The sequence below is a fragment of the Brevibacterium sp. FME17 genome (assembly GCF_014897515.1).
Taxonomy (GTDB): domain Bacteria; phylum Actinomycetota; class Actinomycetes; order Actinomycetales; family Brevibacteriaceae; genus Brevibacterium.
The window spans coordinates 57672-115342 of sequence record NZ_JABUYD010000001.1 but is presented as its reverse complement, the minus strand read 5'-3'; the positions used below and the strand labels follow the sequence as shown (position 1 = coordinate 115342).

The window sequence follows — 57671 nt, the reverse complement described above, 5'->3', positions numbered from 1 at the left end:
CGGCACGACGTTCATCACGACGGTGGATGGGTAGACGGCCAGACCACCGGGCACATACAGGCCGACTCGTTCGATCGGCAGGTGCCGTGTGGTCACCTGCGCCCCGGAGGACAGTTCAGTGGTGATGTCGGTGGGACGCTGGTCGTCGGCGACTTTCCTAGCCCGTGAGATCGATTCGATCAGGGCTGCTTTGACGGAAGGGTCCAGTTCGTCTTCGGCACGTTTGAGCGCGGAGACGGGCACACGCAGCGACTCGGGTTCGACCGAGTCGAATCTCGCGGTGAATTCCTTCACAGCACGAGTGCCCCCTGTCTGCACCTGGTTCAGCAGGTCAGCTACTCGTCGTTCGATATCGGCATGCGTCTCAGCGGCACGGGGCAGTCGCTGCTTGAGGAATCTCTTGCTCAGGTTCTCACCGCGGAAGTCCAGAATGTTCACCCGCACCATTCTAGTCCCCGTCTCCTCGTCGGTCGCCTCTGCCTCCGTTTCGCCGCTCTCAGGCATTGCTTCAGGCAGTCAGGCAGTCAGGCAGCGAGATCCCAACAGCGCCTTGAGATCTCCGTAGAGGCTCGGGTTCGGGTCGACGCGGATCGCACGATCGAGCCGCATCACTGTCTGTCTGCCCGGCTGTGAGAGGACAAGATGCACATCGGTCTGTCCCTTATGCGATTCGAGCACACGCAGCAGCTTGGAAGCCATCTCCTCTGTAGCCTTCTCCATCGGCAGCATCAGATTCAGCGGCCGGTCCTTCGGATCGGTGACGTCGGGGATCGTCATCGACATCGCCATCATCGAGGTCGGTCGATCATCGGAGAGGCGGATGCGTCCGGTCAGGCTGATGACGAGGTCGGTGGCGAGCAGACTCGCTACGGGTTCGTAGGTATCGCCGAAGAACATGACCTCGATCTCGGCTTCGAGGTCCTCCACGGATACGATCGCATACGGTTTGCCGGAGTTCTTCGAGACCTTGCGCGCGACCTGGGTGATCATTCCGCAGATCTTCACCTGGGAACCGTCGTGGCGATGAGTTTCCGGGTCCACCACATCGGCGATGGAGGCCTCCGATTCGGCGGCGAGGACACCCTCGAGGCCGTTGAGCGGATGGTCGGAGACATAAAGGCCGATCATGTCGCGCTCGAAGGCCAGCTTCTCCTTCTTCTCCCATTCGGGACGGTCGGGAATCGCGACGGAGAAGCTCGGTTCGTCATCGTCACCTCCGAGGCCGGCGAACAGGTCGAACTGCCCATTGGCCTCTTGCCGCTTGACGCCGATGACCGAGTCCACTGCCTCTTCGTGGACTTCGACGAGTGATCTCCGGGTCTGTCCCAATGAGTCGAAGCCGCCGGCCTTGATGAGCGATTCGATCGTGCGCTTGTTGCACACGTGGCTGGGCACCTTGTCGAGGAAATCCGTGAACGAGGTGAATGCCCCCTTCTCTCCTCGTGCCTCTACGATGCCGTCGACGACGTTGGCACCGACGTTGCGCACTGCACCCATGCCGAAGCGGATGTCCTGGCCGACTGGGGTGAAGTGCAGAGCCGAATCGTTGACGTCCGGAGGCAGCACGGTGATGCCCAACCGCCGGCACTCGTTGAGGTAGATGGCCAGTTTGTCCTTGTTGTCGCCCACCGAGGTGAGCAGGGCTGCCATGTACTCCGCCGTGTAATGAGCTTTGAGGAACGCGGTCCAGTAGGACACGAGGCCATAGGCAGCCGAGTGCGCCTTGTTGAACGCGTAGTCGGAGAAGGGCAGCAGAATGTCCCAGAGTGCCTGCGCTGCCGCCTCGGAGTAGCCGCGTTCCTTCATCCCTCCGAAGAAGCCCACCTGCTGTTTGTCCAGCTCGGACTTCTTCTTCTTACCCATCGCACGACGCAGAATATCTGCTTGACCCAGGGAGTAGCCGGCGACCTTCTGCGCGATCGCCATCACCTGCTCCTGGTAGATGATGAGTCCGTAGGTGGTGCCCAGAATGTCCTCGAGCGGCTCTGCCAGCTCGGGGTGGATCGGTGTGACTTCCTGCAGTCCGTTCTTGCGCAGCGCGAAGTTCGTGTGGGAGTCGGCACCCATCGGTCCCGGACGGTAGAGCGCAATCGTTGCAGAGATGTCTTCGAAGTTATCCGGCTTCATCAGCCGCAGCAGGGCACGCAGTCCCCCGCCGTCGAGCTGGAACACGCCGAGGGTGTCACCGCGGGAGAGCAGATCATAGGCCCCACGGTCATCGAGGTCGAGGTGTTCGAGGTCGAGATCGTAGTCACGGTTGGCTTTGATGTTCTCCACGGCGTCGGAGATGATCGTGAGGTTTCGCAGCCCCAGGAAATCCATCTTGATCAGTCCGAGGCCCTCAGAGGTGGGGTAGTCGAACTGGGTGATGACCTGACCGTCTTGGAACCGGCGCATGATCGGTATGACGTCGATGATCGGGTCCGAGGACATGATGACGCCGGCCGCGTGCACGCCCCACTGCCGTTTCAGGCCTTCGATGCCCTTTGCGGTTTCGAAGGTCTCACGGGCATCGGTGTCCGAGTCGACGAACGCTCGGAATTCGCCCGCTTCGTTGTAGCGCTTCGACTCGGGGTTCTCGATATCGGCCAGCGGAATGTCTTTGGCCATCTCGGCCGGTGGCAGCGCCTTGGTCAGGCGCTCCCCCATCGAGAACGGCTTGCCGAGGACTCGTGCTGAGTCCTTGAGCGCCATCTTCGTCTTGATCGTGCCGTAGGTGACGATCATGGCGACACGTTCGTCACCGTATTTCCGTGTCACATAGTCGATGACCTCGCCGCGGCGACGATCATCGAAGTCGACATCGAAGTCGGGCATGGAGACACGGTCGGGGTTGAGGAAACGCTCGAAGAACAGGCCGTGCTTGAGCGGATCCAGATCGGTGATGCGCATCGCGTAGGCGACCATGGAACCGGCACCCGAGCCACGTCCCGGACCGACACGGATGCCGTTGTCCTTTGACCAGTTGATGAAATCGGCGACGACGAGGAAGTAGCCGGGGAAGCCCATCGAGATGATGACGTCGAGTTCGTAGTCCGCCTGCTTGCGCACATCGTCGGGAATTCCTCCCGGATACCGATATTCGAGCCCGGTCTGGACCTCTTTGACCAGCCACGAGGTTTCGTCCTCTCCAGGCGGGCAGGGGAACTTCGGCATATAGTTCGCCGAGGTGTCGAAGGAGACTTCGCACTTCTCGGCGATCTCGAGAGTGTTGTCGCAGGCTTCGGGGAATTCGGAGAACAGCGCCCGCATCTCGGCACCCGATTTGAGGTAATAACCGGAGCCGGAGAAGGCGAAGCGTGAACCGCCCTGATCATAGGTCGGTTCGATGAGCTTCGATCCGGACTGGATGGCCAGCAGCGCTTCGTGCGCCTTCGCATCGGATTCATGCGTGTAGTGAAGATCGTTGGTGGCGACCAACGGAATGTCCATCTCCTTTGACAGACGGATCAGGTCCTTGGTCACACGCTTCTCGATGGAGAGCCCATGGTCCATGAGTTCGACGTAGTAGTTGTCCTTGCCGAACATCTCACGGTATTTGCCGGCCGCAGCTTTGGCCTCTTCGTACTGTCCCAGTCGCAGTCGTACCTGGATCTCCCCCGAGGGGCAGCCCGTAGTAGCGAGCAGACCGTCGGAGTAGGTTTCCAACAGCTCCTGGTCGATGCGCGGCCATTTGCTGAATACTGAGTCGAGGGAGGCGTAGGACGAGGCCTTGAACAGATTGCGCATCCCGGTGTTGTTGCGTGAAAGCAACGTCATGTGGGTGTAGGCACCGCCGCCGGACAGGTCATCGCGTTTCTGCGACTCGTCCGTGCGCCATTTCACCCTTGTCTTGTCGCGCCGGTCCGTGCCCGGGGTGACATAAGCTTCCACGCCGATGATGGGCTTGATGCCGGCTGCGGTGGCCTGCGACCAGAAGTCGAAAGCGCCGAACAGGTAGCCGTGGTCTGTGGTCGCGATGGCCGACATTCCCGAGGCCTTCGTCGCGGCCATCAGGTCCGTGAGTCGGGCGGCTCCGTCCAGCATCGAGTATTCGGTGTGGACGTGAAGATGGACGAAATCGTCTTTCGGCACTGGCAGCCTTCCCTCTGATATGACCTTTGTTGCGCCCCCAGCTTAGACCATCAGGGGTTCGACCAGTGGAGTCCCGGCCTCCGCCTCGGCAGGTGTTGAACGGGCGGTGATCGAAGTCATGATCGGGCCCATGCGGCACCCATCTCGGCGGCGTTCAGGTTGTGCAGGCAGCTGCATTCTGTGCCTGCACAGCAGAGTTCAGTACGTGCGAACCGCTGCGTTCAGGGTGTGCGAATTCGATCGAGTGCGTACTTCAGGTCCTCGGGGTATCCGCTCTCGAATTCGACCCATTCATTGGACTCGGGATGGTGGAATCCGAGTTTGACTGCGTGCAGCCACTGACGTTCCAGGCGGAGATCTTTGGCGAGGCCAGGATCTGCGCCGTAGGGAAGGTCACCGACGCAGGGGCGTTTGAGTGCGGAGAAGTGCACGCGGATCTGGTGGGTCCGCCCGGTTTCGAGATGAACTTCCACGAGGGAGGCTCGGCGGTGTGCTTCGAGGACCTCATAGTGCGTGACCGCGTTCTTTCCACCGCTGTGGACTGCATACAGCCCATCGTGTCGTGGGTTGCGGGCGATGGGTGCGTCGATGGTGCCGAGCACAGGATCAGGCAGCCCTTGGACGAGCGCGTGATAGGTCTTCTCCACGGTGCGTTCCTTGAACGCGTGCTTGAGGACGCTGTAGGCATGCTCGCTCTTGGCGATGACCATCAGACCCGAAGTGCCAACGTCGAGACGCTGCACGATTCCCTGCCGCTCAGGCGCACCGGAGGTGGCGATTGTGAAGCCCGCGGCGGCGAGTCCGCCGACGACGGTCCGCCCCTTCCACCCCTGTGCGGGGTGCGCGGCGACGCCGACTGGCTTGTCGACGACGACGAACGCATCCTCATCATGGACGATCTTCATCCCCGGGACGGGGTCGGGCACGACTTCCAAGGGCTTGGCCGGCTCGGGCATCATGATGTCCAGGCGCGCGCCGGCCACGACGCGATCCGACTTTGCGACGACCTGTCCTGACAGCTGCACGCCCCCTTCTGCACAGATGTCAGCAGCTGCCGTGCGGGAGAGCCCCAGCAGCTTCGACAGTGCCGAGTCCACCCGTTGGCCTTCGAGGCCTTCGGGTACCAGGATCGAGCGTTCAGCCATGTGTGTCCTCTCCGACCGTGCTCGCATGCTTCGAGTCCGATCCGTCCAGTTCAATGCCTTTGAGGCTGGCCACCACGAGGGTGACCGCCGCAGCGGATATCGCAATGTCGGCGACATTGCAGATGAAAAAAGTGAGGTCGATGAAATCGACGACGGCGCCGTGGAGGAATCCGGGCTGTCGGAACAGTCGATCCACGAGGTTGCCGAACAGACCACCCAACAGCAGTCCGAGCCCGACTGCCCAGGTCACCGAGCCCAACTTCTTCGACAGCAAGATGATCCCTGCGAACACAGCGACCGCTATGAGTGGGAAGATCCAGGTCATACCGGAGCCGAGTCCGAGTGCCGCTCCGGGATTCCGATAGAAGTTGAATCCAGCCAGAGTACCAATGACTGGGGTCGGTGCCTGTCCTTCGAGGAACCTGACCGCGAGAAACTTGGTGAACTGATCCACCGCCAGCACGACCGCGGCTATGCCGAACAACGCCCCGAGCATTCTGCGCCGCCGGGGTTTCGTGTCAGTGGCTTCATCGTTCATTTGGCTCATTCTAACTCACTGCCGTGACACGCGAAGGCTCTGGACCCGCAGCCATGATCCACCTCACGGGGACACGAACAAGGTCCGGGAACTCCATGGAGTTCCCGGACCTTGGGTGTCTGCTGTGGCGAATCAGAGTTTGTGATTCGACGGCGAACCGAAGGAGTTACCGTCCAGGGTCTCCGGGGCCAGACTCGTTGAGTTCTCGAGGTCACGCAGCTGATCGTTGAGGTAGCTCTTCAGACGTGTGCGGTACTGACGCTCGAAGTTCGACAGCTGGTCGATGGAGCGTTCGAGGGTCGACTTCTGGGTTTCCAGGGTCGACAGTGTCTCATCACGCTTCGTTTCGGCCTTGCCGACGATGTCCTTGGCTTCGGTCTCTGCACTTCGGATGAGCTCGTCGCGGCGGCGTTCGCCTTCTGCCACGTGCTCGTCGTGAACGCGCTGCGCCAGAGCGATGAGCCCGTGGGCGTCGCTATCGCCACTGCCCAAGGCCGAACCGAGGCCCAGACCGGCACCGGAGCCTGCAGCAGCAGGTGCAGCGTTGTTGACGGCAGGAGCGGATTCGTTCGCAGGTGGCGTCTGTGCAGCTGGCGCTGCTTCCTTGACGGCAGGTGCCGATGGCTGCTCTGTCGTTTCCGGGACAGCGGGAGACTGCCCCTGATTCTTCGCCGCCTGGGTTTCGTTCTGCGAGGGCGCCGGCACCGCAGCAGGCATAGCCTGAGTGGCGTCGATGTCCTGAGCGGGTGCGGCAGCAGATGCCCCGCCGGCGTCGAGTTCCTTGACGCGCTGTTCGGCGGTGGAGAGCTTCTGACGAAGTTCGTCGTTCTCCTGATAGAGACGGCGGATCTCTACGACAACCTCATCGAGGAAATCGTCGACTTCATCCTGGTCGTACCCGTCGCGGAACTTCACATGCTGGAACCGCTTGTTTACTACGTCTTCAGGCGTGAGCGCCATGAGGTCACCTTTGGTCGATCTACATTCATTACGCTGCCGCCATAAAGACGGCTTCAACGTCACATTAGCGTAACACCTGCAGTTTTGTCCTGCAGAAATGCCGTGTCACGTATTCAATGACGAAGCTTCCTAATCGAGCGTAACAACATCTGGAACGATTCGGCCAACTGAGAATGACCTCCGCAGGCCATTGTGATATCTGCAACAAGCTCATTATCGAGTGGGAACTATGTCCAGCGATGGCCGATTCGGCCACTCGCCTGCGCTCAGTTCGCTGCGCTCCGCTTTAGGACTTAAGGAGAAAGTGACCCCAATCAAACGCCCAGAAACAAACATTAACGTTCAACTACTAAGCTTCGAGCGCCCAACTTTCGGAGCTGATGTTCAGGCCGTCACCCGTGAGAAGTTGAACAGCACCGATGCGAGAATCTGAATTCCGATCAGCAACACGATGAATCCCAGGTCCAATGAGATCTGGCCCAATCGCAAGGGAGGAATCACCTTGCGCAGCAGACGCAGCGGCGGATCGGTCAGTGTGTACACGATCTCGGCCAGCACGAGGAAGAAGCCGGAAGGCTTCCATTCGCGCGAAAAGACCTGCACGAGGTCGAGGACCACTCGCGCCAGGAGAACATAGACGTAGAGACTGAGCGCAGTGCCGAGGATGTAGAAGATGATGGCCACGTGTTTCCTCGTGCCTTTCTTTGGTGCTTAGCTGTCGTTACTCAGGATATACGTCGGAGCTGAGGATGAGATAAGAATGAACTCAGTCGAGGGGCGAAGCAGCTCAGCTCTGGTTGAAGAAGCTCGCCTGTGAGTCCGGATCTGACTCGCTCTCTCCGCTGACCTCGATGTTCTCAGGGGTGAGAAGAAACACTCTGTTGGTGACGCGTTCGATGGAACCGTGCAGGCCGAAGATCAGGCCGGCGGAGAAGTCGACGAGACGCTTCGAGTTGTTCTCGTCCATCTCCGAGAGGTTCATGATCACCGGTATTCCCTCACGGAACGCGGCACCGATCACCATAGCGTCGTTATAGCTGCGGGGGTGGATTGTCTTGATGCGGTTCATGGAGATTCCTGGGGCCGGAGAGTCGACTGGACGAATCGGAGACGGATGGATCGGCGTGACTTGGGCAGAAGGCCGTTCCTCGTCCTCGACGTAATCGTCGACGGGCTCTTCGTAGGTGTCGATGACCTCACGGTCACGACGTTCGATGGGCTGCTCGTCCTCTTCTTCGACGAAACCCAGGTATTCCAGCGTCTTCTTGATTGCTGACATTTTTCCACTCCTCGGCCTTCGGCACTTCCTCGCCTGCCGCCAAACTATCTCAACAGACCGGCCTGGCGGGTGAGTCTCATGGGTGTGTCGTGTGGTTTTCTTCCTGGAGCCAGACCACACCGGCAAATCTGCCTGTGCTCTGTTGTCTCCGGTATGAGAACAGATCCTCGGATTCGCGTGTGCAGGTGCGAGAGAAATGGTCGATGCTCACACCTGCACGGCGCAGCTGCTCCGCCACCGCCCCTGCGACGTCGATCGCCGGGGTACCGGTGACCGACACCGAGGCGGCCACAGGTTCGACTGCAGCAACTTCTTCCCGAAGCGCGGCGGGAACTTCATAGCATCGTGGGCACACCGACGGTCCGATGATCGCATGGATGTCAGCGGCACCCAGGTTGCGCATCGCAGCCATTGTCTCCGGCACGATGCCCGCAGCCATTCCGGGCCGTCCGGCATGAATCGCGCCGATGACGCCTGCCTCGGGGTCCGCGAGCATGATCGGCGTGCAGTCTGCGACCATAATGGCCAGCCCGAGCCCGCGGCACGTCGTGACCTGTGCATCTGCACTCACGGGTTCATCGCGCAGCTGCTCCGGTGATTCGATGATGCGGACTTCGGTGCCGTGGACCTGGGACACGAAACTCAGTCGCTCTCCGCTCAGGCCGAGAACCTGAGCCAAAGCGGCGCGGTTCGCGGCGACGAGCTCGTCGTCATCCCCGACATGTCGTGCCAGGTTGAACGATGACAAGTCTCCCCTCGAGTAGCCGCCGTGCCGGTCGGTGAACGCCACATGGGCGTTCTGCCTTCCGGGAACGACGAATCTCGAGTGCAGCATCTTATTTCAGAAAATCCGGGATATCGAGGTCATTGTCGAGGCTCGATGTGCTGCGCTCGTTGGGCAGTGAGGTCGGAATCTGATGCTCCTCATTGCGAGGTTCAGGTTCGACTGCTGCCGCAGGCTCAGCTTCTTCCGCGGGTGCGGATTCGATGTCGGCGGGGCTGGTCGCCATCGGGATCGAGGCTGGGGCAGACTCGGCCGGGGCCGAATCCTGGCCGGCGACCGTATTGTCGAACCCTGCTGCGATCACGGTGACACGGCATTCGTCGCCGATGTTGTCGTCGATGACTGCACCGAAGATGATGTTGGCTTCGGGGTGCGCAGCCTCCTGCACCAGTCGGGCCGCTTCATTGACTTCGAACAGACCGAGATCGGCGCCGCCCTGGATACAGAAGAGCACACCGTGGGCTCCATCGATGCTGGCTTCGAGCAGAGGTGAAGCAATAGCCGACTCTGCGGCCTGGACGGCACGGTCATCACCGGTGGCTGCTCCGATGCCCATGAGCGCGGTGCCGGCATCCTGCATCACTGACTTCACGTCGGCGAAGTCAAGGTTGATCAGCCCAGGGACCGAGATGAGGTCGGTGATTCCCTGGACACCAGAGCGCAGAACCTCATCGGCCGAGCGGAACGCGTCGACGACGGAGACGCTGCGGTCTGAGATGGAGAGCAGTCGATCGTTGGGGATGACGATGAGGGTGTCGACCTCTTCGCGCAGTGCGGCGATGCCAGCTTCAGCCTGGGCGGAACGGCGACGGCCCTCGAAGGTGAACGGGCGGGTGACGACACCGATCGTCAGTGCTCCCAGCGAGCGTGCTACTCGGGCCACGACCGGAGCTGCGCCTGTGCCTGTTCCTCCGCCTTCACCAGCGGTGACGAAGACCATGTCGGCACCCTCGAGTGCGTCACGGATCGCCTCTTCGCTGGAGTCTGCGGCTTTACGGCCGATCTCCGGATCAGCACCGGCACCGAGTCCGCGAGTCTGGTCGCGTCCGATCTCCAGCTTCACATCGGCGTCCGAGAGCACAAGTGCCTGCGCATCGGTGTTGATCGCGATGAACTCCACGCCGCGCAGTCCGACGTCGATCATCCTCTGAACAGCGTTGACACCGCCGCCGCCGGTACCGGCAACTTTGATATCCGCTCCGGATTGTGGGAATTCAGCCAAGTCGGTTCCTCTTTCGGCGCATCATCCACGCATCATCTGCGTGCAAATTCGAACGGTCTTCTTTGCCCTGAGGCTATTGTCCGGGGCAACACCACTGCAACCATTCTCGCCGGAGTGTCCGACATCGGCCAAACTTCAGCCCCGGTGTGTCGGCGGCAATGACAGACAACACGCCTCGTTTCGCGGGTTTTCAGTTGGTCACGGGCACCGAGGGCACAGAGACGTCGATTTCAGTGCGTCCGTCGGCTGCCAGCTGCAGTGCGGTTCGCATCTTCAAGCTTGCGCTCGTGCTGTCTCCGAAGGCCACTTTCGCCTTCGCTTCGCCGGTGTCAATGACCCCGGCGAGGTTCTTCTCGTCCTCGGCATGAATCGAGGCCAGGTCGGAGCGCAGCGAAGGTCGAAGTCCGGCCATGAAGCGGATCACTGCGGACACAGTTTTCTGGTCTGGAGCACCTGCGGACTCTTCGAGCACGGTCACGCCTTTGGGTGCCTTCTTCACGGTGCCCAGGTCGACGGCCTCATCATCGAAGAGCTGGTACCCATCTGACGTTGTGATCGCCAGAACCGGGTCCCTGTCGGTGATCGTAATGTTCAGGCTGCGAGGTCCCGCATAGTGCACCGAGGCTTCCTTCGCCCGAGGGAACTCTTCGAGGACGGCCTTCTCCACAGCTCCGGGACGCACCCGAGGCAACGGTGTGCCGCCGTCGGAGCCGAGCACGGATTCCGAAATCTTGTCCGGGTCGACCAGCTTGCTGCCCTTGACGTTGACCTTGTCCAGCGCCAGCAGAGGTGAAAACCAGAGCACGGCCGCGATGACGAGGACCCCAGCAACCGCGCCGATGAGCTGGAGGCGCCGGCGCCATACCTGTCGTCTGCGCGCACGGATGACCCCGGTGAGGTCCGCGGTCGAGTTGTCGTCGGTGCGCGGTTCGGGAAGGGGCACCACAGTGTTCAGGCCTCCAGTGCGGTGAGCAGCTCAGGGCCGAGGATCGTCACATCCCCCGCTCCGAGGGTGAGCACGAGATCGCCGGGGCGCACACGGGCTGCGACATACGGAACCGCTTCGTTGAAGGATTCGACGAAGGTCACGTTCTCGTGAGGGACTCGATCGGCGATCAGCGCACCGGTGACACCGGGAACCGGATCCTCCCGGGCCGGGAACACGTCGAGGACGACGACCTCATCGGCCAGTCCGAGAGCCTCACCGAATTCGGCTCGGAACTCCATCGTGCGTGAGTACAGGTGCGGTTGGAAGATTGCCCAGACCCGGCCCTCTTCGGTGACGACTCCCCGAGCAGCACTGAGCACCGCTCGCAGCTCCGTCGGGTGGTGAGCGTAGTCGTCGATGACACGGACTCCGGCAGCGATTCCGCGTTCTTCGAAACGACGCCGAGTGCCTCCGTAGTTCCCGAGGCCGCTTGCCGCCTTGGCGACATCGGCGCCGAGGCTGTGGGCGACGGCGATCGCGGCCGTCGCGTTGAGTGCATTGTGGGTGCCTGGTTGGCGCAGTGTCACCGGCAGCGGCTCTGCCTGTCCCGGCACGTCGAGAACGAATTCGGAGACCAGTCCCGAACGGAGTTCGCGCAGGCGGATGTCGGCAGATTCGGAGGTTCCGTAGAGGATGACAGAGGTTCCCAGCTCCCGCGCCTGTTCGGCGACAGCGAGCGAACCTGGGTCATCGGCGCAGGCGATGACGGTTCCTCCGTCTGCACCGATGCCCGCGCAGAATTCGACGAACGCCTCCGTCACCTTCTCCGGTGTCCCGTAGTAGTCCAGGTGATCCGCTTCAACGTTGGTGAGGATGCCGATCGTGGGTTCGTAGAGCAGGAACGAACCGTCCGATTCGTCCGCTTCTGCGACGAATACGTCACCGGTGCCCAGATGGGCGTTGGTGCCCGTCGTCGACAGCACTCCCCCGATCACGAATGAGGGATCCAGCCCGCAGGCCTGCAGAGCCACGGTCGTCATGGACGTCGTGGTGGTCTTGCCATGGGTGCCGGCCACGGCCACGGCCCGTTTGTCGGCCATCAGCGATGCCAGCGCACCCGAACGGTGGAGAATCCGCAGGCCCTTGCGTTCGGCTTCGACTAGTTCGGGATTGTCCTTGCGGATCGCTGAGGAGATGACAAGGGTGTCGGCCTCGCCGAGGTTGTCGGCCGAGTGCCCGATCTCGACTCTGGCGCCCAGGGTCCGCAGCACATCGACGACTGCCGATTCCTTCGCGTCCGAGCCCGAAACGGCGACACCGTTCATGACCATGATCCGTGCAATCCCGGACATGCCCGAACCGCCGATTCCAATGAAGTGGACGGCACCCAGTTCTGTGGCCGGGACGATTTCAGCTGTGCTCATGTTCAACCTCTCAGAGCGCGAGTGACGATGGTGGCCATGGTGCTGGCGGCAGTGGTCGGATATTGCAGATCAAGGGCTGCTGCGCTCATGGCGTCCAGGCGCGCGCGGTCGGTCACCAGGGGCAGGATCTTGTCTGTCACGGTCGACGCGTTGAAGTCCGCGTTGTCGACGAGCATAGAGGCTCCGGCTCTGACGCTGCCAGCCGCGTTGAGCCGCTGTTCACCGTTGCCGATGGCCAGCGGAACGTAGAGGGCGGGAACACCGACGACGGTGGCTTCAGACACGGTCGCGGCCCCGGAACGAGCCACGAGCAGGTCCGCGACCGCATAGGCCCTGTGCATTCCGTCGACGTAGTCGACGACGTGGTAATCGGGCAGCTGGGCCGCCGCCTCACGCAGAGCATCATCTTTGCCGGCACCGGTGATGTGCAGCACCTGCACCCCGTTCTCCTGGCACAGCGGTGCTGCGGCGAGGAAGGCGTCGTTGATGCGCTGTGCTCCAGACGATCCGCCGGTCACCACAAGGACTGGTTTGTCGTCGCTGAGGCCGAGGTCCTGTCGCCATGCCTGTCGCTGGGCGGCGTCGCTGCGGTCGAGTGAGGAGATCTCCGTGGGCATCGGCATGCCGACCAACTCGGAGTTGCGCAGCTTCGTATCGGGGAAGGTGACCCCGACCATTCCCGGTTTCGTCAGGACGGCGCCGAGGCGGTTCGCCATTCCGGGCTTCGCGTTGGCTTCGTGGACAAGCAGAGGGATCTTCGCCTGTTTGGCTGCGATGAAGGCCGGTGGGCAGACATATCCGCCGACTCCGACGACGGCCTTGACGTCGCGCTCGGCGATGATCGCTTTGACGTGTGAGATGTTGGCGGCGAATCGTTTCGGGAACTTCAGCGCGGCGGGACTGATCGAACGCGGCATTGGGACCTTATCGATGGTGAGGAGTTCGAAGCCGGCCTTCGGAACGATATCGGCTTCTAGCCCGTCTGCGGTTCCGAGGGCGATTACGTCCCAGTCAGGATGGAGTGCACGCAGCTCTCGACCGATTGCCAACATGGGCGAAATATGGCCGGTGGTGCCTCCACCGGCAAGAAGAATGCTCGTCATCTCACTTCTTTCTCTTTCTGGCCAGTACGGCGAACGAAGATCTCACACGGTCCCTGTGCACCTTGATCGCAGCAGGAGCTCCGTCCTCGGTGCGTGCGAAGGACAGGATCACCCCGACCGCGAGCAGTGACGCGATGATGGAGGAGCCGCCGTAGGACACAAAAGGCAGGGGCAGGCCGATGACCGGCAGAAGTCCGGTCACGACACAGATATTGATGGCTGCTTGGCCGATCAGCCAGGCGAAGAGTCCGGCCGTGGCGATCTGGATGAACCTGGATTTCGAGCGCAGGATCACTCGGACCATTCCGCAGGCAAGAGCCACGAACATCAGGATCACAGCCAAGGACCCGAGCAGCCCGAGTTCCTCGCCGATGATGGCGAAGATGAAGTCGTTATGGGCCTCGGGCAGCCACGACCACTTCTCACGGCTGGCACCGAGGCCCACACCGAGCCAGCCTCCAGAAGCCAAGGAGAACAGGCCATGATTGGACTGCCAAGCCGAGCCGGTGACGTCGGACGCGGTCTGGTCCGCATGGCCGGTGAGCGCTGAGGTGATGCGTGCGAGCCGGTTCTGCGAGCTTAAGACGAAGAATAGCGCGACACCGCCCAGAGAGCCGAAGAGCAGGAGGAAGTACTTCCACGGGAAGAAGCCGATGAACAGACAGACCAGGGCCATGGCCATGAGCACCAGGCCCGTGCCGAGGTCATTGCCGCCGACGACGAGACCCACTGCGAGGATGATGCCTGGGACGACCGGCATCATCGCGTGCCCGAAGGTGGTCATCTTTCCGTATTTGCTGGCCAGCACGGCACCCAGCCAGACGGCCAGCGCAATCTTGAGAAACTCTGAAGGCTGGAGCTGGAACCCTCCGAATTGGATCCAGTTGGCGTTGCCCTTCGTCGACTTGCCGATACCCGGGAGGAACACAGCAGCCTGCATGAAAACGCCGAGCAGCAGCGCGGGCCATGCCAACTTGCGCCACCAATGCAGCGGGAAGAACGAGGCCGCGAGCATAAGGACGATACCCATCGTGACGAAGCCCGCCTGCTTATTGAAGTAGGCAAAAGATGATCCTTCGCCCCCGTCATAGGAGGTGATCGAGGACGCGGAGAGGACCATGACGAGACCAAGTGACGTCAGGGCGAGGACTGAGACCAGAATCAGATAGTAGGTCGTAAGCGGGTAGGCAGAGACGCGAGCGAATTCACGACGCGCCCAGGACAGCGCGGCCCGGGTGCTCCCTGCTCGCGGCTGATCATGAGTGCCGGAGGCTGTTTCCGTGCCGGTGGTCTTCTGCGCACTGGCGGTCTTGTGCGCGCTGCTGGTCTTCTTCGCTGCGGTCCGGTTCTTAACAGCGGCGGTCTTCGAACCGGCTGATTTACCGGCAACAGCCTTCGCCCCGACAAGGTGTGAGGTTGTCGACTTCTTGGCGGTCGGCGACTTCTTCATGGCGGGCGACTTTGCGCTCGGCTTCGCTGTGTTCGGTTTTGTTGCGCTCGGCTTCGCTGTGTTCGGTTTTGTTGCACTCGACTTCGCTGCGGTCGGCTTTGTTGGGTTCGGCTTTGTGGCGGCCTTCTTAGCTGCGGCCATCGTGTCTCCTGCTCGGGCCACAGCCGGCTCGGCCGACCTGCTCGAGCTGGGACGACGGCGTGACTGAGATTTCGCACTTGCCTGCCGACCCATGTCAGTTCCCCAGGTGAGCGTGGACAGCCTGAGTGAAGAGTTCACCCCGAGTGTTGTAATTGAGGAACTGGTCCATGCTTGCTGCTGCGGGTGCCAACAGTACGGTATCTCCGGCCTGGGCAATGCCTGCAGCGGCTTCGACTGCGGCAGCGACCACTGCTTCACCGCGACGGCGAGGGACGCCGGAATCCACTGCGAGTGCAGGTTCTATCCGAATCACTTCGAGATCTGGAACTGTCGCGGCAATGGCTTCGCGGAAGGCAGCGTCGTCTGCCCCGATGAGTACGAGTGCTCGGAGTCGGTGGCCGTGATCGGCGAACAGCGACGTGAAGTCTGCCCCCTTGGGCAGTCCCCCGGCGATCCAGACTATCGAGTCGAAACTGCCGAGTGAGGCGTTTGCCGCGTGCGTGTTCGTCGCCTTCGAATCATCAACCCAGCTGACACCATTGCTTTCAGCTACGGTGACCATGCGGTGAGCACCGAGCGAATGGTTCTTCAGGCCTTGGGAGATCGCTTGACCAGGAACACCGATGCTGCGGGCCAGAGCGGCGGCGGCGAGTGCATTCGAGACTTGGTGGTCCGCCGGTGCACGGCCAGCAACTCCCGTGGCCGCGGCCACGTCGTCGACCGAGGCGAGCTCGGCGGCCGAGGAATAACGCTGCGTAATGAAGGCACGGTCGACCAGCATGTCCTCGACGACACCCAGCTCTCCCGGCCGTGGGATGCCTGTGGTGAAGCCGATGGCCTTGGCGCCCTCGACTACGTCAGCCTCTTCGACCATGTGCAGGGTCACCTCGTCGGCGACGTTGTAGATGCACGCGGTCTTGGCCTGGTGATAGATCTTGGCCTTGTCGGCCTCGTAGGCGTCGGCGCTGCCGTGCCAATCCAGATGATCGGGGGCGATGTTGAGCACAGCGGCGGCATCGGCGCTCAGTGAATACTGCCAGTGCAGCTGGAAGCTCGAGAGTTCGATCGCCAGCACTTCGAGTCCTGGTTCGAGCACGGCTTCGAGGAGCGGTGCACCGATGTTGCCGCAGGCCTTGGCCTTGAGCCCATCGGCCAGGAGCATAGATTCGAGCATCGTCGTGGTCGTCGTCTTGCCATTGGTGCCGGTGATGGCCAGCCATTTGGCATCGTTGGTGCCACGGATCCGCCATGCCAATTCGACCTCGCCGATGACGGGTACGCCAGCCTCGGCGGCAGCCACGAGCAGCGAATGATCGGGACGCCAACCAGGAGACGTGACAACCAGATCGAGCGGCTGCTCGGGCAGGTGCGTGACATGCTCCGCTCCGCGGCGGATGTCGACGTCGAAGACCTCGAGGATCTGAGCCTTCTCGCTGACATCCGCCTGATCATCACCGTCGACGACGATCACGTCGGCACCCCGCTCACCGAGATGAACCGCTGCGGGGAACCCTGTCACACCGAGACCGGTGACCAGGATCGACAGCCCGTCCAAGGACGAGCTCGGACCCACGAGTGCTGCCGGGATCGCCTCGGCGTTGGGATAGTCAGTCACAGGATTCTCAGCCAACGCGAGACACCCATTCGGCGTAGAAGAGACAGATTGCGGCGACGACGAAGAGCGCGGCGATGATCCAGAAGCGCACTACGATCGTGACTTCGGCCCACCCCTTGAGTTCGAAGTGATGTTGGAGCGGAGCCATCCGGAAGACACGTTTGCCGGTGGTCTTGAACGAAATCACTTGGATGATCACGGACAGAGTGATGATGACGAAGAGACCGCCGAGGACGACGAGCAGGAGCTCGGTCCGGGACATGATCGCGAGACCGGCGATTGCGCCGCCGATGGCCAGGGAGCCGGTGTCGCCCATGAAGATCTTCGCGGGCGAGGTGTTGAACCAGAGGAAGCCGAAGCAGGCTGCCGCCATCGCTCCTGCGACCATTGCGAGGTCACGGGGATCGCGCATGTAATAGCAGGCGTTGGTCGCGTCTGTCATCAGGTTGCAGTTCTGGGTCGACTGCCATGTGCCGATGACGACATAGGCGGCGAAGACGACCACAGAAGCACCGGCGGCCAATCCGTCGAGTCCGTCGGTCAGGTTCACCGCGTTGGAGACTGCGGTGACGATGAGGTTGGCCCAGATGACGAACAGGATGAGACCCAGCACTGCGGAGCCGAAGGCCAGGTCGAGGTTGGTGTCACGGATGAAGGACACCTTCGTCGACGCCGGAGTCTCACCGAAGGAGTTCGGGAACTGCAGTGCCAAAACCGCGAAGGAGATCCCGACGAAGCCCTGACCGAGGAGCTTGGGCACCGGTCGCAGGCCGAGGGAACGCTGCTTCCTGATCTTGATGAAGTCGTCGAGGAAGCCGACCACGCCGAGCCCTGCGGCCAGCCAGAGAACGAGGAGACCGGACGCGGTGGGCACGGAACCGGTGAACAGGTGCCCGAGCAGGTAGGCGAGGATGGCAGCACCGATGATGACGACGCCGCCCATGGTCGGTGTGCCGCGCTTCGTGGCGTGAGACGTCGGTCCATCATCACGGACGAACTGGCCGTAGCCTCGTTTGACCAGGACGCGGATGAACAGCGGTGTGCCGACCAGCGACAGGATCAGTGCCAGGCAGGCGGCAAGCAGTACGGCAATCATTGGGCCCCCGAGACACCGGCGATTTCATCTCCGAGATAGCGCAGACCAGCATCTCTGGAGGACTTGAACAAGACGATGTCCCCGGGTGCCAATTCCGCACTCAGCAGGTCCTTCGCTTCGGCTGCGGTCGGAACCCAAGCCGCTTCGTTACCCCATGAACCTTCGAGGTTCGCGGCGTTGAAAATGGGTTTTGCTCCCTCACCGACGACGATGGTGCGAGTGATGTTCAGTCGCACGACGAGTTCGCCGATGTCGGAGTGGGCGGAGATCGATTCGTCGCCGAGCTCCAACATTTCGCCGAGAACGGCGAATGTCCGACGTGGTCGGCTGTCTTCGTCGCCGCGACCCATCGATGCCAGCGTCTTCAGAGAAGCGCGCATCGATTCGGGGTTCGCGTTATAGGCGTCGTTGAGCACGGTCACGCCGGACGGGGAGTCGATGAGCTCCATGCGCCAACGGCTCGCAGCAGAGGAGGTTGAGAGTGTGGTCACGATGGACTTCACTCCCACCCCGCAGGCATGGGCGATGGCTGCGGAGGCGAGGGCATTGCCCACATGGTGTTCGCCGATCAGAGCCAGTCGGACGTCCTGTGGCTCCTCGCCAGGCAAGTCCAGTGAGAAGGCTGCGTGCCCGGAAGCGTCGGTCGTGACTCCGGTTCCGCGAACAACGGAGTCCTCCTCCGCGACCCATTCAGGCAGTGATTCCCGCTGTGAGAACCACAGGGTGTCGACCTCGGGCGAGAGCACCTCGCGCATCCCTGCGACTCGAGAGTCGTCGGCGTTGAGGATCGCGACGGATCCCGCGGTGAGGGATTCGACGAGCTCCGCCTTGGCACGTGCTGTGTTCTCGATCGAGCCGAAGACGCCCGAGTGAGCGGTGCCGACAGCGAGTTCGACAGCAATGTCGGGGCGAACGAGGCTGGTGAGGTAGGCGAGGTTGCCGATGGAACGGGCACCCATCTCCAGGACCAGGAAGCGGGTGGACTCCCCCGCCCGCAGTGCCGTCAAGGGCACTCCGACCTCATTGTTGTATGAGTTGGGCGGCCACACGGTCTCGGCTTCACCGGCGAGCAGATCGGCGGCGAGGTCCTTCACAGTGGTTTTGCCGACCGAACCGGTGATCGCGATGACCGTGATCTCTCCGACCTCACGCAGTGCCTCGATGTTGCACTTGGCCAGCTGGCCAAGTGCTTCGGTGGCATCGGAGACGAGGACGGTCGGCAGGGTCGCATCGTCGAGGGTGGGAACGGATTCGCCGATAATCAGCGCTGCGCCTGCCTCCACGGCTGCTGCTGCGAATTCGATGCCGTCGAAGGACTCACCTCGGCGGGCAACGTAGATATCGCCGGGCCCGACTTCTCTCGAATCGGTTACCACTCCGGCGGACAATTTGGTCTCGGGGTCTACGCCGTACAACTCGCCGGAGACGGCGGTTGCTATTTCGGCTGCACTCAGTCGCTTCATATCAACTGTGAACTTTACCTGTTTGTACACCGTCAAGTCGCGCTCGCAGCGCCGAGCGTGTCCTCGAACGGTCGTCGAAGTCGGTTACTGTCCCACCGGCGGACTGTCCGGTTTCGTGTCCCTTCCCTGCAATCAGCACGGTTGTGGAGGCTCCGGCAGCGGCGATGGCTTCGTCGATGGCGGCGCCTCGTTCGGCCACTTCAATGACTTTCTTCACACGTACGCCTCCGGTTGAGATCTCCGCCTCAATGCCCTCTTTGATGGCGGCTCTGATCGATTCCGGATCCTCGGTGCGCGGATTGTCGTCGGTGAGCACGATTACGTCGGCTCCCCGAGCGGCCGCTTGACCCATTCCGAATCGCTTTCCCCTGTCACGATCGCCGCCGGCGCCGAAGACGATGACGAGTTCATCACTGTCGGCGTGCAGCGACTGCAGTGCCTTCTCGATCGCATCGGGAGTGTGTGAGTAGTCGACGATTGCACGCGGCAGATGCTCGGGATGCGATTGGCCCTCGGCACGTGGGCCGCTGACGTCGATGATCTCCATGCGTCCGGGGACCGAGGCGGTGAAGGTCCGACCGATGGCGTTGAGATCTGTGGCTGAGATTCCAGCTTCCAGCAACATGGCTGCGGCCAGTGCGGTGTTCGTGACGTTGAAATCGCCCGGCAGCGGGGATCGCAGTGCGATCCCGTCATCCTCAGGTCCGTCTTCTCCGGTTCCGCCGAGGTGCAGGATGAAGTCGGATTCTCCTGGAGTGTGCTCGATCCTCCATTCACTGCGATCGTCGCGTCCCAGCGTGCGCACCGGCACCTGTGCCGCCTCCACCATCTTCTCGCCCCACTTGTCTTCCACGACGATGACAGCAGTGTCGGAGAAGGCTCGGGTGAACAGTTCGGCCTTGACTCCGAAGTATTCGTCCATCGAGTTGTGGAAGTCGAGGTGGTCCTGCGAGAGGTTCGTGAAACCTGAGACAACGAAGTGGGCGCCGTCGACCCGATGCTGACTCAGCGCATGTGAGGACACCTCCATCGCGCAGGTATCGACATCAGCGGAGCGCATCTTCGCGAACAGGGCATGCAGCTCAGGGGCTTCCGGAGTCGTGCGCACGCTCGGCTCGGTCACGCCGGCGATCAGCGTCGCCACGGTGCCGATGACACCTGTGCGATGTCCGAGAGCCTCAAGCATTCCGTCCACAAGGTAGGTGGTCGTCGTCTTCCCGTTGGTACCGGTCACACCGATCAGCTGAGGGCTGCCCGAGGTGCCGTACACAGCGGCCGAAACGTAGCCCAGAACTGACCGCGGGTGCTCCACGATCAGCCCGGTCACCTCGGCGAGGGACTGCGGGTCGACGTTTTCGGTGATCATGTCCCAGCCGGTCGCATCGGTGAGGATCGCAGTGATCCCGCGTGCGATGAGGTCGGGGGCGAATTTCGCGCCGTGGACGTTCGCTCCAGGCAGCGCGGCATAGAGCTGTTCCGGCGCTACCGTGCGCGAATCATGGGAGACTCCCCCGACTTCGCGGTCGGGATCTCCGTGGATGGTTCCGGGTGCTGCCGGCAGCAGCTGTGAGATACGCATTATTTCCATTCTCGAGCAGGTAGCTGGGGATCTGCGGTCGACGGTGGGATCTTGAGGTGGCGCATGGTGAAGCCGGCGACGTCGGAGAAGACTGGTGCGGCGGCGCTTCCACCGTAATAGCCGTTTCGGGGCCGCTGCAACGTCACGGAGATCGCGATCTGCGGATCCTCGGCGGGAAGGACACCGACGAACGATGCAGTGTAGCCGTCGTAACCGCCGCCTTCCGCAGCCGGCGCCTGCGCGGTGCCTGTCTTTCCGGCCACCCTGTAGCCGGAGACCTGCGCCGACTTTCCGGTGCCTTCGGCGACGACGCCTTCGAGCATAGACAGGGTCTGGTCAGCGGCTTTCTTGCTGATGACGCGCTGAGGTTCCTCAGCCGGGCTCGGGATCGTCTTGCCTGAGGGTGAGACCGTTCCGTCGATGAGCGTCGAGGGGATGTGGACTCCGCCGTTGGCGATGGTCGCAATGACGTCGGTGGTCTGAAGGGCATTCGCGGCCACGCCCTGACCGAACATCACCGTGTACTTGGTGCGCCCGTCCCACTCCTTGTAGGGATGGAGGATGCCGGCCGTCTCGGCGGGGAAGCCGATGCCCGTGGTCGATCCAAAGCCGAACTTCTTCATGTAGCCGTAGCGCTGCTCTTCGTCGAGCTTGTTTCCGGCCAGAATGGTTCCGGTGTTCGAAGACTGGGCCAGGATCCCCGCGAAGGTGAGCTTCTCATCAGGGTGTGGGTGCGAGTCCCGGAACTCTTCTCCGTTGGGTGCCTTCCATTTGTCCGGAACGGTGAATTCCTGTTCTGGAGTGACGAGTCCCTGATCGAGCAGCGCGGCAGCCGTGACCATCTTGGCGGTCGAGCCGGGCTCGAAGACGTCGGTGAAGATGCGCGATCCGCGGTCGGTGCCGCCGACCTTGCCCGGTGAGTTGGGATCCACGCTGGGTGCGTCTGCGGCGGTGATCACCTTGCCGGTTTTGATGTCCTTGATGACGATCGAGGCCGATTCGGCCTCGTGCTTCTTCCGCTGTTCCTCGGCCGCCTGCTGGGCGTAGTACTGCAGCTCCGGATCGATCGTCGTCTGCAGACCTTCGCCATCGACTGCATTTCGTGTGTTGTTTTCGCCGAGAGGGATGATCTCACCCCGGGCACCACGTTCGTACTGCTGTTGACCGTCGCGTCCGCTCAGCTGCTTGTCGTAGGCCATCTCCAGGCCCGCCTGGGGCTGGCCGTCGGAGCTGAGGAAGCCCACCAGGTTCCCGGCCACGGCGCCTGAGGGGTAGGAACGTACGGCATATTCTTCGGCGGAGATGCCGAGGATGTTCAGTTTCTTCACGGCACGCCAGGTCTCGGAGGTGAGCCCCTTGGCCACAGGGTTCCAGCGTTTGTCACCGACGAGCTTCGGGTACAGCAGCCCCGGGTCGGTGTCGAGCGGTTTGGCCAGGGCTTCTGCAGCTCCCCAGGCACCGACGAGTTTTCCGTCGACTTTGTACTGGGCCACGTTCTGCTGGTCTACGACGACCTGATACCTGGAGACGCTGTCAGCGAGGACCGTGCCGTCCGAGGCCAGGATCTGACCTCGTGCGGCAGGAAGGGTCTTGGTGACGAGACGGTTGGACAGTGCCTTCTCGGCCAGCTTCATCGAATCCATGCCCTGGATCGAGATCAGTCGTCCCGAGGTGACGAGGAGAACGAGGATGGACAGAGCAGCGATCAGTGCCATCCGCATGCGCAGGTTGGGCTTGCCTCGTCCGCCTTTGTTCTTCACCCGAGTGGCTCGTGGGCCCATTGCACTGTCCTTGGTCCTTGCTGGTCGGCGTGCGGCTGTCGGACTCGCCTTATTTCGGAGCGTCCTGAGCCGGTGGCGCGATGTCCTTGCTGGGGCTGCCACCGACTACTGGCAGCTTCTCATCCGATCGTAGATTGGGACGGAGGTCTTCGCGGGTATTGGCACGCGGGCCGGGGACAACTGTCGGCTTCTTTTCTCCGCTGACGTCGATCGGGGGCGCATCGATGATCTTCCCGGTCTTCGCATCGAGGAACTCGGGCGAGGAGTCTCGGACCAGCCCGAGTTCTTCGGCCGCGATCGAGATGTTCTGCGGAGATTCGCGGTACGAATTGTCTTCGACCAGTCGATCCTTCTGCTCGGCCAGCTGTTCCTTCTCGGAGTTCAGCTGGTCGATCTGATACGAGGTGTGGGAGATGAAGATGTTGAGCAGAAGAACTGCGACGAGGGTGGCCACGAGGATCGCCACACACAGCATCGAGAACGGGACCCTGGCTTTCGGCAGCTCGAACTTCAGCAGTTTGAGCCGCGGTGGACCTGGCCTGCTGACGGATTCTTCGAGGCGCCGCGTCCGTTCGGTGACGCGGGGTTGGCGGACGGCCGCTTGAGCGTTCCTCACGATCTTGCCTCCCTGATCTTCTGTACTGCACGCAGTCGCACGCTCTTGGCGCGAGGGTTGTTGTCTGCTTCGTCACTGTCGGCCTGTTCGGCCCCGCGAATGATTTCGGTCAACCACGGCTGGAGCTCCTCAGGAACCACCGGCATGTCCGGCGGCGCCGAGGTGGTGGTTGCGGTGCGGAAGATCTTCTTCACGATCGTGTCCTCGAGGGACTGGTACGACTCGATGACCGCCACTCCCCCGATGTGCAGCGCCTGCAATGCCGCTGGCAGCGCCGTCCGCAGCACACCGAGCTCATCGTTGACCTCGATGCGCAGCGCCTGGAAAGTCCGCTTCGCCGGGTGTGACTTCTTCTTCGTCTGAGGAAGCACCCGCCCCAACATCGCCGCAAGCTGCTGCGAGGTCTCCCACGGGGTTTCCTCACGGTCGGTGACGATGATCTTCGCGATCCGCCCCGCCATCTTCTCTTCGCCGTACTCACGGAGGATGCGACGCAGTTCAGTTTCGGAATAGGTGGCCAGCACCTCGGCGGCGGTGAGGGTCTGGGTTCGATCCATCCTCATGTCCAAGGGTGCGGGCCGGGAGTAGGAGAATCCTCGTTCGTCCTCGTCGAGCTGCAGGGACGATACTCCGAGGTCGAGCAGGACGGCGCTGATGTGATCGACACCGAGGTCGTCAAGGATCTCTGGAATCTCGTCGTCGACGGCATGGACGATGTCGATGCGGTCAGAGTAGGGAGCGAGTCGCTTCGTGGCGATGTCGATGGCTTGGGTGTCGCGATCGACGCCGATGAGGTGGACATCGGGGAAGGCGGTGAGGATTGCTTCCGAGTGCCCGCCCATTCCCAGGGTTCCGTCCACGACGATCGGTGGGTGTCCGTTGTCCCTGGCGGCCTGGACTCCGACCCCGATGAGCTCGACCACGCGCTCCAGGAGCACCGGTACATGCTGATCGTTCATAGGTGAGCCCTTCGTGGGTGGTCGTCGTGGGGGTGAACTGCTGGAGCCAGAACCTTGTCCGCCGTGGCCCTGGCACCGGGGAAGTGTGTCAGGACTGCCGAGCTTCGGAAACGGGGAAGTTCCCCGAAACTCGAACACGGCGGGCAAGGATCAAACCCGAGCAGAATCAGATCACTCCGGGGATCACCTCGTTCTCACGTTCAGCGAATGCCTGCTGAGCGCCGACCAGGTAGTTATCCCATGTCGGCGAATCCCAGATCTCGACGCGGTTGCCCATGCCGATCACTGCAACTTCCCGATCAAGTGATGCGTACTGCCGCAATATGTTCGGGACCGTGATGCGTCCCTGTTTGTCCGGCTGATCCGCAAAAGCCGCCGACAGGAAGACACGCTGGTAATCGCGAGCTTCCTTATTCGTCTTCGGCGCGTTCTGGATTCGCTCGTGCTCGGCTTCGAACTCCGTGGTGGGGAACAGGGTGAGGCAGTTCTCCTGTCCACGGGTCAATACGAGACCGGGCGAAAGCTCCTCCCGGAACTTTGCGGGCAGGATGAGGCGACCTTTGTCGTCGAGCTTCTGCAAATGAGTGCCCAAGAACATGTCGTCTCACCCCTTTCGAAACCCAATTGGCTCCGATATGAACCACAGTACTCCACTTCCCTCCACGTAATCTAGTACTTCACTAGTCCGACACCTATTTGATCTATATAACCCCAGGTCAGATAGGTGGAGGAAAGTGGGGAAAATTTCCGAACGGCGCGTCGAAGATGGTCTGTGAGGCTCGTATTCCGATGCTTCGCAGCCCTGATCGCCCGACCACCGCAGGACCCAACAGGGGTCCAGGTCCCTGATTTCGCGCGGAAAACCGATGTGTGCGGCCACTCGGGGAGGAAAGTGGGGAGGAAAGTGGAGACCGCGGGTGGAGCAAAGTGGGGAGTGAAGTGGGGAGTGCTGCGTGGAAGACGGTGGGGAGCAAAGTGGCGTCGGATGTGGGGGTCGCGTGCACGGCAAGGCCGGCACGTTGCTGCTCGGCCCCTAAGTACCCGGTTCTGAATGCCCGGTTCTGCAGGAGGGGCGCCGGAATCACTCGGCCGCTCGGACGCAGGCGGGGAAGCTGATCGATAACGGCCTAAAAGGTCGGGCGATGCCTATGTGGATGCAGGAGACGGGATAGGGGACAATGGGAGCATGTCGATCAGCCAAGAAGGTACTCAGACCAATTCCGTGATCGGTGCCGAGCACATCGAATGGGTTCAGCAACTGACCACACGGGCACGCACAGCGATGAATGCCGTCCTCGAGGGCAAGGACGAGGCAGTCGGGCTGTCACTCGTAGCGCTCCTCGCCGGGGGCCATGTTCTCCTTGAGGACGTGCCCGGAGTCGGAAAGACTCTGTTGGCACGAGCCATGGGAAAGGTCGTCGATGGTTCGGTGAGGCGCATCCAGTTCACTCCCGACCTGCTGCCGACCGACGTCGTCGGTGTGAACCTGTTCAATCAGGAGACCAGGCACTTCGAGTTCCGGCAGGGGCCGGTGTTCGCCAACATCGTCATCGCCGATGAGATCAACCGCGCCTCCCCCAAGACTCAGTCCGCGATGCTTGAGTGCATGGCTGAGGGTCAGGCCACCATTGACGGTGAGACTTACCAGATGCCCTCGCCATTCATCGTCGTCGCCACTCAGAACCCGATCGACATGGAAGGCACGTACGCGCTTCCGGAGGCGCAGCGAGATCGCTTCATGACTCGCATCTCCCTGGGCTACCCCGCCACTGCTGACGAGATCGACCTGCTCGACAACCAGATCGAACACGATCCGCTCTCCAGCGCGACTCCGGTGACCAGTCTCGAGCAGATCAATCAGGCCCGGGGAATCGTCCGACATGTCAGTGCAACCCGAGAGCTGCGCGAATACATCGTCTCCATCCTCCACGCCAGCCGCAACGACGAGGCCATCCTCCTCGGCTGCTCCCCGCGAGGTGGCGTTCACCTCCTCCGGGCAGCTAAGGCTCGCGCCGCGCTGTCGGGACGAACCTTCGTGACCCCGGACGACATTCAGGCTCTTGCTCCCTACATCCTGGCTCACCGGATCATCCCGCGCGATGGTGACGATTCCGAGCTGGCGGCAGAACTGATCGGCCGGCTCCTGGCCCGAGTGCCCATTTCGACGGTTCAGTGACCACATGCGTCTGAGCACCTCAGGAATCATCTTCGTCCTCGCCGGAGTCGCACTGATCATCACCGCCTATCGGTTTGCGCTCCCCGGGCTGTTGCCTGCTGGGATTCTGCTTCTGGCACTGGTCATCCTCTCGGCGCTGCTGATCACCTGGGGCACGCGCCGTGTCTCGATCACCCTGCGTACGGGACTGCCCACGGTGGCACTGCCTCAGTCCAGAGACCGCTACCCGCTTGCCCATGAGGGCAAAGAGGTTGAGGTAGAAGCCCTGGTGACGAACACCGGGCGCCTAGCCATTCCGTCCTCGACCATCAGCTTCGTGGCCGACGAAGGGTTCGGTGACTCCACTGTCGGAGAAGTTCCTCCTCTGGCTCACGGCGCCTCTCAGACCGTCCTGACGTCGTTCACTCCCAACCGTCGTGGTCTCAGCGGCGTTGAAACCGTGCTGATCACCGTCTCTGGTCCTTTCGGCCTGGTGACGCGGAAGAAGAAGGTCATCGCCGGGTACCCTGTAGCGGTCTCGGTTCCGATCCTTCCCGCGCGGATACCCACCGACTCGGCGATCAGACCGGCCCGGTTGGACGACGGCAAGGTACGTGCCGGCCACACAGCTCGGGACTTCCATACACGTGAATACGTCCCCGGAGACGATCTCCGACATGTCCATTGGCCAAGCACCGCGAAGTCCGGTGAACTTATGGTCCGACACGAAGCTGACGAAGAGACGCTCTACGCACTCATCGTCGTCGACCTCAAGGGCGAAGAGGAGGGCCATCCTGACGCGTTGGAGATCGAGTTCCTCCTGGCCGCTGCCGCTGCCGCTGGAACAGCTTTCCTGCGGGCAGACTATGAGGTCTTCGTCGTCGCCCCCGGCCATCAGATCAGGTTCAAAGGAAAGCGCGATATCGACAGACTGCGTTTGCTTACCGCCCTCGTCGAGGCCGGCAAAATGCAACTGCCCTCTCATGACAACCCCAACCACATCGTCATCTGCGCCGTCGACGCCGCTCGCGGAAAAGAGCTGGCAGCCCAGTTCTCTCGACGCGTTCCGGTGACCGTCCGCAGCCTCGACGACATCGCTGACTTGACGATGGTGGGACTGAGCGAGGATCTGCCCGAATCATGGACCGCATTCGATTCGAAGCGGGTGAAGCGATGAACCCCGATACACAGGACCGCCCGGAGAGGAGCTCCCCGGCATGGCTCGAGGCCGGTGCCGTGTTCGTGGCCATGGTCTTGGCCGCAATCGGACTCTCCGCCGTCTTCTCCGACTTCGCGTGGCTGCCCTCCGTCCTCATTTCGATCCTCCTGATCGTCGTCGTCGGCGCAATCTTCCGCAGCGTCCCGGTCCTTCGGGCCACCGGAGCTGCTGTCATCGCTCAGTGCGTCGTGGGCGTGATCGCAGTTCTCGTGCTGTGTGCGCCGAGCACGCTGCTGCTCGGCGTCGTGCCCACCGGCGCTTCGTTCACCACCGTGATCGACCTCCTGTCCTCGGGAGTCAGCGATCTCTACGCAACGACTCCCCCAGCTCCCAGCACACCTGGCTTCACCACGATGCTGACGATCGCGTTCACGTTGATCACCATCCTCATCGACGGGCTCGTCTCCGACCTCAGAGCCCCCAAAGTCAGCGGTGTTCTGCTCTTGGTGCTGTGGATGATCCCGGTCTTCTTCGCTCCCATCCAGGTGCAGTGGTGGCACGTCGTCGCCATCCTGGCGGCCTTCCTCATCCTCATCCTCAGCCCATATTTCCCGTCAGCGAAGTGGCGCGGCGGCGTGACCGCGACCGTGGCCGGTGCCGTGGCGGTCGCAATCGGCATCGGAGCTCCGGTGCTGCTGCCTGAGGTTCCGACGCTGCCGGATCGTGCGGCAAACGATAAGGGCGACCTGACTGTCACGAATCCGTTCCTCGACCTGCGTGCCGATCTTGGTGACCGTGACGATTCGCCCCTCTTCGATTACACCACCACAGAGTCTGAAGGGCAGCCGATCAGGCTGACCTCGATCAACTCCTTCGACGGCCAATCATGGGCTCCGACACCGTTCCCCCTCGACCCATTCGCCATCGCGGACGAGGGTTTGCCCTGGCCTCAGGGACTCCCGCGGGAGAAGAACTACAGCGAAGAGCGCATCGACGTCACCGTCACTGACAAATTCGATCAGCAATACCTTCCGACCCCGTACGCACCGCAGCAGCCGACCGGTTTGGATCGGCGCTGGATCTATGACGAGAAGTCTCTGACCGTCGTCGGCAATGGTGAGAAGTCCGGTGGGCAGGACTATTCGATGGATTATCTCTCCATCAATCCTGACGTGAAGGATCTGCGGAGCGCAGCACCGGTGAACTCCGGTGATTTCGAGACGGAACTCGAAGTCCCGGACAGCTTGCCTGGCAGCGTGAAGGAGACTGCGGAGAAGGTCACAGCGGACGCGAACAACCAGTGGGAAGCAGCCGTACTGCTCCAGGCATATTTCCGCAGCGGTGACTTCGAGTATTCTCTGGATGCTCCCGAAAAAGCCAGCGGAGATGCGATCTCTGACTTCCTCGTCGATAAGAAGGGCTACTGTGTTCAGTTCTCATCGGCGATGACGATCATGGCTCGGACGATGGGGATTCCGGCCCGTATCGGTGTCGGCTTCGGCGAGGGCACTGAGAAGGACAAGGGCTACGAGGTCACCATGCAGGATTCGCATGCCTGGCCGGAACTGTATTTCGAGGGAGCCGGCTGGGTCCGCTTCGAGCCCACTCCAGGCGGTCCCGCTGGCGACCCACCGAAATGGACGGTGGCCAGCGGCAGCACCGGAGAGGACTCCGAGAAGGATTCCGAAGAGACTTCATCACCGTCGGAAGAGCCCACTGACGGATCGAAGGAGTCCGAGCCTGCTGAGTCTGAGAGTTCCGATACTGAGACGAGTGCGGCAGCAGAACCAGCCGACGCGAACCTCGGAACGTACCTGTGGGCAGGCCTGATCCTACTGGTGATCCTGCTGCTTGCAGCGATTCCCGCTCTGTGGAGGCTCTTCCTGAGTCACCGACGCACCAGGGACCCTGAACAGCTTGAAAAGGTCTGGACAGAGGTGCGGGCGCTGTCGACCGATTACGGTCAGAGCCTCGACCCCAGTCGGACACTGCGATTCAACGAACTCGTATTGGCCAGCAGAGCCAGTCGCGGGCCCGATGAATCTGGCGACTCTTCCGCGGAACTTGGCTCGTCAGCGGCTGCCGCTCGAGGCGATTCCACCGATGGTTTCACCGCCCTGCGCAGTCCCGCTCCGCCTTCGGGAACAGGCAGTGTTGACCGTGACACTGCTCTGTCGGCTTTCGTCGGTGCCCTTGAAGCGCAACGCTACGGTTCGAGCAAGAGGAGCATCTCGTCAGCTGAGGTCAGTGCCCTCGTCGACGAGGTCAGGACAGATCTCGCGGACAACGCTTCTCCCGGGAGCCGGATTACCGCCAGAATCTGGCCGGCCAGTATCTTCAACCCGCCGCGCTGATAGCGCCGTCTCTGTCGCTGCCCCGGATGCCATTCGCGTCCGGGGCAGCGTTCATTCAAGGCCAGCCCAATTAGGCGGCATCTGGACTGTCCTCTGCAGGTGCGTGCAACAGATCATCGGGAGACCGACCCCAAGGGATGCAGACATTTGTGCTCCAGCACCTATTCTCTAGCGACTGCTTACGCCGAGAGAGGTGCGTGCCTGCCTACGTAGGCAGGCACGGTCCTGTTGAGGCCGAGGCGTGCTTGCGACCCGTTGACGCTGTGGGGTGCATGCGTGAGCGTCTGCGCATGTCGAGCGTATGTCGAGCGTATGTCGATGCGATATTGCGTAAGTGGACACGAAAAAGCGCCCTCTGCGAAGAGGACGCCTATTTCGTGTGCGACTGAGTGCCCAGCGGTAGATCGGAAGGTATCTGCATGCGAAGGTGAGCGAGCTTCAGGTCTCCTGGTTAAGGACAGACCTGAGCGGCTCACCTGAGCGCCGCGCGGATCATTCTCCGCGCTGGCGCTTCTCCCACCGGTCTTCGATCCGGTCCATGAAACCGGACGGACCCTTCGCTTCAGTCTTAGGACCGTTCGAAGGCTGAGCGGACTTCGTCTTGTCGCCGATCTGGTGCGGGCGACTGAAAGCCCAGTACATGCCGGCAACCATAAAACCGAATCCGACAACGCCGAGGGCGATCCACCATGTGCTGCTCGCCACCATATAGATGGCGAAGATCGTCACGGCGATGCCGACCAGCGTGAGCAGAATACCCACCACGAATCGCTTCGCGGAGAACCCTGGCCCATTGGCTGCTGCCTGGGTTTCTGAAATATTGCGTGCGAAACGTGGGTCTTCACTGCGCAGCTGCTTCTCCAACTGATCGAGCAGCTGCTGTTCGTGATCGGAGAGTGGCATCTCGAACCCCCGTTTCCTTACTCTGGCCTGATGACTCAATCATAGTCTCTGAACACCGAAAAAACATCTTGAGGCCCGCCCATAGCCCGGATTCTCACTACGTCCTCAGACTATGGGACACCTCACAGCCTAAACGTGGTCAGGGCCCGTATTTTCGTGGTCAGGACGCGCTTTGAGGAGAGACGCCTGAGAGATCGCGGCGGTTCCGAATTTCTTCCGCACATCGTCGAGCGCAACCTCAGCTTCCCTGCCTGAGTGTTCGGCCTCATCCAATCTCGCCTGCCTGCCGCTGACCGCAAAGTCCATCAGGCCGGCAGCGCGGACACCCAGCAGGCGCACACCCTTGGGTTTCTGCTCGCGCAAGCTCCTCATGGCCGGCCGCAGCGCCTCATAGATCTCTCGGGCGAGGTCGGTCGGAGCATCGAGGGTGATCGATCGTGACAGTGTCGTGAAGTCAGCGAGCCGGTACTTCATCCCCAGCGTCGTGGCGACCTTGCCATCGGCTCGAATCCTGTGCGCAACCTTGTCCGCCAAGCGCAGCAGCTCATGCTCAAGCTGACTCAGATCCCAGACGTCTTCGTTGAAGGTGTGCTCAGCACTGATCGACCGGTCTTTGACCTGCCGGTCCATTCCATGTGTGTCCAGCCCGTGGGCGCTGCGCCACAGATGATGACCGTGGGCGCCGAAGACCCGACCGGCCCAGGCTTCGTCGACCGCTGCCAAGTCCCCGATCAGACGAATGCCGTACTTGTAGAACCCATCCTTCGTCTTCTCCCCCACACCCGGAAGCGCTTCGATCGGCATGGGATCGAGGAACACCTGAGTTGCCGACAGCGGGACGAGCAGCTGCCCGTGCGGCTTGGCGCGGGTGGACGCGAGCTTCGCAACGACGCGGCTGCCGGCGATGCCCACCGATGCGCTCAGTCCCGTCTGTGCTTCGATCCTTGATCGCAGCTCGGAGGTGATCAGCACGGGAGGTCCCAATCTGCGCACCGCTCCGGACACATCGATATAGGCTTCATCGACGCTGACCTGCTGAAAGTCAGGAGTCACCTCAGCCACCAGGTCGAAGACTTTCTGAGAATACGTGGAGTACAGGTCATGAGAAGGAGGGATCACCTCGGCGAAGGGACAGAGGGTCATCGCCCGGCTCATGGGCATAGCCGCATGGACACCGAACTCGCGCGCCTCATAGCTGGCCGAGACCACAACTCCCCGCCCGCTGCGACCACCGACGATGACGGGACGGCCCAGTAACTCCGGGCGGCTCAGAAGCTCCACCGACACGAAGAATGAGTCCATGTCGAGGTGGAGCATCGTGGCACCGGTATCGTCCGTTCCGAGGCGGCTCAGATCGCCACCGGACCGTGCCAGCTGTTTACGACTCATCGAGCACCCATGTGTCTGCGTTGGCTCCTTTCGGCTCCCGTCGCTCAGTCCGGGTAGTCTGTAGTCATGGTATCGCGCGCCACTGTCATGACATTGCCCCTCGCCGCCGCCCTCTTCCTCGGAGGATGCTCGGGACCGGCCAACGAGGCTGCTGAAGGAACACCCACCCCGGAGGAGACGCAGTCGTCGGCCGTAGGTTCACCGAATGAAGGTTCGGAGGCCGCGAACAGCGAACAGCCGAGCAAGGACTCCGAGGATACCTCCACCGACGCCAAAGACCTTCCGAAATTTCTCAAGCCCTACCCGGACTCGACTGTGCTGTCGAGCTCCCGCGCGAAGGCCGAGAACGGAGCCGATTCAGGCAAGCTTGAACAGGTCAGTCTGGTCATGAGCGCCAAGGCCGAGCCGAAGGACATCTTCAAGTTCTACTCCAAGTCATTGGAGAAGGCCGGATTCGAAACGTATGGCAAAGAGGTCAAGACGAAGAGTGCCCAGGTCGTGAACTTCCGGCACAAGGACAATGAGGGTCTGCTCGTCGTCACAATCGCTAAGGATCCTTCTGCGAAGGCGAAGTCAATCGTGACAGTCGGCGGGAACATCGTTCCATGATGAGTGCCGATACTCCGTCCTCGGTTGGCACTCAAGCTGCAGAGACCGCCGGGACGTCGCCCCGTAATGGCTGTGTCGATGCTCTTGATTCACCGGAGTCGATTGCGGCCGAGGTCTCGACCGGGATCGAAGCCTTCCTCGAATCGAAAGCGGCCGAGTTCCTCTCGATCTCCCCGGATGCTCAGGACATCGGTCAGGCTCTCCTCGACTTCACTCGGGGTGGGAAGATGATCCGTCCGGTCCTGCTGTGGTGGGGTTTCCAATTGGCGACCGGGAACGATCATTCTCGAGGGAACTGGGCTGACGGTGTCGCCGAAGCCGCAGGGTCCCTCGAACTTCTCCACGCGGCCGCCCTCATCCATGACGACGTCATCGATCATTCCGATACACGCCGCGGCAAACCGGCCCTGCATCGCCAATTCGAGTCCAGTCACTCCGAACGCCGTTACCAGGGCGGAGCCGAGTCTTTCGGGGTCGCGGCCGCCATCGTCATCGGTGACATCTGCCTCGCACTCAGCGAAGAGCTCTTCGAGAAGTCCCAGACGGTTCTGGGCATCACGCCTTCGGCACGGAATCTGCGGGCCACACTCCGGCGGGATGTCATGGTCGGGCAGTATCTCGATGTCCTTGCCGAGGTGGTCCCGTTGGACGACGAGCGCATCGGCGAAAGGGCGTGGGAGGTCCTCAGCTTCAAGTCCGCGAAGTATTCCGTCGAACAGCCGCTCCTCCTCGGCGCGGCACTGGGTGGCGCAGACGAGAAGCAAATGGCCGAAATCTCCAGGTTCGGGCTCCCGCTGGGCCAAGCGTTCCAACTCCGCGACGATGTGCTCGGCATCTTCGGAGACCCGGCTGCCACGGGGAAACCGGCTGGCGATGACATCCGTGAGGGCAAGCGCACAGTCCTCATTGCCGAAAGCATGAAGAATCTCAGTCCGGAGCAGATTCAGATCATGGCCGCGCGCCTCGGCGATCCCAAGCTCACCGACGCCGAGGTTGGGGAATGTGTGTCGATGCTCATCGAGTCGGGGGGCCTCGACGCAGTCGAATCCTTCATCCAAACCAAATATAACGAAGCTCTGTCTGTTGCCCGGGACTGGGCGACGGTCAGTAATGACGCTGACTCAACCCGGACAAAGATCGGCCCCACGGCCCAGAAGCAGCTCGCGGGTTTTGCTGAGGCTCTCAGCTATCGGACGAGCTGAGAACCTCAGTTGAAGGTGTAGAGGGCTGAATGTTCAGAGGACCGAAGGCTCAGAATGCCAGGGCTTGTGCCCGGCGCCTGACCTCTTTGCGGTTGCCGGCTCGCAGCAGATCGATGGGACGACCGGGCAGAGAGTCATCTGGGGTGAAGAGCCAGTCGATGGCTTCTTGATCGTCGAAACCCGCATCCCGCAAGGTGCTGATTGTGCCTTTCAGAGGGGTGAGCACCGAACCGTCGACGAAGAAGGCTGACGGCACCTGCATCACTTTGGGACTGCCGTGCTTATAGCCGCAGATCGCACCGTCTTCCAACAGCCTGCGCACCTGCATGATGCCAAGGCCCGTCGACTCGGCGATATCTGGCAATGTGGCCCAATCCTGGACGAGTTCTTCCGTATTCACATCCCCAAGCCTAGCAATATTTGCGAAACACCCCGCCATGCGGAGCCGAATGCTCGGGTGCAGGCCGGGCACTCGATACTCTGGAGTGTGAAACTTCCCCATCCGATATGAAGTCAACAGGTGACAGATGACACGAATGCGACGGAATCCCCAGGTGCCCGTTACCGCCGCTCCTGACATCCGTGCTGCTTCAAAGGTGAATTCCACTGGGCCCATTCCCGGTTTCACCGACCCCATCCCCACGGATCATGACGACGCCGACGATACCCCCGCTGAGGCGGCCCCCTCCCCCACTTCGTCTTCGACGACTGCGCCGGGACCGCAATGGACGTCTGGAACCAACGGCGAGACCGTTCCGGTCACGCACGGCGGTCGCACCTATAAAACCAAGGAAGGCGACACTCTCTACGGTGTTGCCAGCAAACACGGCGTCTCCGTGCCTGCTTTGGCTGAGCTCAATCGTATTTCGCCACGTCAGAACCTCCACCAGGGACAGGTGCTGTCCCTGCCGGAGAAGAACGACCTGCCCGATACAGACCCTTCACATGTCGTTGCGCCCGGCGAAACGCTGCCCGGAATCGCAGCCAGACATCAGATGTCGCCGGGAACGCTGCGTCGTGCAAACTCGATGGACGACGACTCGTTCCTCAAGGTCGGTGAACTGCTGCTGCTCCGGGACTCTACGGCTCGACGGCATCGCACGCCTCCCAAACCTCCGACCGACATTCCACGCGTCGCCACGAGCGCACAGGTCGAGGGCATCCGCCCCAATGTGCTTGCCGCCGCCCGCCTCAATAAGTTCACTCTGCTCCAGAGAACTCACCCGGCACCGGCACAGGCACGGCTCATCGTTGCCTCGATCGCAGAAGAGCTCGGCGCCGATCCGGCACTCATGCAGGCAGTCGCCGCACAGGAATCAGGTTTTCAGCACACCACGGTCTCGGCCGGAAACGCCATCGGCATCATGCAGGTCACCCCTCGCTCGGGCAGGTGGGCGAGCGACATCGTCGGCCGCAGCCTCGACCTCCTTGACCTCGCCGACAACATCGTGGCGGGAACCGTCATTCTGGGATGGCTGGTCGAAACCGCCGAATCGGAGAACGAGGCACTTGCCGGCTACTACCAGGACTTGCGTTCCGTCAGATCCGATGGATTGCTGCCCGAGACGAAGGCCTTCGTCCGCGCCGTTCAAATGCAGCGACAGCGAATGCAGGAGGCGCTATGAGTTCCCGCCCGGATCCACTCATCGGCACCGTTCTCAACGACCGCTATCGTATCGATGCGAAGATCGCGCGCGGTGGAATGGCCATGGTCTACCGCGGCACAGATCTGCGTCTGGACCGTGAGATCGCGATCAAAGTCATGCATGACCACCTCATCAGCGACGAGACCTTCGTCGAGCGGTTCCGACGCGAGGCCATCAATGCCGGAAGACTGACCCACCCGAACCTCGTTGCCATCCATGATCAGGCTCGCGACGGCGACACAGTCTATCTCGTGATGGAGTACCTGCCATCTGTGACCCTGCGCCGCGAACTCAAACACCGAGGCACCTTCACTCCCCGGCAGGCGATAGTCGTCCTCGACGCGATCCTCGCAGCACTCGAGGCGGTCCATTCCACCGGAATCATCCATCGAGACCTCAAACCCGACAATGTCCTCCTCGGCACCGACGGTCAGGTCAAACTCGCCGACTTCGGGTTGGCACGCGCTGTCACCACCGCGACCACGACCAAGACTCTGATCGGCACCGTCGGCTATGTGGCGCCCGAACTCGTCACACGGGCAGGTGCGGATATCCGCACCGACCTCTACACGGTCGGCATCATGTTCTACGAGATGCTCACCGGGATGCAGCCCTATACGGATGAGGTCCCCATCCAGGTGGCCTACCGCCACGTCCACGATTCAGTGCCACCCCCATCGGACCAGGTCGAGGGCCTGAGTCCGCGCCTCGATGCGCTGGTGCTGTGGGCAACGTCCAAGGACCCTAATGACCGTCCCGACGATGCCGCAGAATTCCGCCTTGCCCTCGCCGAGGCGCGATCCGAGATGAGCGAAAGCGAACTCGACCTCGGCGATCCCAATGTCGTACCGGGTAAGCACTCCCCCGCACTGACTGCAAGCATCGATCTCGGAGCTGAAGCTCCGAAGGAGAAACGATCACGCACAGACGAGATCCCCTATCTCGAGAACGACGAGGACGGAGCAAGCCAGGGCGCCGAAGCGGACGGCTCTGACGACGACCAGGACTCTGACTCAGCTGCCGCTGTCGCAGCTGTTGGTGCGGAAGGCGTCGGTGCAGCTGGTGCGGAAGGCGTCAGTGCAGCTGGTGCGGCTGCCGCGGCTAAGGCTGACGCTGCTGACGCTGCTGACGACGAACCCGAACACGGTGAAGACGACTCCGACGAGGAGCACGCGATCGCGGCCGCTGCAGGAACAACCTCGGCGAGTGCAGCGGTGACCCGTCGGCGCAGACGACGGTTGGCGACGACCATCGGTGCCGCGGTACTCGTCCTTGCTCTTGTGGCCTGGCTGGTCATTGCGAACATGCCCGCGCCCACCTCGATCGTCCCTGCTCAGTTAGCGGGCAAAGACCTGGACAAGGTGACCTCGCAGATTGAGGACACCGGTCTCGATGCGCAGCCGAAGGAAGTCTTCGACGACAGCGTCCCGGCCGGAGTCGTCATCGGCACCGACCCAGTCGGCGGATCTGAACTTCCACCGGAATCAACCGTCACGGTCGTAGTGTCCAAGGGCGAAGAGATGTTCGCGGTTCCCAAACTCAAGGACCTCAGTACCGACGACGCGAAGGCCGCGCTGAAGAAGGCAGACCTCAAGGTGGGCAAGGTCGATGAGAAGTACAGCGACTCGGTCGACAAAGACGACGTCATCTCCGCCTCGAAGAAATCCGGCGAGGACCTGTCCAAGGGCACCAAAGTTGATCTGGTCGTGTCCAAGGGCGTCAAGCCGACCCCCGTGCCCAATGTCGAGGGCCTGACCTTCGACGCCGCCTATGCCACTCTCGCCAAACGCGGATTCCGTGTCGGCAAGGACGAGGTCTTCTCCGACGACGTGCCCAAGGGCAAGATCGTCTCACAGTGGCCCAAGAGCTCCGAGGCGAAGCCCGTTGACTCCCTCATCATCGTCCGTGTCTCCAAGGGCAAAGAGAAGAAGGAAGAGTCCAAGGACGACAAGAAGGATGAGAAGAAGAAGGACGACGGCAAGGACAGCAAAAAAGACAGCAAGAAGGACACGGACAAGAAGCAGGACAAGTGACCCGGTCACTCAGCTGACTGACTTGGTGCGGGGTTCTTCGTGCGAGTGAATGAAATCGGTGGCCATGCGATGTGATCGCACGGCCACCGATTTCGTTGCTGTCTGCGCAGATGGGTCGACGTCTGCCGACTCGCTGTCACCGACCCACTCTGTCGCGAACTCGCTGTCCCGTCAGTTGCGACGGGTGAGGTACTCCGCGACCTGGAAGGCCATCTCCAGCGACTGGTCGTGATTGAGTCGAGGATCGACGAGCGTCTCGTAGCGACGGCGCAGACCCTCATCGTCGATCTCGGTCGCTCCGCCCATGATCTCGGTGACGTCGTCACCAGTGAGCTCGATGTGCAGTCCGCCAGGAATAGTTCCGGCGTTCTGATGCGCAGTGAAGAAGCCCTCCACCTCGGCCATGACATCTTCGAACCGGCGGGTCTTGTATCCGGTGTTCGAGGTAATAGTGTTGCCGTGCATCGGATCGCAGACCCAGGTCACGTGCGGCAGACGGTCGCCGACTCCGGCGAGCAGCTTCGGCAGCGCCTCGGTGATCTTGCCTGCTCCCATGCGAGTCACGAAGGTCAGACGACCAGGCTCAGCATCCGGGTCGAGCTTCTCTGCCAGCGCCAGAGCCTCATCGGCAGTGGCTGTCGGACCGAGCTTGACGCCGATCGGGTTACGCACCTTCGACAAGAAGTCCACGTGGGCTCCGTCGATGTCGCGGGTACGTTCGCCGATCCATAGGAAGTGTCCGGACACATCGTAGGCTTGGCCGGTGCGGGAGTCGATCCGGGTCAGTGCACGTTCGTATTCGAGTAGAAGAGCCTCGTGAGCGGCATAGAACTCTGTGGTCTTCAATCCATCGAAGTCAGCTCCACAAGCGTCCATGAAGCGGATGGCACGATCAATCTCGCGCGCAGTCTGCTCGTAGCGCTGGTAACCGGGGTTGGACGTCAGGAACCCGCGATTCCACTCATGGACGAGGCGCAGGTCCGCGAAACCACCCTGGGTGAAGGCACGGATGAGATTGAGCGTGGAAGCTGAGACGTGGTAACCCTGCAGAAGTCGTGCAGGATCGTGACGGCGTGACTCCTCGGTGAATTCATAGCCGTTGACGATATCGCCTCGGTACGAAGGCAGTGTGACACCATCCCGCGTCTCCATGTCAGCGGAACGGGGCTTGGCGAACTGGCCTGCCATGCGACCGATCTTGACGACCGGCATCGAACCGCCGTAGGTGAGCACGGCTGCCATCTGCAGCACGGTCTGAACTCTGGCTCGGATCTTGTCGGCTTGAGCGCCGGCAAATGACTCGGCGCAGTCGCCCCCTGCGAGGACGAAGGCCTCACCACGGGAAGCCGCCGCAATACGCTGCTTGAGCACGTCTGCCTCACCCGCGAAGATCAGTGGCGGAGAGTTGCTCAGATTGGTCAGTGCATCGCCGAGCGCCTGTCCATCGAGATAGGTCGGCTGCTGCTGCGGATCCATCTCACGCCAGTCGTCAAGACCGCTGAGATCGTTTGTGCCCGCTGGGGCGCTGTTCCTGTTGGCGAATACCGGATCGATATGGAAGCTCACAATCGTTCTTTCATGATGTTTCGGTACCGGTTTCGAAGTCCTCGGCCGAGACGTTGTCGAGGAAGTCCCGGAACTGGGCCACTTCCTCTTCGTCTGCCTCGGGAGCTTCGATTCCGGACTCTTCGAGAAGTTCAGAGTCGACGTAGACGGGACACTGGGCCGTGAGGGCCAGGGTCACCGCGTCGGAGGGTCGCGCCGAGATCGACTTTCCGTCGTTCGTATGAAGTTCAGCCAGAAAGATCTGACCGTCACGGCCGGTGATCGTGACATCGGCCAATGACGCTTCATATGCTTCGAGGGTGTCGAGCAGAAGCGCGTGTGCCATCGGTCGCGGCGGGGTCAGGCCCCGTTGCGCAATCGAGAGTGCATTCGCTTCGATCGCCCCCACCCAGATGGGCAGATAACGGGCTGGCTCGGTTGCCTTGAGCAAAAGGATCGGTTGGTTGGCTGGCATCTCGATGCGAACACCAACAACCTCAACTTCGATATTTGACATTATCCCCCGGTCAGGAGCGCGGACGCTGCTGGAAAATCATCCGGAACTTGCCGATCTGCACATCGGCTCCGTTCTGCAGTTCAATGGAATCGATCAACTGACGGCCCACATAGGTCCCATTGAGCGAACCCGTGTCACGAAGCGTGAAACCACTCGGAGTCCGGATGAATTCAGCGTGCTTGCGCGACACTGTGACATCGTCAAGGAAGATGTCAGCGTTCGGGCTGCGACCCACGGTCACCACATCGGTGTCGAGCAGAATCTGCGAACCCGAGTCTGGGCCCGAGACGACGACGAGCAGTGCATCCGTGTCCTGGAGACCTTCGAGATCGGGTACGGGATGGATCTCTCCGGTATGCGGATCCAGAATTCCTTGGAACTGCTGGCTGCCGGAATCACCGGAGGCTGGCTCTTCATTGCGGTACTGCTGTCCCTGACCATTCCCGTTGTACGGGTTCTGACCCTGGCTGCCGTACTGCGGCTGACTGTTCGCACCGTAGGGATCCTGCGGCGCATATCCGCCACCCTGGGGTTGATTGCCCTGCGGAGGATACTGACCCTGCTGACCGCTGTTCTGCTGCGGGGCATTGCCGTACTGGGGTGCCTGGGGGCCGTTGTTCACGGGCTGCTGACCGTAGGGCGGAGTCTCCTGCGGAACTGGACCGCCCTGTGACTGCGGCGGCGCATAGTACTGCTGACCGTTACCCTGACTGCCGCCACCGGTCTGACCGTTAGGGTCAACCTGCTGGTTATGGCGTGTCTCGGGCCCTGTGCCTTCGTCACCGTTGCCGGCACCGAAGGGAAACTTCTTCGACTGCGGCACCTGACCGTTGTCATACCAGGACTGCGAGGGGTTGGGACGACCTTGATCGTTATTCTGCGACATTACGCCTCCTCGCTCTGAATGAGCTCTTGGTACTGCTCGCTGTCCAGCAGGGCCTCGACCTGCTCCGGATCACTGAGTTCGACGAGATACATCCATCCGTCCTGGAACGGGGAGGTATTCACGGTCTCAGGAGCGTCATCGAGTCCTTCGTTGACTTCCGTGATCGAACCGGACACGGGTGCGATGAGATCGGACACACTCTTCGTGCTCTCGACCTCGCCGCAGGACTCTCCAGCAGTGGTCTTATCTCCGACTTCAGGAAGATCGACATACACGACGTCACCCAGCTGTTCCTGGGCAAAATCGGTGATACCCACACGGACAACTGCACTGTTTTCCGTGGTCTCGACCCATTCGTGGTCGCGCGAGTATCGCAAGGACACTGGATAATCCAGGTTTGCCATGTCGACTCCTCTTAGCTTGTTGGTCCTCCAAGCATAGCCGCCTGAGGTGGTTTCATAACAATCACGAAACAGAAATGTTACCGATCCTCGGGACCAGCACAGGCTCGCGCCTGTCTCTCACGTGACTACCTGGGATGATACCCGTTTTTTCAAGGTCACGAAACGCAATTTTGGCACTTCGCCGATGATCGTTATAGGCTGGGCCTCGTTGCTTTCCGAAGCAGCACGGAAACGGGCTATAGCGCAGCTTGGTAGCGCGCTTCACTGGGGGTAAGGTGGCTTAGCCCTGGTTTGCCCGGGAACAAATGAATAGCGGGCTGTGGCGCAGCTTGGTAGCGCACATCACTGGGGGTGATGGGGTCGCAGGTTCAAATCCTGTCAGCCCGACGTAAAAGCCCAGGTCAGAGCATGTTTCTGACCTGGGCTTCGTCATGTCCGGGATCGTCCGCGATCGCCGTTGGCTCCTTTTGAATCTCTCGCCCGCGCCCTCTCCGGAGGGTGTCTGAAGGCGCCCAAGTTGATCACCCGGGACCAAACCGGGACCAGAAGCCCATTTTCGGCCTCACAGGCCACGCTCGTCGGGACCAGGCTTCGCCTTCGCGTGCCTCTTGCCCGAGGGCCGTTCGGGCGCCTCGGTCTGGGCGTCGAGGAATCGGTTGGCCAGCTCCCCCGCCTTGGCGATATGGCCGAGATCGGGGTGGAGGTAGCCCTTGGTCGTGTCGATCGATTTGTGGCCGAGGATCTTCTGGAGCACGTGCAGCGGGATGCCGGCATCGGCCATCCAGGTCGCTCCCGTATGCCGCAGACCATGCCGCGACAGCTGCGGCAGCCCCATCTCGGTCACGAGCGAATCCCACTTCGTGGCCCGGCTGACGTTCGCCGTCGTGATCACTCCTCCGCGCACGCCGATGAGCACCCGGTCGGTCGGCTCCTTCTCGGCCGTCAATCGTTCGAGGACGGGCACGAGCGGGCGCAGAATCGGCACAGGCCGCTCCTCCCTGCCCTTGGTCTGCTTCGTCACGAGCCCGCTCGAGGAAGGGAAGGTCTGCTTGCGGATCGTGACGATGTTCGCGTCCCAGTCGACGTCCTCGACCCAGAGACCCGCGACCTCGGAACTGCGCGCCGACAGCAGCGCACACAGCATCACGTAGTCGGAGTACGGCTGGCCGGCCTCACCGCAGGCCTCGGCGAGCTTGGTCAGCGTCTCCAGGTCCTTGATCGCGTGCGCGCGCGGAGAGGTATCGGCGGGGCTGCTGAAGTCGAACACCGTGCTCTTCCCATAAGAGCGACGGGAACGGTTGCGTGCTGGGTTCTTCTCGATCAGCTCATCCCGAACGGCCTCGTCGAGCACGCGCACGAGTGCGGCGACCGAGGACTTGATCAGCGAGGGCGAGAGCTTCAGCTCCCAGTCGTCGATGGTCCGGTCGATCATGCCGGTGCTGATCCCGGCTACCGGCACATGTCCCATCGCCGGAATCACCCGCAGCCGGAGTCCTGCCCAGTAGCCGGTGGCGGTCGAGGTCGGGTCGAGGCCGCGCTTCCAGCGGTCGCCGATCTGCTCGATGTAATCGCTCAACGTGATCGTCAGGTCCACTCCGACCTTCGCTGAGCGTTGCAGCTGGTCGAAGAAAGCCTCGGCCGCTTCTTCGTCGGGAACGACCAAGGCCCGGGTGATGCGCTTCTTCGTCGCCGGGTCGGTCCACCGTGCCCTGGCGCGGACGCCGGAGGCGCGGTGTTCGATGTCGGTGGAGACCTTCACCCCGATCGGCGGGAACGTCGGCGGTGTCTCAGGTGCGCTCATGGGTCTGTTCCAGGGAAGCCAGCCAGGCCTCGACGGCCTCGTACCGGTAGCGGGCGATCCCGCCCATCTGCATGAACGGTGGCCCCTTCTCATCGACGCGCCAGCGCGACAGCGTCGACTCGGAGACTTTCAGGTAGGCGGCGACCTCCCGGCTGTCCATCAACGGGGAGACGAGGATCTGCCCGGTCGGCTCGGTCACGGCCGCTCGCTCCACTCGGAGTTCACGATCTCCTGGACCTCCGCGTCCTGGGCACGCTGGCGCTCGAGCACCTGTTCTTCGACGAAGGAGACGAAGTCCTCGTTCCGGTTCTCCACCGGGTACTCGGTGCTGTCGGTCGGGGTGAACCCCTCGGCCTCGCCGCCGGGCCAGGGAGTGATGCGGGTGGCCCGATCACGGTCGAGCCGGCTGCCGGAGATGGTGACCCAGTCGCGGAGGCGTTCGCGGGCGGCGGCGAACTCGGCGTGGAAGACGACACCCATGTTGCCCTTGGCCTGCTGGTCGTAGCAGGTCAGCCACTGCTGCCTGAGCGCGGAGAGTTCCCAGATCATCTCCCAGTGTCGATGCCACATCGGCGGAATGATCTGTGGCGGCAGCCCATAGGTATGGCGCAACCAGTCCACGAACTGGTTGAGCTCGAGGAGCTCGTGCTCGAGATCCTCCGGACTCAGGCGGGTCCAGTCGATGGTCCGCGGGACGCTGCCGAGCTGCGCGCGGAGGTCTTTGGCGTACTCGCGCGAGACCATCTGCTTGACCTGCTTGAGCACTTCCGGGGGCAGATCGGAGATGTCAGCAGGTTCGTCGGGGTTCGTCGGTGTCGGCACGATGCCTCCCGGGTCGCAGGGTCACGAAGAAGAAAGGTGCGCGACGGTCAGCGGTGAGGGCGGCGTGGGGTGCCGACCGCCGCGCGGCCTGAGGGGGTCTTACCGAGACATCGCCTCGTGCCCGGGCGGCTCCGCGCGGGCCGGAGCGGGCTCAGCGGCGACCTCGTTCTGTCGCTGCGCGAGCACCTCGGCGACCGGGTCACCTGCCTGCCCGGCCTGGGGCTGCTGCCCGTCCGGCGGGCCCGCATTCGGTGCCGCCGGTGGCGCCTGCGCCGGGGCCGCAGCAGGAGCCTCCTGCTGGGCAGGAGCGTTCTGCGGCGGCGCAACGGGCGGCTGCGGAGCGACCGGCTGCTCGGGCGCCGCCTGTTGCTGTGCGGGCTGCTGGGGAGCCTGCTGCGCGGGCTGGGCAGGCGCCGTCTGGGCCGGCTGCTGCTGGGCCTGTGCCTGCTGGGCAGGAGCAGCCTGCGCGGGTGCCTGTTGGCCGAGCTGCTGCTGCGCGGGTGCCTGCTGGCCGACGGACTGCTGGCCCGTTGCCTGCTGCTGGGCTTTCTCGCGGGCGGCTGCGTCCTGGCGGGCTGCCTCGCGCTGCATCCCGTCGCGCTCGGCCGGGTACCGGTCGGGGCCGCGGTGGACGGTGTAGGTCGTGACGTTGTTGTCGTGGCCGATGTGCGAGGCGAGGAAATACTCCTCCGTGACCTGCTGCCCATCTCGGGTGGCGGTGTATTCCTTGTTGGCGCCGAAGGCGACGATGTCATCCCCTTTGCGGAACTTCTCGTGGGCGCGCTGCGCGGAGGCACCGAACATGACCATCCGGGTCTCGAGGGGCTCGAGTTCCTGCAGGACCCCGTTCTCATCGATCTGGGTCTGCGGGATCCCGACCCACGCGGAGAACCGCGGATCGTTGTTGACGGTCATCGACAGCTGCGGCCTGGACTTGATGAACCCGGAGATGCCGGGGCCGGTGGGAACGGGCATGATGTTTCCTCTCGCTTCGAACCCCGGCGGTCTCACCGGGGCTGCCCACCAGGTATGGGCCTCTCCCGGCACACCGCGACAACGACCATCCGGTCACAGGACAGTCATGCCGCGGATGGCCTCTCCGTGCCCGGCCGGGTGCCCGCGCGCAACAGCTCCTCGATCTCGGCGCGATCGGTACCCAACTGGCCAGCGTCGGCACGGGTGGGCCAGGCGCGGAGTTTCGTGATGATTGGGCGGGTCCAACAATTGTCTTGGAGATCGTCACGGCCGGCGTGTTGCCGTCCAGTGTTGGAGTCAGTGCCCTCATGGATTCCGCATATACTTCTGTCGCAGAAGCGGTCAAGGTCGTCAACTTGACCAGTAACACCGCTGACGTCGGTCACGATATGTCCATGCCCGACCTGACCCGCTTTCCTGCTCCGTGCGTAGCTGGCGCCGCAGAGGCCGTGGCAGCGCGAAGCCACGCAAGCATTCGCTGCCCAACCTTCTGTGTTCGAAAATCAACGACCAGGCTGTCGAGCGCAATAATCTCTATCTTCAGCACCATTAGATGCATGGCCCGCGATCCCGCAAGACGAACGGGCTCCTCAGCCACAAGTGCTCGCCTCACAGAGGCCGGAGCCGATTCGGGGCTGGAACCCGCCGCCGATTGAACAGGCGAGTCAGGTAAGGTTATACTCACTTCACATTTGTGCGCTGTACAGACACACCTACGCAGCACGGTCAGATGCTGTGCAGACTGTTCGATGAGCGGATGCTCGAGGGGAGGGCCCAAACCCGATGAGAGACCCACTGGCCGACGATCGACGACTTGACGACATCCTCAGTGACGGACTGGCCGAGGCCTTGGAGGACTGGGCTTCGCGAACACCGAAACTCGTGCACGAGGCCGACACTGCGCTGCATTTCGATCCAGCAAGTGCTGCGATCAAGCTCGCACAAGGAGGCGTTGGGGAACAATATCTCGTCTACGAGAGGGCGGGAACGTGGTATTTCGCCGCCGGACCTGCTGCTGAGGTGAGCGTCAGTAGCGACACGCTACACCTGCGGGTCGGCCAATGGCACCGGAGTATCCCCGTAGACGATCCCGTTGAAGCTGTCGCAACGGCATTAGCGTCCGTTCACAGGCATGGACCATCACGGTGCTACGGGTGGGCTTCTTTCGAATTGGCGTTCTTACTGTACGAGGATCGGCCTGGTGCAGGATCGGATACACTCATTCATCTAATGTTGCCTGAGGTCGAAGTGCAGCTCGACGGAAATGCAGCGCGCACCCGAACCTCAATTCCGGGAATGATTACTCGGATTACCGCACTGCTGCGTACCGAACCTGATACGTCCGACGCCATCTCGATCTCGCTCGAGGAACCCGACTTTGCGAATTATCAGAAAAAGGTCAGCATGGCAATCGCCAAGATCAAGAGCCGCGCCTTGGACAAGGTTGTTCTCTCGAGGGTCGTGCCACTTCCCGCTGAGCCCAAGATCGACCTGCCGCAGACTTATCTGTCAGGTCGCCGCGCGAACACGCCAGCGCGTTCGTTCCTTATTGACGTCGGCGGGTGGAAGGCAACTGGGTTCAGCCCTGAGACCATTGTCGAGGTTGACCCGACTGGACGTGTGCGTACACAGCCGCTGGCTGGTACTCGCGCGCTGCATCACCATCGTGAAACAGATAGTCGATTGCGTTCAGAGCTACTCAGCGACGCGAAGGAAGTGCATGAACACGCGATCTCTGTTCGTCTCGCTCTCGACGAGACACGATCGGTGAGCATACCGGGCTCGGTGGCCGTTACAGAGTTCATGGACGTAGAAGAACGTGGATCGGTGCAGCATATCGCCTCTCGCGTCACTGGGCAGCTGCAAGAGAACATGTCGTCTTGGTCGGCATTCGCAGCGCTCTTCCCAGCCGTGACCGTTACCGGCGTTCCGAAAGGGGCTGCGCTGCGAGTCATCCGAGAACTCGAGGGCGAGGAACGCGGCCTTTACGGCGGAGCGGTTCTCCTGGCTGACACGCAGGGTCAACTGGATGCCGCGTTGACACTTCGCACTGTCTTCCAGCGTGACGGACGAAGCTGGCTTCGTGCCGGTGCGGGTGTCATGGGCGAGTCCACGCCCGAACGTGAGTGGGAAGAAACCTGCGAAAAGCTACGCAGTATCGCCCCCTATCTTCGTGGACTGCGAATGTGAGTCCAGATCGTCCATCGTCCTCAGTGCACGGCGAAGAACGCTGATAGCAGGAGCCAGACGCGCGCCGTCGCCGATGCTCACTTACATCCGGAGCACCGGACCCTTGAACGGCCGTTTGCTGTGCCGCGTCCGTCCGCACACCCGGTGACTTTCAAGTTCCACGGCCCACACGATCGACCTCTTTCAAACCCATATGAATCGAGCTGTGCTGGACGAACCATCGTCTTCGATCTCTGCATTGATGATTTCGGCAAGATCAGTCGGACGGGAGTACCACGCGCTGTGGCCACTATCTACGGTGAAGTGACGCGTCCGTTTGGGGAGCGAGTTCACATACTCGTGTTGCATTCGCGGCTTAATGGCTCGATCGCGGGTTGTGAGAACATAGCTGACTCCGACGTTCTCTGGAATCTTGTAGCGCAATTCGGTGTCGAGTATCTGCACTGGTTCAGGAACGAGGCTATCAAGGAGTCGGTCTTGGTCCTCACGCGACAGATCATTGCAGAACACCGCTCGGGCCATCCATCGTGGCATGATCGTCGTTTTGTCTCCGCTCAGAAGGAATCTGCCAAACCATCGCAGAGGCGCAGGCAGCATATCCCAGAAACACGAGCCCGATGGGGGAACTACTGCAGCAACGAAGACAATTTTCTTGATCTTTCTCGGAGCCCGTTCCGCGGCCGCCAATGCGACTATCCCGGCCAGTGAATGGGCAACTATGACAGCTTCTCCTGGTTCATCGTTGATGGCGTCGACGATGGCTTCGGCAAATCCGTCTAGTGTCGGCGGCTGCTTCCCTGCCCCGGGTCGGCCGGGCAAGTTGATAGCAATCGTCCGATGCCGCAGGTGTGGGATCACCCTCTCCCAGCACCAAGCGCCGTGCATCCCGCCGTGGACGAGCAGAGAGAAACTACTCGTCATGTCTAGCCGTCTTCCTATTGAGGTGGTCCAGGGCGAGTCCGAAGGTGTCCGGTTCGAGTGGGACGTCTGCTGTGAGAGTTTGATCTCGGACCAGGAGCATTCTGGTGCAGGCCTTCCGGATGAATTCTGGATCGTGAGTGATCACCAGAATCGTTTTACCGCGCTCGGCCTGTTCGGTGATGCAGTCGACGACGCGGCGGAGATTTCTCCCGTCGAGTCCCGAAGTCGGTTCATCGAGCATGACGAACTGTCGGTTTTGCATGAGCGCTACAGCAATGGTCAGGCGTTGCTTTTGCCCACCGGACAGCGAGCCTGGGTGTCTGTTCCGGTACTCCCACAGCCCGAGTTGTGTGAGAACCCGTTGCGCTTGGGCCATAGAGTCGGGGGTGGACTTGGCGCCGTGCGTCATTTCTCCGAGCACGCTGTCTGAGAACAACTGGCTGTCGGCGTCCTGCATGACGAACCACGTGTTCAGGGACCGTTTGGCTCGGCGGGAATGGGCTCCGCGCAGGCAGATCGTACCCCTGCCTGCGCGCTCGAGTCCGCACAGGGTGCGGCCGAGCGTGGTCTTCCCGGCGCCGTTCGGTCCGGCGAGTGCGACGACTTCACCCGGTTGCAAGGTGAACGACAAGCTCGTCAACAATGATGCGCCGCGCCCTTTCCTGCGGACCGTGAGGTCTGTGACTTCGACGGTAGGGTCGCCGCCGAGCGAAGTGTGGGAGACATGCCGTGCCCCCGGTTCCGTGGTGCGGAGAACCGGGTCACGCAGGCCGAGTTCTTCGAGCGTGGCCTGTGGCAGGTTCTGCAGCTGGGCAGGGGTGTATTCGTGTCGGATGTCCCCGTCGTCCATGTAGACGATCCGGTCGGCGAGGTGCATGAGGTAGGTGAGGCGGTGCTCGGCTATCACGATGGTGCTGCCGGACTCCTTGAGCGTCGTCAGCACGCCTGCGAGTTCTCGGGTGGCGTCGAGATCGAGGTTGGCGGAGGGTTCGTCCATCACATAGAGGGGAGGGCGTGTGCCTGCCGCAGCGGCGACCGCGACCTTCTGCTTTTCGCCGCTGGAGAGGGTGAGGAGTGCGCGATCGAGGAGATGGCTGACACCCAGCCGGTGCGACAGGTCCTCGATGCGTGCCTGAATGTCTTCGGGTGGGAACCCGTAGTTCTCACATCCGAATGCCAGCTCGTCACGCACGACCGGTGCGAAGAACTGGGTCTTCGGATCTTGGAACACGCTGCCGACGAGCCGACCGTACTCCCACGATTGCAGTTCGCGGGCGTTCGTTCCATCGATCTGCACGCCGCCTTCGAGTTCCCCGCCGTAGAACCCGGGGACGAGCCCGTTGAGGACCCGGGTGAGGGTGGTCTTGCCACAGCCGCTGGGCCCGGTGAGGACGACGAACTCGCCGCGGCTGACTTGGAAGGACACGTGGCGCAGTTGCGTGGCCCCGGCCGTGTACGAGAAACTCACGTCGTCGAGGTGGATCATATCGATGTACCTGTCACGAGCTGGTCTGCCAGCACCCATCCGAGCGCCGTGATCGCGCATGCCGCGGCGATCACGTCGACCGGTTGGAAGCGAAGCTGCCGCAGCGATGTTCGGTGACCGGGGTTGTCGGCCCCGCGGGTGGCCGCAGAGACCGATAGGTCGTCGGAGACCTTCATGCTCCGCATCAGCAGAGGCACGTAGATCGATTCGACGACCATCATAGGGTGTGCCGCAGTTCGCCACGACAGCGCGGACAAGCCACGCAGTTTCATCCCGTCGCGAATCGATGCGAACTCCGACCTGATCGTCGGCAGAAAGCGCAGAATGACCGCGCAGGGAAGCACGAGCGCACGAGGCGCCCGGAGCCGCTGCAACGCCCCGACGAGCTCACCTGGCGGTGTCTCGGCAAGGCATTGCACCAGCATCGCGACGGGCATGATCCGTGCTGCGAAGAATACCATGAAGCCGAGCATCAGCCCTGGCCCGGTCGCATACTCAACGATTCCGTACTGCACCAGATACAGCAGCACGAACACGCATACGCCGGTCATGGCCTGCAGCCACATGCCCGTGAGCAGCAGATAGGCCGATGCTCCGGCGACGAGACAGAACAGGCCCGCTGCGTCTACGAGGAGCGTGAGCACGCTGCACAGCAGGAGCAGGAGCATTGTCGTGCGCGGGTCGAACCGCAGCCAGCCTGGTCTCATGCGGCGCTGATGATCCCGGCCTTGACGAAGTGCTTTGACAGGAGCTTCCGCCCCATCCAGTGCCCGAGCAGGGCCAGGACGGCACCGGCGATCACGGACACTGCCACCGCACCCGGGGAGGTCGCGAAACGAAGGAACAGTTCGGCCGAGGCGCCCATGCTCTCGAACTGGTCATAGTAGGTGTCGCCGAAGAGGTAGATGGGCAGGTAGGAGCCGATCGAGAACATGATTCCGAAGATCATGTAGGTCACAGCGTTGAGCATGCCGTTGCGGTACGCTCGCGGTCGCCACAGAATGGTCTCGCAGATCAGGCCGGCGGCCAGGTAGAAGGGGATCATGTAGAAGAACCCCGGCAGCGCGGAGATGATCGCGATGATCAGGTAGAACAGCACAGCGGTTCCGCGCTTAGCGACTCGATAGCTCATCAGGACATACACCGGGGCTGAGAACAGCGCGCACAGGCCGCCGACGACAGGGTAAGCGAAGCCATAGATCGGGGTGAGGATCATGCCGATCACGGTGTTAATCACCATCGCGAGGACACCGCAGATGCCAATGGTGACGAGGTCTTTGACCCCCAGCCGCCTTCGCGGCGAGGTGGAATTGTCCCGGGTTGAAGTGTTCATAGCGGTCCTTTCGAGCAGTGTTTAGGCAGGAAGTCACCAGTAGGCATTTGGCGCGAGACCGTACCGTCGAATTGGTGCGTGCCGGCCCTCGACCTCCTCGATCCGTGAGGAGCCAGGCTCATATGGAGGGCGAGTCTAAAGCTGTGATCCACTCCGATCGTGTCCCCAGCGTTCCTGGCTCGGCCACTCACCGAAGCAGGCTCCAGGCTCCCGGTGATGCCTGCCACGACGTTTGCCTCAACGTTCATGGCCGGCGTCCTGCGTTGGCACGTCCGAATTCGTCGCATCGCCTTCGGGCGGAGTCGGGAGGGACTGATGCAGGGTTAGGTGACATCTAATCTGGCTTGTTGACAGGCAAGCCTGGAAGGATAGACACCATGCCACAGCCCTACCCGAAAGAATTCCGCGACGACGTCATCCAGGTCGCTTTGAACCGGGACTCGAAGACGACGATCGCTCAGATCGCCAAGGACTTCGGGATCCATGAAGGCACCCTGAACAAATGGATCCGCCAGGCCGAGATCGATGCCGGCAACAAACCTGGCAAGTCCACCGACGAATCAGCAGAACTGCGAGAACTACGACGGCGGACTCGCCTGCTGGAGCAAGAGAACGAGGTCCTGCGCCGTGCTGCCGCGTATCTGTCACAGGCGAACCTGCCGTCAAAAGGCTCTACCCGCTCGTGAGAGAGCTCGCCGCCGACGGGATCCCCGTCGCGGTGTCGTGCCGGGTCTTGAAGCTCTCACGCCAGCCCTACTACCGGTGGCTGGCAGCACCGGTTCCTGAAGCCGAGGTCGCCGAAGCCTATCGGGCCAACGCACTCTTCGACGCCCACCGCGACGACCCGGAATTCGGATACCGGTACCTCGCAGATGAGGCGGAGTCGGCAGGCCAGCCTATGGCTGTTCGCACTGCGTGGCGGTTGTGTTCGTCCAATGCCTGGTTCTCGGCCTTCGGCAAGGGGCGGGCGAAGAACGGGAAGAAGCCGGGACCACCGGTTCACGACGATCTATGCGCGTTTGTCGATGCCGACGGACGGACCAGACACGAGTTCCATGCTGATGCCCCGAATCAGCTGTGGTTAACCGACATCTCGGAACACCACACGGGTGAGGGCAAGCTGTACCTCTGCGCCGTCAAAGACGCCTACTCCTCGCGCATCGTCGGATATTCGATCAGTTCGAGGATGAAGGCCCGGTTGGCTGTTGATGCCCTCGAGATGGCTGTGGCCAGGCGCGGTGATGTGGCCGGATGCAAGACGCACAGCGACCGCGGCAGCCAATTCCGGTCGAAGAAATTCACTCGGGCTTTGGCCCGTCATGGCATCATCGGGTCGATGGGCAGAGTCGGCGCGGCTGGCGACAACGCAGCGATGGAGAGCTTCTTTGCGCTGTTGCAGAAGAACGTTCTCGACCGCCGCCGATGGGCGACCCGTGACCAACTGAGAATCGCGATAGTGACGTGGATCGAGCGGACGTATCATCGACGTCGCCGACAAGCTCGGTTGGGTCGTTTGACACCGATTGAGTACGAAGCGATCATTGAGTCACCTGCACTCGCAGCGTGACACTTGAATTGTCACCTCTCCTTGCATCAGTCCCGGATGCGTCGGAATCGGGGGTGAAGGAGAACGAACACGGAGACGATGGCCATGATGGCCGCGCCGACGATGATCGGCAGAGAGGTCCAGACGCCGTACAGGACGGTACCGGCGGTGGGTGCGACGACGAAGGTGAGACCCATGTTGGCGGCGATGAGCCCGGCCAGGCCTCCTTGTTCCTCGCGGGAGACCAACAGTGTTGGTCCGGCGGTGTAGCCGGGCATGGCGGTACCCAAGCCCAGGCCGATGAGGGCGATCGATCCGAAGAGGGCGACCGGCCCGGCATCGGGGATCAGCACGAGGAATCCGAGCAGCGCAACCACGCCGCCCACACGCAGCAGGGTGGCCGGGCCCCATCCCGTACTAGGAACAACGACTGTCTGGGCGAGGATCATGCCGATACCTGCGGCCAGGAGGGCCGCGCCGGTGAGCACTCCGGCTGTCTTCGCGTCCAGGTGAAGTCGGTCTTGGACTATGAAGCCCGTGACGATCTGGATGAACCCCAGGGCGGTGAACATGCCGAACCCGGCGAGCAGGAACGGCCACACCCGCGAGTCTGTCGGCCGGACGCTCGTAGGCTTCTCGATCAGTGTGGTGCGCGCCTCGGGGCGCAGCCGAAGGGCGACCAGCACGAGGCCGAGGGCGAGGAGCACCGGGACGGAGAGGATCGGGGCCATCAGCCCGAAAGCGGCGAGCAGGCCACCGACAACGGAACCGGCGATCTGAGCCACGCCCTGGACCGCGCCCACACCGGCCATGCCCTTGATCCGGGTGGTCTCATCGGTGGTGACATCAGCGATGTAGGCCTGCGCGGTTGGTTGGATAGCAGCAATGGCGGTGCCGAACCCGATACCGCGCAGCACGACGAACAGCGCGAACAGAACGGTGCCGCTGAGAGCGCCGATCATGCCGACCTGGGAGATCAGCGCGAAGGCTGCCGTCGCGATCGCACCGAGGGCCAGCGCCGCGAGGAGAACGCGTTTGCGTCCCAGCGACTGCGACCGGCGCCCCCATATCTGAGCCGTGAGCACCACCATGATCGCTGCTGTGCTGATGGTCACCCCGACCTGCCATTCGGCCAGGCCGACCTCGCGTGAGAGCGGGGCAATGATGGGGTTCAGCGTCATCTGCGCCAGGTAGGCCAGGAACACCGCCGTTAGCACCAGCTTGATCTGCGCGGGGTTGCTTGTCGTCATCCTCGGGGGTCCTTCAGTGCATCCGGGTCGGTCACGATGACGGCGTAGCATGTGTGCGCACACCGCGCTGTTCTCGCGTGTCGTTTCATGAGGCGTCGGTGGGGTGGGTGACGCGCCAGCCTTGGGCCCGTTCGCGTTCGGCCCAGAAGTCGGCGTACAGACCTGTGCCGGCGACGAGGTCGGTGTGGGTGCCGTGCTCCACGATCGCGCCGTCATCGAGGACGAGGATCTGGTCGGCTCCGGCGATCGTCGTCAGGTCGTGGCTGACGATCAGCATGGTTCGGCCTTCAGACAGTGCGGCCAGGCCGGCGTGGACGGCGATCGCGTTCTCCGGATCGAGCGATGCGGTGATCTCGTCGAGAAGCACGATGGGCGAGTCCTTGAGGAAGGCTCGCGCGATGGAGACGCGCTGACGCTCTCCGCCAGAGAGCGCGACTCCGGCCTCGCCGACCTGCGTGTCGAGGCCGTGGGGCATCCGGTCGATGATCTCGTCGACGCGGGACAGACGGATCGCCTCGCGCAGTTCGTCGTCAGTGGCCTCCGGGTTGCCGAAACGGATGTTGGCCTCGATCGTGTCATCGAGCAGGTAGACGTTCTGTTGGACCACCGAGAGCTGCTCCATCACGGTCTGTACCGGCAGCAGCCTGGCATCGACACCGCCAATGCGCACAGTGCCTGCGTCGGGGTCGAAGAACCTGGCGGCCAGCTGCAGGATCGTGCTCTTGCCCGATCCTGACGGCCCTACCAGAGCGGTAGTGGTTCCCGGGTGCGCCGAGAAAGTCACCTCGTGCAGCACTTGTCGACCCCCGGGATATGTGAAGTCGACGTGGTCGAAGGCGAGTTCTCCGGCCTGTTCGATGCTGTCTGTGCCCTCGGGTTGCGCGGGTTCGTCGAGGACATTGTCGATGCGATCCAGGTCGTGACCGGCGAGCCGGAGCGCGGAGCCGAGGTCGGCGGCGTCGATGAGTGGACCGGTGAAGCGTGCGGCGGCGAACAGCACCACGGCGGCGGTCGCCGCGCTCGCCGCGCCGGTGAGGGACTGCCACACGGCGATGACGATGACGGCGGCGAACATCAGCTGCACGGCGGTCGCGAAGCCGATCAGGCCGGGCAGGCTGGTGCGCAGCGAGCGGCGGGAGGCTTCCTGTTGGGCGCGGTGTGCTCTCGCCAGCATGCCGTTGCCGGCCTGATCGGCCCGGAATGCCCTCATCACCGGCTGGGCGCGAGTGAACTCCACGACGCGGCTGGCCGCCTCAACCGCCGCCTGGTCGATCTGATCGGCCGAGCGCTCAGCGAGCGCGGCCGCCCACCGGTACACCAGATACAGGAGTGGGGCGGCGATCAGCATCGTCAGCGCCACCGGCCAGTCGATGAACAGCAGCCCTAGCGCGATGGTCATGGGCGTAACGACGGTGGTCACCAGCGGCTGGATCAGGGTCGAGGCGGCCGTCCACACGGCGGTCGTGCCCTGGGAGACTGATTGCGAGAGTCTTCCGGTGCGATCGGAGGAGAACCAGCCCACCGGCAGCACGCCGAGGTGGTCGATGATGCTGCGGTGCAGGCCGCGCATCAGGGCGAGCCCGATCCGGGATCCCAGCACGCTCTGGATCGAGAATGCGATGCCCGCGATGACAGCGGCACCGATCACCGAGAGGATCCACGGCCAGCTCGCAGAAGCTTCACCTGCGAGCAGGTGGCGTAGTGCGGGGATCGCCAGCAGCAGCGCGACGCCCTGGAGGATCCCGTAGGCGACGCAGACGGTGAGGAAGGCGCGCATCTTCGCCCGGTCGTCCGATGCGAGGATCGGCAGCAGCTTGCGGATCATGCGGTCGTTCCTTCCTGGGCGTTCCACAGAGCGGCGTAGAGTCGGCCATGGTCCAGCAGTTCGTCATGGCGGCCGGTCTCGACGACCCGGCCGCCCTCGAGAACCACGATCTGGTCCGCGTCGGTGATCGTGCGCAGCCGGTGCGCGATGACGAGGACCGCACGGCCTGCGATCAGCGTTGACAGGGCGTCCTGGACGGCTGCTTCTGATTCGGGATCTGCGAAGGCGGTGGCTTCGTCTAGCACCACGATGGGAGCGTCAGCGAGCATGGCCCGTGCGATGCACAGCCGCTGGGTCTCACCGCCGGACGGAGTCACCTGCTCGTGCACGATCGTGTCGTAGCCATGCGGCATGGACATGATCACGTCGTGGATCTGCGCCGCTCGCGCTGCCGCCTCCACGGTCGCGTCGTCAGCGTCCGGGGCCGCTAGGCGCAGGTTGTCGCGCACGCTCATGCGCAGCAGAACGTTGTCCTGGAACACGAATGCGACTCGCCGGTAGATCTCTTCGGGAGCCGCGTGCCGCAGGTCGACTCCGCCGATCCGGATCGCACCGTCGGTGACGTCCCAGAACCGGGGCAGCAGCCGCGCCAGCGTGGACTTGCCGGAGCCCGATGGGCCCACCAGTGCTGTGACGGTGCCGGGTCGCAGTACGAGGTCGATGTCCGAGAGCACGTCGGTCTGCCCATCGTAGGAGAATCGCACGCCGTCGTACTCCACCACGGCACCCTCCGGGGTGCGTGGATGCGCGACCTGCGGTAGTACCGGGGTGCGGAGCAGGTCGCCCAGCCGCGCCGCTGCCGCGGTGGCGGTGCGCATTGCCTGCGCCCCGATCCCCATGTTCAGCACCGGTGCACCCAGTCCGACCCCGATCATCAACGCCAGCAGCACCTCGGCCGGCGCCCCCCACCCTGAATGGACGAACCAGGCCCCTGTCGCGAGCACCAGGGCGATCACCGTCGGCGGTGCCAGTACCGCACTCGCCAGCGCGTTGACGCGTAGCAGTGGTCCCATCCAGCGTTCGAAGAACACGGCCAGCTCGTCACCGACTGCGTGGTAGCGCTCCTGAGTGCTGCGCGTCCGGCCGAATGTCTTCACGACCGCGATGCCCTGCACGAACTCCACGATCCGGGAGTTCACCCGGCCCAATGCCTCGTCCCAGCGTGCCGCGTTCTCCGTGTTTCCGCGCATCATCACGCTCAGTCCGACGAAGTACAGCAGCACCGGCACCAGGCACACCAGGCCCAATCGCCAGTTGACGACGAACAGCAGTACGAATCCCGCGAGCGGGGCCACTATGGCTCCCACCAGGTCGTTGATCGCGTGTGCCACCAGATGATGCACGTCGTGCACGTCATCTTGCAGGCGGCGCTTCACCTGACCCGAGGAGCGTTCTCCGAACCAGCCCAGCGGCACCCGCCACAGCCGATCGGTCAATCGTTGCCGAAGCGCCTGGCCCACCGTTCCGTCCGCTCCGTGAGTGATGGTGTATGCCGCCCCTGTCGCGGCAGTGCGCACCAACACGCCGATCACGGCGATGACCGCCCACGCCCACACCACGTTCCCGCTCGCGCCTGCCGGCTGCAACAGTTCCTCGACGATCCGATAGATCGCGACATACGGCACCAAGGACGTCAGCGCGCCAAGCGCTTGGAACGCCCCCGCCAGGATCAGCCGCCCACGCACCGGAGCGAGCAGCGAGCCGAGGCTCTTGTCACTACCAGCGGCTCTCGTCTCGGGCTCAAGCGTATCCGGCGCCGACTCGGATTGAGCGTCGGGCAACACAGCCTGAGTAGCGGTCGCATCATCGGGCATGAGCCATCCTTTCAAGCATCCACTCATCGACGGTCTGCACGGTCCCCGATCGCGGGCCCTGTGCAGTGCACAAATCTTTGAAGTGAGTGTACCCTTACCCGGCGCGTTTGTTCAACTCAACGGACAACTACGCCGGGTATCGTGGTGGCACGACACTCCGCGGATGGGAGCCGAGCATGACAAAGCCGAAGGCAAAGAAGAGCAAACGCCAGCGCGGACCGCGCACCGCCGCGGACGAAGCCCCCTTGACTACAGAGCAGATCATCGAAGCCGGAGTCCGCCTCACAGCCGCCCGCGGCCTAGCCGGGTGGTCCACTCGGGACCTCGCGAAAGAGGTCGGCTGCTGGCCGACGGCGATTGCGCACCGCGTCGGCCCACGCCACGAGGTCGACCGCGTCATCGTCGACGCCGTCATGTGCTCAGTCGACTTACCGTCACCAGAACTCTCGTGGCGACCGTGGTATCAGCAGCTCCTCACCTCGCTGCACGACACACTGTCTGCGCACCCCGGCGTCGCCCGCTGGCTCGGCATGGCCGCCACGACCGTCCCTGCGGCGGTGCTGATGATCGATACCGGGGTCAGCAAGCTCGCTGAGGCCGGCTTGGGCGACGAAGCACCCGCCGCACACATCATGCTATTGAATACCGCCGTGCACCTGATCGCCTCCGAAGACGAGCGAGATGTCGACCCCAAGCTTCAGGACGCGATCCTCGCAAGCCTCGGCATGTTGTCCGAGGACAGTCAGCAT

Annotated in this window: 50 protein-coding genes and 1 tRNA gene (2 of these 51 cut by a window edge); 12 read left to right on the top strand and 39 right to left on the bottom strand. The window is 62.4% G+C overall.

Features of this window, described 5'->3' with window-relative positions; translation table 11 throughout:
- The 13 genes from hisD to ftsW form a co-directional block, all read right to left on the bottom strand.
- On the bottom strand, positions 1-447 hold the 5' portion of the coding sequence (gene hisD, locus INT40_RS00475; protein WP_193095357.1) for a histidinol dehydrogenase. The gene continues 864 nt to the left of window position 1, outside the view; the window shows 447 of its 1311 coding nt (coding positions 1-447); its start codon is at positions 445-447; its stop codon lies beyond the left edge, outside the window.
- 69 nt (positions 448-516) lie between these two features.
- On the bottom strand, positions 517-4026 hold the full coding sequence (gene dnaE / locus INT40_RS00470; protein ID WP_374701018.1) for a DNA polymerase III subunit alpha: 3510 nt from the start codon (positions 4024-4026) through the stop codon (positions 517-519).
- Between the two features lie 269 nt (positions 4027-4295).
- Entirely contained in the window at positions 4296-5219 is a 924-nt protein-coding gene (locus INT40_RS00465; protein ID WP_193095246.1) for an RluA family pseudouridine synthase, read from the bottom strand.
- Positions 5212-5757, bottom strand: coding sequence for a signal peptidase II (locus INT40_RS00460; RefSeq protein WP_193095245.1), 546 nt, complete (start codon positions 5755-5757; stop codon positions 5212-5214). The genes INT40_RS00465 and INT40_RS00460 overlap by 8 nt, the downstream gene beginning before the upstream one ends.
- Positions 5758-5889: 132 nt before the next feature.
- On the bottom strand, positions 5890-6717 hold the full coding sequence (locus INT40_RS00455; RefSeq protein ID WP_193070412.1) for a DivIVA domain-containing protein: 828 nt from the start codon (positions 6715-6717) through the stop codon (positions 5890-5892).
- A 384-nt stretch (positions 6718-7101) separates the two neighbouring features.
- Positions 7102-7401, bottom strand: coding sequence for a YggT family protein (locus INT40_RS00450; RefSeq protein WP_101570438.1), 300 nt, complete (start codon positions 7399-7401; stop codon positions 7102-7104).
- A gap of 103 nt (positions 7402-7504) precedes the next feature.
- Positions 7505-7996 carry a cell division protein SepF gene (locus INT40_RS00445; RefSeq protein ID WP_193070411.1) on the bottom strand — a complete coding sequence of 164 codons (492 nt, stop codon included), beginning with the start codon at positions 7994-7996 and terminating at the stop codon, positions 7505-7507.
- A 76-nt stretch (positions 7997-8072) separates the two neighbouring features.
- Positions 8073-8831 (bottom strand): peptidoglycan editing factor PgeF, encoded by a 759-nt coding sequence (pgeF, locus tag INT40_RS00440; protein WP_193095244.1) that lies wholly within the window; start codon positions 8829-8831, stop codon positions 8073-8075.
- A gap of 1 nt (position 8832) precedes the next feature.
- A complete protein-coding gene (gene ftsZ, locus INT40_RS00435) occupies positions 8833-10002 on the bottom strand; it encodes a cell division protein FtsZ (protein WP_193070409.1) in 1170 nt (389 codons plus the stop codon).
- Positions 10003-10192: 190 nt separating this feature from the next.
- Entirely contained in the window at positions 10193-10945 is a 753-nt protein-coding gene (locus INT40_RS00430) for a cell division protein FtsQ/DivIB (RefSeq protein ID WP_319021907.1), read from the bottom strand.
- 8 nt (positions 10946-10953) lie between these two features.
- Complete coding sequence (murC, locus tag INT40_RS00425) at positions 10954-12354, bottom strand: UDP-N-acetylmuramate--L-alanine ligase (RefSeq protein WP_193095242.1); 1401 nt, start codon at positions 12352-12354, stop codon at positions 10954-10956.
- A gap of 2 nt (positions 12355-12356) precedes the next feature.
- Entirely contained in the window at positions 12357-13457 is a 1101-nt protein-coding gene (locus tag INT40_RS00420) for a UDP-N-acetylglucosamine--N-acetylmuramyl-(pentapeptide) pyrophosphoryl-undecaprenol N-acetylglucosamine transferase (protein WP_193070406.1), read from the bottom strand.
- A gap of 1 nt (position 13458) precedes the next feature.
- Entirely contained in the window at positions 13459-14907 is a 1449-nt protein-coding gene (gene ftsW / locus INT40_RS00415; RefSeq protein WP_226830482.1) for a putative lipid II flippase FtsW, read from the bottom strand.
- On the opposite strand from ftsW, the gene INT40_RS00410 reads away from it, so the two are divergent.
- Entirely contained in the window at positions 14885-15115 is a 231-nt protein-coding gene (locus INT40_RS00410; protein ID WP_193095241.1) for a hypothetical protein, read from the top strand. The two genes, ftsW and INT40_RS00410, sit on opposite strands and share 23 nt — an antisense overlap.
- A 27-nt stretch (positions 15116-15142) precedes the next feature.
- On the opposite strand, the gene murD is transcribed toward INT40_RS00410, so the two are convergent.
- The 8 genes from murD to mraZ all read right to left on the bottom strand — a co-directional run bounded on the left by murD (position 15143) and on the right by mraZ (position 24755).
- Complete coding sequence (gene murD / locus INT40_RS00405; protein WP_319020807.1) at positions 15143-16663, bottom strand: UDP-N-acetylmuramoyl-L-alanine--D-glutamate ligase; 1521 nt, start codon at positions 16661-16663, stop codon at positions 15143-15145.
- 7 nt (positions 16664-16670) lie between these two features.
- On the bottom strand, positions 16671-17759 hold the full coding sequence (gene mraY / locus INT40_RS00400; RefSeq protein WP_101570447.1) for a phospho-N-acetylmuramoyl-pentapeptide-transferase: 1089 nt from the start codon (positions 17757-17759) through the stop codon (positions 16671-16673).
- Entirely contained in the window at positions 17756-19222 is a 1467-nt protein-coding gene (locus INT40_RS00395) for a UDP-N-acetylmuramoyl-tripeptide--D-alanyl-D-alanine ligase (protein ID WP_101570448.1), read from the bottom strand. The genes mraY and INT40_RS00395 overlap by 4 nt, the downstream gene beginning before the upstream one ends.
- Before the next feature lies 1 nt (position 19223).
- Positions 19224-20801 (bottom strand): UDP-N-acetylmuramoyl-L-alanyl-D-glutamate--2,6-diaminopimelate ligase, encoded by a 1578-nt coding sequence (locus INT40_RS00390; RefSeq protein ID WP_193095240.1) that lies wholly within the window; start codon positions 20799-20801, stop codon positions 19224-19226.
- Positions 20801-22582: a peptidoglycan D,D-transpeptidase FtsI family protein gene (locus tag INT40_RS00385; protein WP_193095239.1), complete on the bottom strand. Its 1782-nt coding sequence runs from the start codon at positions 22580-22582 to the stop codon at positions 20801-20803. Before INT40_RS00385 ends, INT40_RS00390 begins: the two co-directional genes overlap by 1 nt.
- Before the next feature lie 49 nt (positions 22583-22631).
- Positions 22632-23198, bottom strand: coding sequence for a hypothetical protein (locus INT40_RS00380; protein WP_101570451.1), 567 nt, complete (start codon positions 23196-23198; stop codon positions 22632-22634).
- Positions 23195-24157 carry a 16S rRNA (cytosine(1402)-N(4))-methyltransferase RsmH gene (gene rsmH / locus INT40_RS00375; protein ID WP_101570452.1) on the bottom strand — a complete coding sequence of 321 codons (963 nt, stop codon included), beginning with the start codon at positions 24155-24157 and terminating at the stop codon, positions 23195-23197. Before rsmH ends, INT40_RS00380 begins: the two co-directional genes overlap by 4 nt.
- Positions 24158-24323: 166 nt before the next feature.
- A complete protein-coding gene (mraZ, locus tag INT40_RS00370; protein WP_009883133.1) occupies positions 24324-24755 on the bottom strand; it encodes a division/cell wall cluster transcriptional repressor MraZ in 432 nt (143 codons plus the stop codon).
- A 588-nt stretch (positions 24756-25343) separates the two neighbouring features.
- On the opposite strand from mraZ, the gene INT40_RS00365 reads away from it, so the two are divergent.
- From INT40_RS00365 to INT40_RS00355, 3 genes are read left to right on the top strand one after another with little or no spacing between them, the layout of a single operon-like run.
- Entirely contained in the window at positions 25344-26333 is a 990-nt protein-coding gene (locus INT40_RS00365) for an AAA family ATPase (RefSeq protein WP_101570453.1), read from the top strand.
- Positions 26334-26337: 4 nt separating this feature from the next.
- On the top strand, positions 26338-27489 hold the full coding sequence (locus INT40_RS00360; RefSeq protein WP_193095238.1) for a DUF58 domain-containing protein: 1152 nt from the start codon (positions 26338-26340) through the stop codon (positions 27487-27489).
- The gene (locus INT40_RS00355) at positions 27453-29825 is read left to right on the top strand and encodes a transglutaminaseTgpA domain-containing protein (protein WP_193095237.1); all 2373 of its coding nucleotides are present in this window, start codon (positions 27453-27455) and stop codon (positions 29823-29825) included. Before INT40_RS00360 ends, INT40_RS00355 begins: the two co-directional genes overlap by 37 nt.
- Before the next feature lie 492 nt (positions 29826-30317).
- On the opposite strand, the gene INT40_RS00350 is transcribed toward INT40_RS00355, so the two are convergent.
- Together INT40_RS00350 and dinB are read right to left on the bottom strand one after the other, a co-directional pair.
- Positions 30318-30728, bottom strand: coding sequence for a DUF3040 domain-containing protein (locus INT40_RS00350; RefSeq protein WP_101570456.1), 411 nt, complete (start codon positions 30726-30728; stop codon positions 30318-30320).
- Between the two features lie 129 nt (positions 30729-30857).
- Positions 30858-32117 carry a DNA polymerase IV gene (gene dinB / locus INT40_RS00345; protein ID WP_193095236.1) on the bottom strand — a complete coding sequence of 420 codons (1260 nt, stop codon included), beginning with the start codon at positions 32115-32117 and terminating at the stop codon, positions 30858-30860.
- Between the two features lie 66 nt (positions 32118-32183).
- Between dinB and INT40_RS00340 the strand changes: the two genes are divergently transcribed.
- Positions 32184-32726, top strand: a complete 543-nt coding sequence (locus INT40_RS00340) for a hypothetical protein (RefSeq protein WP_226830481.1) — start codon at positions 32184-32186, stop codon at positions 32724-32726.
- Complete coding sequence (locus tag INT40_RS00335; RefSeq protein WP_193095235.1) at positions 32723-33928, top strand: polyprenyl synthetase family protein; 1206 nt, start codon at positions 32723-32725, stop codon at positions 33926-33928. Before INT40_RS00340 ends, INT40_RS00335 begins: the two co-directional genes overlap by 4 nt.
- A 49-nt stretch (positions 33929-33977) precedes the next feature.
- Here INT40_RS00335 and INT40_RS00330 read toward each other — a convergent pair whose 3' ends face one another.
- Positions 33978-34328, bottom strand: coding sequence for an Rv2175c family DNA-binding protein (locus INT40_RS00330; protein ID WP_101570460.1), 351 nt, complete (start codon positions 34326-34328; stop codon positions 33978-33980).
- A 136-nt stretch (positions 34329-34464) separates the two neighbouring features.
- On the opposite strand from INT40_RS00330, the gene INT40_RS00325 reads away from it, so the two are divergent.
- Together INT40_RS00325 and INT40_RS00320 are read left to right on the top strand one after the other, a co-directional pair.
- Positions 34465-35553: a LysM peptidoglycan-binding domain-containing protein gene (locus tag INT40_RS00325; protein WP_193095234.1), complete on the top strand. Its 1089-nt coding sequence runs from the start codon at positions 34465-34467 to the stop codon at positions 35551-35553.
- Entirely contained in the window at positions 35550-37607 is a 2058-nt protein-coding gene (locus INT40_RS00320; RefSeq protein ID WP_193095233.1) for a protein kinase domain-containing protein, read from the top strand. The genes INT40_RS00325 and INT40_RS00320 overlap by 4 nt, the downstream gene beginning before the upstream one ends.
- A gap of 171 nt (positions 37608-37778) precedes the next feature.
- Here INT40_RS00320 and INT40_RS00315 read toward each other — a convergent pair whose 3' ends face one another.
- From INT40_RS00315 to gcvH, 4 genes are read right to left on the bottom strand one after another with little or no spacing between them, the layout of a single operon-like run.
- Complete coding sequence (locus tag INT40_RS00315) at positions 37779-39173, bottom strand: class II 3-deoxy-7-phosphoheptulonate synthase (RefSeq protein WP_101570463.1); 1395 nt, start codon at positions 39171-39173, stop codon at positions 37779-37781.
- A 10-nt stretch (positions 39174-39183) separates the two neighbouring features.
- Positions 39184-39669 carry a bifunctional nuclease family protein gene (locus INT40_RS00310; protein WP_101570464.1) on the bottom strand — a complete coding sequence of 162 codons (486 nt, stop codon included), beginning with the start codon at positions 39667-39669 and terminating at the stop codon, positions 39184-39186.
- Between the two features lie 10 nt (positions 39670-39679).
- Complete coding sequence (locus INT40_RS21290; RefSeq protein ID WP_193095232.1) at positions 39680-40555, bottom strand: FHA domain-containing protein; 876 nt, start codon at positions 40553-40555, stop codon at positions 39680-39682.
- Positions 40555-40959, bottom strand: coding sequence for a glycine cleavage system protein GcvH (gcvH, locus tag INT40_RS00300; RefSeq protein WP_101570465.1), 405 nt, complete (start codon positions 40957-40959; stop codon positions 40555-40557). Before gcvH ends, INT40_RS21290 begins: the two co-directional genes overlap by 1 nt.
- A 313-nt stretch (positions 40960-41272) precedes the next feature.
- Here gcvH and INT40_RS00295 point away from each other — a divergent pair.
- A tRNA-Pro gene (locus tag INT40_RS00295) sits at positions 41273-41346 on the top strand.
- 175 nt (positions 41347-41521) lie between these two features.
- Here the strand turns inward: INT40_RS00295 and xerC are convergent.
- The 4 genes from xerC to INT40_RS00275 form a co-directional block, all read right to left on the bottom strand.
- Positions 41522-42760 carry a tyrosine recombinase XerC gene (gene xerC, locus INT40_RS00290; RefSeq protein ID WP_096158832.1) on the bottom strand — a complete coding sequence of 413 codons (1239 nt, stop codon included), beginning with the start codon at positions 42758-42760 and terminating at the stop codon, positions 41522-41524.
- Positions 42747-42959, bottom strand: a complete 213-nt coding sequence (locus tag INT40_RS00285) for a helix-turn-helix transcriptional regulator (RefSeq protein WP_240516312.1) — start codon at positions 42957-42959, stop codon at positions 42747-42749. Before INT40_RS00285 ends, xerC begins: the two co-directional genes overlap by 14 nt.
- Complete coding sequence (locus tag INT40_RS00280; RefSeq protein WP_096158833.1) at positions 42956-43582, bottom strand: hypothetical protein; 627 nt, start codon at positions 43580-43582, stop codon at positions 42956-42958. Before INT40_RS00280 ends, INT40_RS00285 begins: the two co-directional genes overlap by 4 nt.
- Before the next feature lie 99 nt (positions 43583-43681).
- Positions 43682-44557: a single-stranded DNA-binding protein gene (locus INT40_RS00275; RefSeq protein ID WP_096160802.1), complete on the bottom strand. Its 876-nt coding sequence runs from the start codon at positions 44555-44557 to the stop codon at positions 43682-43684.
- Positions 44558-45340: 783 nt separating this feature from the next.
- Between INT40_RS00275 and INT40_RS00270 the strand changes: the two genes are divergently transcribed.
- Complete coding sequence (locus tag INT40_RS00270; protein ID WP_096157079.1) at positions 45341-46747, top strand: salicylate synthase; 1407 nt, start codon at positions 45341-45343, stop codon at positions 46745-46747.
- 183 nt (positions 46748-46930) lie between these two features.
- Here the strand turns inward: INT40_RS00270 and INT40_RS00265 are convergent, their stop codons facing one another.
- Genes INT40_RS00265 through INT40_RS00250 form a run of 4 tightly spaced genes read right to left on the bottom strand, consistent with a single transcriptional unit; the run spans position 46931 to position 50487 of the window.
- The gene (locus tag INT40_RS00265; protein WP_096157080.1) at positions 46931-47668 is read right to left on the bottom strand and encodes an alpha/beta fold hydrolase; all 738 of its coding nucleotides are present in this window, start codon (positions 47666-47668) and stop codon (positions 46931-46933) included.
- Complete coding sequence (locus INT40_RS00260; protein WP_193095231.1) at positions 47658-49154, bottom strand: ABC transporter ATP-binding protein; 1497 nt, start codon at positions 49152-49154, stop codon at positions 47658-47660. Before INT40_RS00260 ends, INT40_RS00265 begins: the two co-directional genes overlap by 11 nt.
- Positions 49151-49861, bottom strand: coding sequence for an energy-coupling factor transporter transmembrane component T family protein (locus INT40_RS00255; RefSeq protein WP_096157082.1), 711 nt, complete (start codon positions 49859-49861; stop codon positions 49151-49153). Before INT40_RS00255 ends, INT40_RS00260 begins: the two co-directional genes overlap by 4 nt.
- Positions 49858-50487, bottom strand: a complete 630-nt coding sequence (locus INT40_RS00250) for an MptD family putative ECF transporter S component (protein WP_096157083.1) — start codon at positions 50485-50487, stop codon at positions 49858-49860. Before INT40_RS00250 ends, INT40_RS00255 begins: the two co-directional genes overlap by 4 nt.
- Positions 50488-50864: 377 nt before the next feature.
- Between INT40_RS00250 and INT40_RS00245 the strand changes: the two genes are divergently transcribed.
- Positions 50865-52054, top strand: a protein-coding gene (locus INT40_RS00245; protein ID WP_226824317.1) for an IS3 family transposase whose coding sequence is annotated in 2 segments (ribosomal slippage) — positions 50865-51149 and positions 51152-52054 — 1188 coding nt in all. Because the reading frame shifts where the segments join, the coding sequence is not laid out codon by codon here.
- Positions 52055-52080: 26 nt separating this feature from the next.
- Here INT40_RS00245 and INT40_RS00240 read toward each other — a convergent pair.
- From INT40_RS00240 to INT40_RS00230, 3 genes are all read right to left on the bottom strand, one after another.
- Positions 52081-53283: an MFS transporter gene (locus INT40_RS00240; RefSeq protein WP_193095230.1), complete on the bottom strand. Its 1203-nt coding sequence runs from the start codon at positions 53281-53283 to the stop codon at positions 52081-52083.
- 85 nt (positions 53284-53368) lie between these two features.
- Positions 53369-55108: an ABC transporter ATP-binding protein gene (locus INT40_RS00235; RefSeq protein WP_096160804.1), complete on the bottom strand. Its 1740-nt coding sequence runs from the start codon at positions 55106-55108 to the stop codon at positions 53369-53371.
- Positions 55105-56922: an ABC transporter ATP-binding protein gene (locus INT40_RS00230; RefSeq protein WP_073884833.1), complete on the bottom strand. Its 1818-nt coding sequence runs from the start codon at positions 56920-56922 to the stop codon at positions 55105-55107. Before INT40_RS00230 ends, INT40_RS00235 begins: the two co-directional genes overlap by 4 nt.
- A 176-nt stretch (positions 56923-57098) precedes the next feature.
- Here INT40_RS00230 and INT40_RS00225 point away from each other — a divergent pair, with 176 nt between their 5' ends.
- A protein-coding gene (locus tag INT40_RS00225; RefSeq protein WP_073884832.1) for a hypothetical protein crosses the window boundary here: on the top strand, positions 57099-57671 show its 5' portion. 132 nt of this gene lie beyond the right edge of the window; 573 of the gene's 705 nt are visible here — the first part of the coding sequence; its start codon is at positions 57099-57101; its stop codon lies beyond the right edge, outside the window.

Bases quoted from the DNA above. Each gene is read 5' to 3' on its own strand.
- dnaE (WP_374701018.1), bottom strand. From the start codon at position 4,026: ATGCTGGACGGAGCCGCCCGACTCACGGACCTGATGGCCGCGACGAAG.
- INT40_RS00465 (WP_193095246.1), bottom strand. From the start codon at position 5,219: ATGGCTGAACGCTCGATCCTGGTACCCGAAGGCCTCGAAGGCCAACGG.
- INT40_RS00460 (WP_193095245.1), bottom strand. From the start codon at position 5,757: ATGAACGATGAAGCCACTGACACGAAACCCCGGCGGCGCAGAATGCTC.
- INT40_RS00455 (WP_193070412.1), bottom strand. From the start codon at position 6,717: ATGGCGCTCACGCCTGAAGACGTAGTAAACAAGCGGTTCCAGCATGTG.
- INT40_RS00445 (WP_193070411.1), bottom strand. From the start codon at position 7,996: ATGTCAGCAATCAAGAAGACGCTGGAATACCTGGGTTTCGTCGAAGAA.
- pgeF (WP_193095244.1), bottom strand. From the start codon at position 8,831: ATGCTGCACTCGAGATTCGTCGTTCCCGGAAGGCAGAACGCCCATGTG.
- murC (WP_193095242.1), bottom strand. From the start codon at position 12,354: ATGAGCACAGCTGAAATCGTCCCGGCCACAGAACTGGGTGCCGTCCAC.
- INT40_RS00420 (WP_193070406.1), bottom strand. From the start codon at position 13,457: ATGACGAGCATTCTTCTTGCCGGTGGAGGCACCACCGGCCATATTTCG.
- ftsW (WP_226830482.1), bottom strand. From the start codon at position 14,907: ATGAAGAAGTCGCCGACCGCCAAGAAGTCGACAACCTCACACCTTGTC.
- mraY (WP_101570447.1), bottom strand. From the start codon at position 17,759: ATGATTGCCGTACTGCTTGCCGCCTGCCTGGCACTGATCCTGTCGCTG.
- INT40_RS00395 (WP_101570448.1), bottom strand. From the start codon at position 19,222: ATGAAGCGACTGAGTGCAGCCGAAATAGCAACCGCCGTCTCCGGCGAG.
- INT40_RS00390 (WP_193095240.1), bottom strand. From the start codon at position 20,801: ATGCGTATCTCACAGCTGCTGCCGGCAGCACCCGGAACCATCCACGGA.
- INT40_RS00385 (WP_193095239.1), bottom strand. From the start codon at position 22,582: ATGGGCCCACGAGCCACTCGGGTGAAGAACAAAGGCGGACGAGGCAAG.
- rsmH (WP_101570452.1), bottom strand. From the start codon at position 24,157: ATGAACGATCAGCATGTACCGGTGCTCCTGGAGCGCGTGGTCGAGCTC.
- mraZ (WP_009883133.1), bottom strand. From the start codon at position 24,755: ATGTTCTTGGGCACTCATTTGCAGAAGCTCGACGACAAAGGTCGCCTC.
- INT40_RS00365 (WP_101570453.1), top strand. From the start codon at position 25,344: ATGTCGATCAGCCAAGAAGGTACTCAGACCAATTCCGTGATCGGTGCC.
- INT40_RS00360 (WP_193095238.1), top strand. From the start codon at position 26,338: ATGCGTCTGAGCACCTCAGGAATCATCTTCGTCCTCGCCGGAGTCGCA.
- INT40_RS00355 (WP_193095237.1), top strand. From the start codon at position 27,453: ATGGACCGCATTCGATTCGAAGCGGGTGAAGCGATGAACCCCGATACA.
- INT40_RS00350 (WP_101570456.1), bottom strand. From the start codon at position 30,728: ATGCCACTCTCCGATCACGAACAGCAGCTGCTCGATCAGTTGGAGAAG.
- dinB (WP_193095236.1), bottom strand. From the start codon at position 32,117: ATGAGTCGTAAACAGCTGGCACGGTCCGGTGGCGATCTGAGCCGCCTC.
- INT40_RS00340 (WP_226830481.1), top strand. From the start codon at position 32,184: ATGGTATCGCGCGCCACTGTCATGACATTGCCCCTCGCCGCCGCCCTC.
- INT40_RS00335 (WP_193095235.1), top strand. From the start codon at position 32,723: ATGATGAGTGCCGATACTCCGTCCTCGGTTGGCACTCAAGCTGCAGAG.
- INT40_RS00325 (WP_193095234.1), top strand. From the start codon at position 34,465: ATGCGACGGAATCCCCAGGTGCCCGTTACCGCCGCTCCTGACATCCGT.
- INT40_RS00320 (WP_193095233.1), top strand. From the start codon at position 35,550: ATGAGTTCCCGCCCGGATCCACTCATCGGCACCGTTCTCAACGACCGC.
- INT40_RS00310 (WP_101570464.1), bottom strand. From the start codon at position 39,669: ATGTCAAATATCGAAGTTGAGGTTGTTGGTGTTCGCATCGAGATGCCA.
- INT40_RS21290 (WP_193095232.1), bottom strand. From the start codon at position 40,555: ATGTCGCAGAATAACGATCAAGGTCGTCCCAACCCCTCGCAGTCCTGG.
- gcvH (WP_101570465.1), bottom strand. From the start codon at position 40,959: ATGGCAAACCTGGATTATCCAGTGTCCTTGCGATACTCGCGCGACCAC.
- xerC (WP_096158832.1), bottom strand. From the start codon at position 42,760: ATGAGCGCACCTGAGACACCGCCGACGTTCCCGCCGATCGGGGTGAAG.
- INT40_RS00275 (WP_096160802.1), bottom strand. From the start codon at position 44,557: ATGCCCGTTCCCACCGGCCCCGGCATCTCCGGGTTCATCAAGTCCAGG.
- INT40_RS00270 (WP_096157079.1), top strand. From the start codon at position 45,341: ATGAGAGACCCACTGGCCGACGATCGACGACTTGACGACATCCTCAGT.
- INT40_RS00265 (WP_096157080.1), bottom strand. From the start codon at position 47,668: ATGACGAGTAGTTTCTCTCTGCTCGTCCACGGCGGGATGCACGGCGCT.
- INT40_RS00260 (WP_193095231.1), bottom strand. From the start codon at position 49,154: ATGATCCACCTCGACGACGTGAGTTTCTCGTACACGGCCGGGGCCACG.
- INT40_RS00255 (WP_096157082.1), bottom strand. From the start codon at position 49,861: ATGAGACCAGGCTGGCTGCGGTTCGACCCGCGCACGACAATGCTCCTG.
- INT40_RS00250 (WP_096157083.1), bottom strand. From the start codon at position 50,487: ATGAACACTTCAACCCGGGACAATTCCACCTCGCCGCGAAGGCGGCTG.
- INT40_RS00240 (WP_193095230.1), bottom strand. From the start codon at position 53,283: ATGACGACAAGCAACCCCGCGCAGATCAAGCTGGTGCTAACGGCGGTG.
- INT40_RS00235 (WP_096160804.1), bottom strand. From the start codon at position 55,108: ATGATCCGCAAGCTGCTGCCGATCCTCGCATCGGACGACCGGGCGAAG.
- INT40_RS00230 (WP_073884833.1), bottom strand. From the start codon at position 56,922: ATGCCCGATGATGCGACCGCTACTCAGGCTGTGTTGCCCGACGCTCAA.